We start from the raw sequence: 57671 nt of genomic DNA on the forward strand, positions 1-57671 counted from the left end.
ACCGTATCCCTAAATCAACATGCCCCTGAGAAAAATTAGCATGATGGTCACTGGGGTCAATGCGTAAATGAATACCCGGATAAGCACGTTGAAAACCACTGACATGTTGCAACAACCAGCCACTGGCAAATGAAGGTAATACTGATAAGTTTAAACAATGGGGTTGTTCATCTTGGCGTAATGAATTCACACCATTTTGTAAGCAACTAAAGCCTTTTAAAACATGTGGTAATAATTGCTCACCTTGACGGGTTAGCGCAACAAATCGAGTATGACGAGTAAATAACTCACACTGTAAATTCGCCTCTAACAATCGAATTTGCTGACTTACAGCTGCTTGACTCACAAATAATTTTTCAGCCGCAAGCTTAAAACTTCCCAACTCTGCAGCATGCTTAAAATACCAAAGACTTTTTAATGGCGGTAAATTCACAGCTCACCCAAGTTAAGAAAAACTTAAGCATAGGCAACTTTTAATCGTTTGTCAGTATTTTTTATACACGCAATACTCACCCAGTCAGCCATCCGAAAACAGGAATATAACTTATGAAAAACCTAATAGTATTAGCTTTCTTTTTATTCAGTGGTCTCGCTCATACAGCACCTACAACCACATCAAAAATAAATACTGATGAAGGTTACCCTTATAAAAACTTAATTAACAAATCAGAAAGAGTAGAGCTGCGCTACACAGAAAACGGTCATAACGTTTCATGCAGAGTCGTTGTTCAATCTAAAGAAATTAAATACGCAGGGGAGCTGCAAACAGCATCAGCAAAACGCTTTAAAAAAAGCCCAATGAGCACTTGCTTGACCAGAGATAAAGCGAAAGAGATTTTAGCGCAATTGTATATATTAAATCAGGAAAACAACCAGTAAAAAATACATTGCAGAACGCTTGAGCACAGGGCAGATAATCTGCCCGCTTAAGTTTAAATCATGTGTAATTTATTAATCTCTACAGGTAACGCAAGGGCTGATTCATAAAATGCGAACACCTCTTTCACATACGGTTGCTGGTAATGTTCATCAAGTGCAGCTTGTGATGCAAACTTTTCTATTAAAAATAAACACTGTTGATCTAAATCTTCATATAACTCAAAACGAATACACCCTGGCTCTGCTAATGTTGGTTGTAACATTTGCTGTAAACGCCCTTTACACTCAGTAAATAATGCCGCATTAGGCGTGATTTTTGCCACTATATTAATCATTTTAAACCCCTATTAAAAAACGTGATAACAACACAGCGAATAGGTGGAGCAACAGTAAATGCCACTACAAAAGCCGCAGGCCACGCATTAATAAATGCAATTAGCCAACTGTGTAAAAATGTTTCACTGAAACCTAAATTAACGTAGGTTACCCAAGCAGATAACAAAAACGACATCAAAAAAGAGAACACCGCAGTAAACACAAAATGAATTTTCATAACACCTCCTTGGCGTTACTATATGCAAAGAGATGGCGTGCAAACAGTCACGATAACGCAAACTAAGATTGAGAAATTGATATGCTAGACGATCTACATTTATTTATAGAAATAGCACGACGTAAAAGCATGAGCCAAACAGCTAAAGATCTAAGCTTAAATTTATCAACCCTTTCACGACGTATTCAATCTTTAGAAGAAAAGTTAGGCAATCCCTTACTACAACGTACCGCCAGAGGGATTGTGCTCACAGCAAAAGGTGAGCAGCTTTATAATGAACTGGCCGAGCAGGTATTAACGCTCAACACGCATTTAAATCAACTAAACTCGCCCACACTTGAGGCCAGTGATTTTTACTTGCTGTGCCCACAAAATATTATTGCTGGGCCATTAATGCCTGCACTCAATGCATTTTCAGCTAATAATTTAGCGCTTAATCTACACATTTATCCAAGCAACACGAATAGCCAATTAAGCCAAAAACGTTTTGATTTAGCTATTCGTGTAGGCGAGCAGCAAGACTCAAGCTACTTTCAAAAACGCCTAGGCAATATAGCGATTAAGTTTGTCGTAAAACACCAAGCGCCACTGTCGCGACTAGTGCTCCCTTATGCAGAATCACAACTTCCAACGGGTTTACTTAAACTACTTAAAGAAGAGTATGCACACATCAGCTTTTGTTTTGATATTACCATCGCTAAAAATATGGTTGAATCAGGCTATGGTGTAGGGCTGCTACCCATGAGCGAAATTGACAGCATTACACATAAAAACCAATTTAGTTATATAACGTCACCAATCGCGATCCCTGCAAGGCCTATTTATGCACTATGGCCGCATTCCAACAAGCCATCAGCCACAGCTGATCAATTAATAACTTTAATACACGACATAACTACACAAACACCCAGCCTACAAGGAAAAATTGTAGCGCTGAATTAACAGGTATTTAAAAGAATAAAGTAAACGATCAAAACCCGTAGGCGGGAATTTACCTCGCGCTGTTTGCATTTTATGGTGCTTTATTTGCGCGGCATAAAGCCCAGTCTACAAAAAAGCCCCGCGCTTTTGTAGGTCGTGCTTTAGCGCGACAATAACAATAAATACACAAAGCTATCATCGCAGCTAAAGCTCACTCCTACCATCACCCCATATCGTAGGAACCCGCTTTAGCTGTGATTGTTTGTAGAGCTAGTTGATGAACAATAAACCAAACCCGTAGGCGGGAGTTTACCTCGCGCAGATTTGCGTTTTATGGTGCTTTAATTTGCGCGGCGTAAAGCCCCGCCTACAAAATTTAAACACCCGTAGCAGCGGGTTTACCCCGCGATTTTGTAGGTCGTGCTTTAGCGCGACAATAAATGCTAAAGCAATCATCGCAGCTAAAGCTCACTCTTACCAACAAACCCATGAACTAACCAAATACATGTCATATTGAAAAACTGCCTTTTCTTTGTACCTTTTATTTAGTATGTTAATTGTTCAATTAAAAGGAGAATAATTACATGGATGGTCAATTACCATTATTTGATGAAATACCCGATAAAAACGAGCAAACGGGATCACCGCAAGAATCAAACCGTAAGTTTTGTACAGAGCTTGAAGAAGATCTAACCTTAATAGGCTTTCTTGAGTGTCACGACACTCAACCTCAACCACAAAAGTATATAAAGCGTGCAGCCTACCAAGATATGTACGGCAGTACACGCCATAGTACCTTTTTAATACATCATAAAATCAAAGGGCTGTTAAGAGTTGAAGCGCATCGACAAGTACAAAGTGGCTCAGTTGATCAAAAATTTCCATTCTTTTATGAGTCATTAAATAATGCACCAGAAGAAACGGTGGTTATTGTTTTCGATGGAAAGGGCTATAAAAAAGAAGCTTTTGATTGGTTGTTAAATCAAACTGAAATACAAACAAATAAAATGTTTAAGGTGTTCGCTTCCAAAGACGGGTTCCTTAACTATTTGGCGGGTTAGTATACAACTCTAACCCCGCATATTGTTTTTAATTTCAAGTACCCTAAATATCACGTGGCGACTAGAGTGCTTTTACAGCACTCCTCAATTCACTCTCACTTATTGCTTGTTTACATTACATATTTTAGTAAACTGTCTGTCTCGCAAACAGGGAGCGGTTTAATGCAACAGATTGGTATTTACGAGCAGTTAATTACACAAGTAATTGAGCAAAATTTAAATCGCGATCAATTTTACGTGGGCGAGCGCCAACTAGAATCGGCAGAGGCTGCAACGTGGCTTTCGCGCTTTTTAGGCAAGCTTGTTGCACATGCAATTGATGCAATCCCGAATTCAGACGAGCGTTTGCAGGAGCAAATAAACCTAGCAAATAGCCTTGTGCTGTGGCTTAAAGATCATATTCGCGATGATGAACTGATCAACGAAAACCTCATCGACAGCCAAGGCCGCATCCTTACCGCATTGTTTAATACTCAAAATCCCATTGCTGCAAATCTTAAAGATTACTCCAAAGATATATTCCCGCTAACAGGGCTTACCCAAAGCGAATTATTTAGCGGCGCGAATGCGGGGATCTCACTCGAAACCGAGCTAAAGCGTGAAATAAAATCTGCCGATACTATTTACTGGCTTGTTTCATTTATAAAATGGACGGGGCTGCGCATTTTTAAAAATGAGCTTGAAGCCTTTACCAAAAGCGGCAATAAACTCAAAGTAATTACCACCTCGTACATGGGGGCAACGGATGCCAAAGCCGTGGAATTTTTAGCAAACCTACCAAATACCGAGGTAAAGCTGAGTTACAACAATCAGCAAGAGCGCTTACACGCAAAATCTTACTTGTTTATGCGTAATACGGGTTTTCATACCGGTTATATTGGCTCGTCTAATTTATCGCATTCGGCGCTTACCAGCGGCCTTGAGTGGAACTTAAAAATTACCGCCCAAGAGATCCCGCACATAATAGCCAAAACTAAAAGCACCTTTGAAACTTACTGGCAATCGCCAGATTTCGAGCTATTTACTGGCAAAGTTGAATGTAAAGAAAAGCTCATAAATTCACTTAATGAGCAACGCGGTGTTGGCCAAGCAAGCAGTCAGTTTTATTTTGATATCACGCCAAAAACCCACCAACTCGCAATATTAGAAAAGCTAAACGTAGAGCGCAGCGTGCATAACCGCTTTAAAAACTTAGTGGTTGCCGCAACGGGCACTGGTAAAACAATAATATCGGCGTTCGACTTTAAAACCATTTACGATAAAAACCCAAACGCCCACTTTTTGTTTGTAGCCCACCGCGAAGAAATACTCAAACAAGCGCAAAGCGCTTATCGTGGTGTACTTAAAAATAACGACTTTGGTGAGCTCTGGGTGGGTAACTACAAGCCACAACGCTACAACCAATTATTTGCGTCAATTCAAACGCTGAATAGCCAAATTGAATCGCTTAATTTAACGCATGATTACTACGACTACATAGTTATAGATGAAGTGCATCACGTAAGCGCCGCAAGTTACCGCGCTATTTTAAATCACTTTACCCCCACAATATTACTTGGCCTCACCGCCACGCCAGAGCGACAAGATGGCGCAAATATCCTTGATGATTTTTGTGGGGTAATAGCCGCTGAAATCCGCTTGCCAGAGGCAATAAACCAGCGCCATTTATGCCCGTTTCAATACTTTGGATTGGATGACGAGACCGACCTAAGCCAAATAACATGGCGAGGCGGCCGTTACGATATAAGCGAGCTAAGTAATCTTTATACAGGTGAGAACAGCCGCGCTAACAAAATTATATCCAGCCTTGCTGATATAGTGACGAGTGTTCACAACATTAAAGCACTCGCGTTTTGCGTAAGCCAAAAGCACGCTGAATTTATGGCGTCTAAATTTAACTTAGCAGGTATAAACGCCGATGTGCTGACCAGTAAAAATACTAATGAGCGTGCGACCAAACAGCAAGCACTGCGCCAAGGTGAAATACAAATACTCTGCGTGGTTGATATTTTTAACGAAGGTGTCGATATTCCAGAGGTTGATACTCTATTATTTTTACGCCCAACTGAAAGCTTAACGCTGTTTTTACAGCAACTCGGCCGTGGTTTGCGCTTACCAGATAATAGCCTTTCGTTAGGTAAATCAAAGCAGTGCTGTACCGTACTCGACTTTGTAGGAAATGCCCGCCCAGAATATGACTTTGCTAGCAAGTTCCGTGCACTAATTGGAAAAAGTAATCAGCCAATAAAAACCGAGGTCGAAAACAACTTCCCGCATTTACCGCTGGGTTGCCGTATAGAACTACAAAAGCGAACACAACAAACAATATTAAAAAATATTCAGCAAGCCATAAACAGCAAACGCCGTTTACAACAGCTGATAAATAGCTATCCGCAACATACCAATGACGCGCTTACACTAAGTAACTTTTTACGTATAAACCCACAAGTCACGCTTGAAGATATTTACAAACCAAAAGATAAAAAGCTCGGCGGTTGGCATTGGCTAAAAGGTGATGAAATACCCGCAAATCAAGCCGACATTTACGCCGCGTATTACCGCGCTATAAATACTCAATTACTGAGCTGCGACTCGCTCAGCTACTTATGCTTTTTACGTGATTTATGTAATAACGACTTTAGCTTTACACCAACGCCACAAAACCAACAGTACGCGCTAATGGCGCATTACAACTTTTGGGATAACACTGGAACAGGTTTAGGGTTTAAAACGCTTGAGCAAAGCTTACAAGCACTTAAACACAAAGATTTACACCACGAACTTGCACAAGTAATTACGCTGTTAATAAACCGCATTCACCAGCAAGAAAGTGATTTAGCATGTTTACCTAATCACGCAATAAAATTACACAGCCGCTATACACGCCAACAAATACTCGCCGCGTTTGGCGCACACTCGTTTGATAAAAGATCGACCGCTCGCGAAGGCGTATTAGAGTTTAAAAACCAAAACCTAGAGCTATTATTTGTAACACTCAATAAGTGCGAAAAAACCTACTCGCCCACCACGCTGTATCACGACTACGCAATCAGCCCCACCCTATTCCATTGGCAAACGCAAAACAGCGCCCGCCCAGAACACGGCCGCGGCCTAAGCTACATTGAGCACCAACAAACAGGCAAAACCATCCTGTTATTTGTACGCGAACAAGGCAAAGATGAAAACAGCCGAACTATGGGATTTGTAAACTACGGCGAGGTTAAATACCAAAGCCACAACGGCAGCCAACCGATGAATATAACGTGGGAGTTAACCAACTCCATGCCAAACGAAATGTGGCATGAGGCAGGAAAATTGGCGGTTGGGTGATTATGCTACTGTTATTTTTTTTTATTAGTTCCATATATTAACTTTTCAACGATCTAAATTAAGTTATATAGTTCAAGAAACTAATATCTACAGTCAATATGGTTTGATTTAAAAATATCTACACCAATTTTGCGTAACCTTTCAATCCAACATTCGGCCATTTCATTACCGATATTAAAATGACTTATAGCTATCTCTTTTAAAATACGATGCTCATTTTCAATTGTAGAAGGCATAAGCCCAGCATCATCAGTATTCACACAAACAGTAATAGGTCCAGTGCGAATACCAAAACGATTAAATTTTTCGCCTGCATTGAGTAAAGTATTATCTACAGGATACCATCGATAGACAGGATGCTCTGAATAGCACTTAAACCGACCAATATAGATGTTAGATGTTGGACAAGCCTCAATAACGACACCTTTTCTACTATATTTCTCGATCAAATAATCTTGAAGAGCTTCATAAAAATCAAGTTCAAAGCTATCGACAATCTCACTATACTCATCATTTATAAAGGGAGCATGGTCGCTTCCAAAATAAACACTCACAATTTTTTCAGCGGTATTTCTTTTTATTTTTTTAATTCCATTATCAGTATATTCTTTCCAATATTTAATAGCCTCTGCATTCATATTAATTCTTTTCGATTTAAAATCAGGTAACCAAGCCGCAGTCTCTTCACTACTGTTATTTAACTCTGTATCAAAATATTCTGGGCAATTTCTTCTTAAACGCCAAGCTTCGAACAAGGTATATTTAGATCTATCCTCATCAAATAACTTATGATTCCACTTTGATATTTTCCTCTCAAAAACAGCTAACATTACATCAAACCGTGGGGCTTTTTTCGTAACCTCAATAGCATGATTATATACCCACACTAAATTATCTAAATGTGTACTCAAAGGGACGTATGAACGCTGCTGGCGAGAAGCCCATTTTTTAACGTCAACTCCTAATGCTAGAGCATGACCTACTCTGTCACTAGATTCGTAATCACAAAACTCTATTGTTTCATCAATGGTTCTTAATCCAGTCAATAAATGGCTGAAATCTTCTCCGGCATGAATACTTAAATGCAGTTTTCTTTGAGGGACAAAATGTTTATTATCTGGTCGATAAGCGCTCTTTCTTAACACTCGTATCAAGGGGGCAAAAACCTCAATTGGAAAATGATTTTCATTACCTGAAACATCAATTCCTCGAATCAGCGCGCATAAATTTAAACTTTGCACTTTCGAATTACCTAGCTTTTCATACTCATATTTTTGTAATGCTGAAGATGTAAAGACTTTTTGCAGCCTACGTAACGACTTTAATAGTTCTAATCGTTTTGTTGTATAACGCTTATCATATATTTGAAGGTTTTCTTTAGCATGATAGTTTTGTTTAAACGAACGACTAAAATGAAAGGTAAATTGCTTATTATTAAATTGATTCTTTTCTATAAAATCAAAACCAAACTTAGTTAACTGCCTTGCTGTAACTGTTTGATCTGATATTTTAAATTCACGTAAAGTATTTTTATCTGAGTCACTTTCGTAACTATGTTTACCATATGCTATGACTTGACCATGGCTCTGTCTCGGTTTAAAAGCAAAGTGCTCAATAAAACTTGTTAGACCGACACCAGAGCTAATCATCATAGAACGTAAAATATTATTTCCCGTTATGTAAGCACTCAGTTTGTACAACCAAAGATCGCAGCTTGCGTAAACATCCCCATGATGCACTAATGCTATGGCTATTAATAACCACATCTTATTTGAGTCTTGTCTATTACAATTAATGGCAGCATTAAGTAGCTTAGTTACGTTATTATTTTTAGAGTTTGTAGTTAGTAGATCTCCAATACTTTCATCAGGAATTGTCCAAAACTGAGGACGTTGCCAGTCTACTTTATTACATTTGCTGTTTCCCTTACTCAGTGTTGCTATTAAATCGTTGAACAACAACTTTATAAGAACTGGTAACTCGTTAATATTACGCTCACCACTTGAATATTTGGTAAACTCGGGTAGTTTCGGAGTCGATGTGCTGTTGTCAAAAAATGATTTAGGTTTGCTTTTTAAAAATAAAGATACTTCAGCTAGAGCTGGAGTATAATTACCGTTCCCGCCTAAATGTACATGATTATCTGCATATTTCTTTTGACTAAATCCTTTAGGGAATGCAGAAAAGCATTGTTCGTCTATTAATTCACTTACGTTATCTACGTGAAGTAAATTTTGTTTGATTTTATCGCTGTAACCTATTGCTATGAGCCAAACAGGATCTATTTTTGACAAAATAGCAGACCAATGCTTTAAATTACTTTCATTAACAGTAAAGCTTGAACCTTGCCAAACGAGTAACTTTTGTTGCATTACCCGTAATTGCTTTAGTAATGAGTTTGCCCGATAACCACTCCCCCAGATATTATTTATAGCTTTATTATCATCACGACGGTGCATATTTTCTAAGTAAAATTGGTGATCAAATAACGCTAAGTCAGCAGCTTCATTAGCAGCTCTCTCTCTATTTAAAGTGAGCTTGCCATCTCCGCACTTCACATAAAACTCAAGCCATCTATCTGAACGCAGACGAGTGACGGGTGCCAACCATTCAAGATCGAGTAATAGCATTTTTATATACTCTGCAAGTTTTTAGTGAAGAAATTTACTTGTGTTATTCTTCCATCAAAATTGATATTAAGCAGTTCACATATAAACTCAGCTCTAGCAATCACAAGTTGCTTATTCCTAACTTTATCATCCTCATCCCAAGCAGCTATATCACCTTCATCCACCCCAAAGATCAAGCGATGATCGCTAATACTTAATTTTTTTCTTTCTTGTAAAGTTTTAAATTTCTCTAATGGAATTGGTTTAATATTTAACTCTGATATTTTTGTTTTTTCCAAGTCTGATTCGGTTATATCATTACTACGATTATTTTTATTTAATAATAATTGAAAAGCACCATTTTTGAGTTCTTCATTCTCCAATAATTGGAAGATAGGATGATTTGCAATAGCTTGTAGTAATAGGGCTTTAGGTTCAATATCGTCTTTTAAACCACCTTTTATTTCACTGAATGGTTTATTATCTTTGGAATCTGTAAAGTTGAAAAAGTATCCTACGTTATCTCTTAAAGGTGGCGAGTAACGTCGGTGCTCTCCAAAATTTCGGATTAGATTTAAATTACTTGTAAAAGCTACATTTTGTAATACAACAGGGCTTGGCTTCATAAAGGTAGCAAATGCATTGATTACGATGTACTTAAACCTTAAAGCTAAATCAGTCAGTGTTTCATTTTTATAATCATTTGAGGCGTTTTTTTGAATTCTATCTTTCAATAAACGTAACTGAGTGAATGACTTATTAAAAACCGAATATATAATAGGCATCAAAGAATCATTTTTATAATATTTTAAATTAGATAAGTATTTGACCTCCCATGCAGCTATATTAGATGAAAGTTCTCTGATTGTAATATTTGATACTAATTTAATTTCTTCCTCATCAGTCAGCTCTTCTTCTGGACCAATATTAAATGCTTTAGTCGGAAATAAAGCGGGAACTGTATAAAATGGCGTTCTACTAAATAAGTCTTTTAAAATTGAATTCCAATGATGTACTCTTTTATCTAAGTAATCTTTATTCTCAACTTCGAGTTTGAAATCGAAATTAAGTAATGAAATAGCCAATAGTTCATAAGCTCGACTAAAAAATATTTGCCTTTGTGTTTTTAAAGTTAAATCGTAGTAGTTGTTATATGTAAAAATATCTAGGAGCATACGTTTATCATTTCGCGAATCTTGATCTTTACCTTTAGAAGTCGTTTCTTGTATATTTTCGTCAGTTATTGATTCACTGGTTAATTTAAACTTTCCGTAAAAATGCTCAATTATAGGCATGCTCCTATATATCTTTTCATTTTTGAACTCTTCAAAATGCTGACTCATTATTTTTACAAGTTCATTATCGGCATTCAATTTATCTGAAACTTGTTCTTCAAAAAATAGCTTGCCTTGCCATTTAGGCGTCAAGTCGTTCATTTGTAATATTGGATTAAATGAATGTAGCTCATTTAAAGTTATATAAGCATTATTTTCTTTTACCTTTGAGCCTTCTATTTTCAGTGCTGTAACTGCATTAGAATAAGCTACACTATTTTGCTTTAACCTAGCCCACACAATATAACGTTGCCATAACTCAGCACGGTTTTCTTTTTTTAGTTCACTAGGAGAAAAATCTCGTACTAATTGTGTAACTTCACGAGCTGAATCAGGCTTTGGCCAATCACAGCTTTTTTCCTCACCATTCAGTGGACCAAATAAGCAAGAAATAAATTTAGTTATATAGTCTTTATAACTTAATGGTTCACGCTTTTCTGTATCGCCAAAATCATAAATAATCATACTTGATAAGAGTCTGTCTATAGGTTCTAGACTAATTCGATTATGATGAGGTATTACTTTTTTTAGATACTCTTGCGTTAACTGCTTAGCTTTTTGACTTCCAATTATTCTATTTGATTTGTTATCTTCGTCTTTTTTGAATCGGTTTTCTATTATTGGCTCATATAACTCTAGATCGCCTGTAATTATAGGAATTATTTTAGGGCAACCAAGTAATCGGCGCACAATATCCAAAACATCATATGCACGAGCTAATGCCATATCAATATCATCTATAGGTAGGACAATTGCATCAACGCCTAATATTTTTCTGCATTCATTAATATAAGTATCAAAATGTTTAACTAACTGTATTCCACTACGGTATTTAATTACGCGATCTAAACCACTCAGGCCATCTTCCAGATTCTCCTGTTTTCCAAGTGATTTAGATACGATTCTTAAGGATTGATAAAATGAATCCTCATTAACAGAATTACATTGTTTTGATTCTAAATATGTTTCCACTTCATTATATAAATGTGCAATTATGACATTAGCAAAATTATCGTGATCGACTAAAAGAGTTGGATCAATAGAGTCGCAAAAATGTGCTTTTACATCCAAATCATTTTCATCTTTATATTTTTTCCAAAAGCTTTTTATATTTTGTAAAAAAACTGTTTTTCCCGTACCTCTTTCCCCACCAATAAATATTGCATCATGAATAACCGTAGGATTATTACCTTCATTATCCTTATGCTTTTTTGCTTGTTTTATTGTTTTTTCTAACCTCTGATTAAATTCATGTACTGCATCCTGTTGCCATATTTCACCTTCTTGAATATCTCTTTCAAAATCTACTTTATTTAAATCTAATATTATTGGCGTATTATCTCGTTTTTTTATTAAATTAATCATAATTTCCCTTTCTATTTTTTTGTCCAATTAAGCAATAATTCGTTAGCAGATAAGTAATCACCAATGATGTCGCGTTGCCGCTCATTGAGCTGTAATTCTACGATTCTAGTAAATTTAGAAGTTAATTCGTCTAGCTTGATATCTTTTAGATATTTTTTTTCTTCATCTATTTGATTGACTTCCCATTCGAGATGTTTTAGCAAGTAAAAATACTTCTCACTTCTAGACCAGCTGCGAGTATACCCATACTGCTTATTCGATAAGTAACAAATAAAATAGCTTAATAAAAAACCACCAGAAAGTAATAGAATAACATTAACCGTTTTAAAGAAAATCAGAATGAAAATATAAAAAGAAAATATAAAAAATTTAAAAATCATTAAACTAAATAAGAGTTTTTTTTCGTCCTTACTTTTCACTTGGTGTATAAAAAAATAGTAGTAAAGCACGAGAAACAAAGGCATTGTAAATAGCCATAAGTAATTAAAAGCCAAAAGAGTACTTTTTAAGTTTAAGTTTAAGTTAACACCTGTTAGTTTAAAATTTATAGCAATTAAAGCACTTGCTATAAAAAGAAATAAGGTAAAGCTCCCGATCCTTCTTGCTATAAGGTGGTTAGGTTTAGCTTTTTTCATGTTTTTTTCAAAATCACTTTTTAGGGATTTAACCGCATTTATTAAAGATTCTTTTGTCATTTACATTCTCATTATTTATATTCAAAGAAAATTTCTGCAGTAAATATTGCATCAATCATTTATTTAAAGAACTATGTATAGCGTGTAGATAACTCTCATATACACTCATAAACACCAATCTACCAACACACTCCAACTCCCCGTGATCACACCCGAAAGTTATAAATTGATGAGTAATCACTTGCATGGAGGCAAGTTAAGCCGTGACTTCGCCATGGATGGCGAATACACGGCGCTTACGTTCACATCAATTTTTAACTTGAGGACACAGTGTGATCCTCGGGGCGCCGTGGGATTCCAAAGGGCGGTCGGCGGCAGCCGCCCTTTGGTTGTCATCGCCAACGCGATAAAACCTCGAATAGAGGTTTTTAATCCCTTACCCTCACTAAACCCTAAATAATTCACGGCTAAAGCCAGTTCCTACAACAAAAGTATAACCATTTGTAATTAAATACATTGTCGCGCTAAAGCACGACCTACAGTTAAACAAAGCGCGAGGTAAACTCCCGCCTACGGTAAGACCTACGCGTCATACCTTGGCTTTTCTTCTGCCACTAAATCAAGCTCGGCACTTGGCTGCTCTTTGTTATGCAGATATAACCCCATACCAGCGGCTTGTTCAAAACTGTCTTTCGCTAACCACAACTTCGCGCTGTTCGCCTCTGCTACCTGATACGCCCAATCACTCACTGAACGTGATTTGTCTGCATCACAATTAAAATAATTACTGAGTTCACGGGTTAAATGCTGGCTATTTATTACTAAGTTTTGCTCTTGCCAGCGTTCGCGGTGCAACTGCGCGGCTAAAAAGTCGCGTTTGCTGTTATTACACGTACTGTGCGCGGCCACAAAGTTGTGGCCTAAGTCGTTCGCATAGCGGGCAAACGGTATAAAATGATCAACCTCGGTTTTACTATTCAACGGCTTCTGGCAATAAAAGCAATTGCCGTGTTGTAACTCGATTAACACAGGTTTGGCTTTACTCAGTGCGTTACGATCAAAGCCAAATAAAAAGTCGTGCAGTTGGCTTTGTGGGCCTATTAATGCTTGGTTATGTTTAATACTTTGAATTTTTTGCAGCCACGCGTTTTTAGCCAAGTACACCACTAAATCGTAAAAGCGCCTAAAACAACTGGCGATGCCCGCATTTAAGGTGATGTATTGTGTGCTGTTGGTATGCGGGTATAAAAAGCACTCGGCTTGTTTTGCTAGTATTTGTAAGCGCCACAGCGGGCCACTTTTAAGTGTGGCCATTGCTGCGTTAAAGGTTGGCTTATACAAAGGGCTTTGCTTTAACGCGCGTAAATTACGAATGTTATTTTGTTGGCACTCATACAGCACCGAGATCACTTTAGATTGCGCGCCACTGTTTTGCTTTAGTAAGGCGCTTTCGCCTGTTTGATCTGACGCAAACGGTACGGCATGGTGCCAATAAAGCTCAATAAGTTTGTCGGCCAAGGTGGCTAACTCTATTTTTAGTGCTGCTTGCTCGGATTCAAGCGGCTGCTCTACACATACATCGGCCAACGCGTGCAGTAATGCAAATTTATAGGTTGCACTAAAATCACCTTCAATCAGCATGCGTTGAATATAAGCAATAAAGTCGAGTTGCTGCTGCATGGCTTTCATAAACTTTAAGGCTCTTTTCGTATTATGGCGTTAAGCCATTGTTCGTGACCGCGCTCTGTACGTTGATCGCCAGTGATCCATTGTTTACTTATACAAAGCGATGGCTGTGCGCTAATAATGTGTTGTAGGCCATGCTCAGTTAAGTCTGTAAACTCGCGGCCATTGTGTACTCGCTCTGTATCACCATATTTAAACGACACATACAAAATACCATTGGCTTTTAAGGCCGTTGCGAGCTTGGTAAATACCGTTGAAAGTTCGTTCTTTGGCACATGTAACAGGCTTGCACAACACCAAATACCATCGTAAATGTTGGTGTCATCAATTTGCATAAAGGTTTTATGAATAACAAGTTGAGCAATATGGTTAGTGGCAAATTCAACAAGCTCTTTGCTTGCGTCTATTGCGGTTACGTTAAAACCCTGCTCTATAAAATGTTTTGTATCGCGGCCAGTGCCACAGCCGGCATCTAAAATAAGCGCATGTTTGGGGAGTAAAGGTGTAAATTCATCATATAACGCAGACATATCTACATTTAACGACGAGGCTATAAAATCTTTGCTGTGCTGATTGTAATAGTCGATGCTGTTAACTGACATTGCTCTACCGCTCCATGGCAAAAATCAATACAAAAGAATGGGTTACTGAGTGTTTTTTAGTATAAAAATTAATGTACCTGAATAACCACTAAAAATATAGGCTTTTACGACTAATAGATTAATTACTTTAACCTACGAGTGAAGCCAGTTCCTACGATATGGGGTAGGTTGCTGGTAGGCGCGAGCTTTTTGGTATTTATTTTCGCGCTAAAGCACGACCTACAATTTAAAAGCGCGGGGTAAACTCCCACCTACGAATTGGGTTTGTGAGTTAACGTTATTTTTGCGAGCACAAACCATCACGGCTGAAGCCGGTTCCTACAATATGGGGGAAATTGCTGATAGGAGCGAGCTTTAGCCGCGATTGTTACTTTTGGTATTTATTGTCGCGCTAAAGCACGACCTACGGTTTAAAAGCGCGAGGTAAACTCCCGCCTATGGGTTAGGTTTGTGAGTTAACGTTATTTTTGCGAGCACAAACCATCACGGCTGAAGCCTGTTCCTACGATGTGGGGGAAATTGCAGGTAGGAGCGAGCTTTAGCCGCGATTGTTACTTTTGGTATTTATTGTCGCGCTAAAGCACGAGCTACAATTTAAAAGCGCGAGGTAAACTCCCGCCTACGGGTAAACCATCACGGCTGAAGCCTGTTCCTACGATATGGGGTAGGTTGCTGGTAGGCGCGAGCTTTTTAGTATTTATTTTCGCGCTAAAGCACGACCTACAATTTAAAAGCGCGGGGTAAATTCCCGCCTACGGGTAAACCATCACGGCTGAAGCCTGTTCCTACGATATGGGGTAGATTAATGGTAGGAGCGAGCTTTAGCCGCGATTGTTACTTTTGGTATTTATTTTCGCGCTAAAGCGTGACCTATAATTTAAAAGCGCGAGGTAAACTCCCGCCTGCCGGTAAACCATCACGGCTGAAGCTGGTTCCTACGATGCGGGGGAAATTGCTGGTAGGAGCGAGCTTTAGCCGCGATTGTTACTTTTGGTATTTATTGTCGCGCTAAAGCACGACCTACGGTTTAAAAGCGCAAGGTAAACTCCCGCCTACGGGCAAACCATTACGGCTGAAGCCTGTTCCTACGATAAGGGGTAGATTAATGGTAGGCGCGAGCTTTAGCCGCGATTGTTACTTTTGGTATTTATTGTCGCGCTAAAGCACGACCTACGATTTAAAAGCGCGAGGTTCAATTCATAGCCAGTGACTCATTGATCGTGGCTTTTTGCCTTCTCATTTGCCGTCATTCACTGCTCTTTGTGCAAATTAGTTTTAAGAAATTATTCACAACACTAATAAGATTTATAAATCTCCTTGAAAACAATATAAATACCGCTAAACTAATCATTAACAACCTAATGACTGCATAGGTAATCATTTTTTGAAATCTGAACAAGCATTAAAACTGGCACAGCGGTTGGGTGACCTAATCCGCCAGCACCGCACTTTGCATTACACGCAGAGCACTTTTGCCAAGATGATTGGTGTGTCGCGCTCTACTGTACAAAAACTGGAGCAAGGGGAAGTGGTTAAAAGTGATGTTTTATTTGAAGCTCTCGTGGTGTTGCAATTACAAGGGTCACTGCTTGATGAAATAAACGAGCTGGCCGCTGATGTGGGTGGCTATAATGCGCGGCAACGTAAAACCAATAAAACTCAGGTGATTAACGATGACTTCTGAGTGTTATGTGTTTATTGATGGGCTAGAAGATAAACCCATTATTTGTGGCTTTTTTAAATTAAATACGCAAACTGGCCGAGGTGAGTTTAACTATGGTAAAAGTTACCTATCCCGCCATGATGCCTTTGCACTCGACCCAATCCATCTGCCTTTACAACCAGGCATTGTCAGTTATACCGCTAATAAAGGTGTATTTGGGGTATTAAGTGATGCAGGTGCTGATTCGTGGGGGCGTAAGCTGATTTTATCTTTACATAATACTAAGCCACAAAACGAGCTGGAGTTTTTACTTGCAGGCTCAGGCTATGGCGTGGGCGCACTGGTATTTAGCTTATCGCGCAGTGCCTCTAAACATAAAACCAATAAAAATACTTTGGCTGATTTAGCTTTGCTGGATCAAGCAAAAGATGATCTTTTAGCTAATAAAGCTATTTCAAATGAGGCTAAAAAAGCGTTTGAGTTTGGCCAAAGTATGGGCGGCGCAAGGCCCAAAACCTCAGTGCAAATTGGCACTAAGCTTTATTTGGCTAAGTTTAATCGCCAAGATGATTTATTCAATTTAGTACGAGCTGAACACGCAGCCATGTGTATGGCGAAAGAATTAGGTATTCGGTGTGCTAATACCCAAGTTCATGAAACTGAAAACGGTGATGTGCTATTAGTCGAACGATTTGATGTGAGTAATTGTTTACCTACTAATCACTTTTTAAGTGCCAACAGCTTACTGCAAAAGCCTAAAGTGGCAATGAGTGATTTAGCAACTTACTACAGTTACGGTGAATTGGCTGAGTTTATTCGCCACCATACTGGTGAGTATGCTGATGATGCAACAGAGCTTTATAAGCGAATGGTGTTTAATGCGCTGATTGGTAACACTGACGATCACAGCCGTAACCATGCATTTTTATATCTCTTTGCAGATAAAACATGGCGCTTGAGCCCAGCTTACGACATAACCCCTATCAATAATTCAAAGCAACATGGTATAGGGCTTGGCGATGATGGTCGATATGCCAGTATCGACAATTTATTATCTCAAGCTAAACGCTTTGGTTTAACGACTGCGAAAGCAACAAAAACAATCAGCCAAATAAAAGACTACACGCAGCAATGGCCAAGCCACTTTAAGCGTTTTGCTGATATTAGCGATATAGATATAAAACGCTTAGAAAGTGTGATTCCAAATATAGAATAGAAAGGTACTAGGTGTATTCATAGCCCGTCGCCAGTTACTCGATGCCATAGTTTTTTCTTCTCGGTGTAGCCCGAAAACGCGGGGTTAACTCCCGTCTACGGGCAAACCATCACGGCTGAAGCCTGTTCCTACGATATGGGGGAAAATTGCAGGTAGGAGCGAGCTTTAGCCGCGATTGTTGTCAACAGTTGTTACTTTTGGTATTTATTGTCGCGCTAAAGCACGACCTACGGTTTCATTTAAATCACAACAGTTACCACCAAGCGCGAGGTAAACTCCCGCCTACAGGCAAACCATCACGGCTGAAACCTGTTCCTACGATGCGGGGAAATTGCAGGTAGGAGCGAGCTTTAGCCGCGATTGTTACTTTTGGTATTTATCTTCGCGCTAAAGCACGACCTACGGTTTAAAAGCGCGAGGTAAACTCCCGCCTACGAATTGGGTTTGTGAGTTAACGTTATTTTTGCGAGCACAAACCATCACGGCTGAAGCCTGTTCCTACGATATGGGGTAGATTAATGGTAGGAGCGAGCTTTAGCCGCGATTGTTACTTTTGGTATTTATTGTCGCGCTAAAGCACGACCTACGATTTAAAAGCGCGGGGTAAACTCCCGCCTACGGGCAAACCATCACGGCTGAAGCCTGTTCCTACGATATGGGGTAAATTGCTGGTAGGAGCGAGCTTTAGCCGCGATTGTTACTTTTGGTATTTATTGTCGCGCTAAAGCGTGACCTACGATTTAAAAGCGCGGGGTAAACTCCCGCCTACGAATTGGGTTTGTGAGTTAACGTTATTTTTGCGAGCACAAACCATCACGGCTGAAGCCGGTTCCTACGATATGGGGGAAATTGCAGGTAGGATCGAGCTTTAGCCGCGATTGTTGTCAACAGTTGTTACTTTTGGTATTTATTTTCGCGCTAAAGCACGACCTACGGTTTCATTGAATCACAACTATAATTAATGGCGTATATTTTAAAAGCGGGTCATACTCCGCCATCATCTTTTATTATTAACATTTATGACTAATTTACTCTTTTTGTTACTCGGTATTGCTTTACTTACACTCGGTGGTGAGGCGCTAATTCGTAGCTCTTTGGCGGCGGCGAAGCGTTTTGGGCTGTCGCCTTTGTTAAGCGGTTTAATTATTGTTGGCTTTGGTACGTCGGCACCAGAGCTTGTGGTATCGATTGATGCGGCTATGAGTCACCAAGCAGATATTGCGGTGGGTAATGTGGTGGGCAGTAATATTGGTAATATTCTGCTTATTTTAGGTTTATGTGCGGTTATAACGCCGCTAACTATTTCGGCGTTGGCGCTAAAGCGCGATGCATCGGTTATGTTGGCGTCGTCTGTTATTTTTAGTGTGTTGGCGTTTAATCACTTTATTAGTTTTTTTGATGGTTTGCTACTTCTCGCCATGCTGTTTATTTACCTTATTTACACTTACAAAACTGAAAAGCAGCAGCAATCTGCGCAGGCGTTGTTGCATGTAGATGAAGCAAACGAAGTAACTGTATTACCACAATCTTTGCTCGTTAGCAGTGCGATGCTGATTGCCGGTTTGGCGCTATTGATTGTTGGCTCTAAAGTATTGTTGATTGGTGCAATTGGTGTAGCGCAAGCATTTGGTATATCTGAGGGTGTAATTGGCTTAACCGTTGTGGCTGTTGGTACGTCGTTACCTGAGTTAACTGTGTCGGTTATTGCGGCGTTGCGTAAACATGCCGATGTGGCTGTGGGTAACATTTTAGGCAGTAACATTTTTAATATGCTAGGTATTTTAGGTGTGTCGGCGCTGTTGCAACCTTTACCATTAAGCTCGCGTATTATGCATTTTGATCAGTGGGTTTTGTTAGCTACTTCGCTACTTTTAGTGGCCTTTTTATATACTGGCCGTCGTGTTGGTCGCGGTGAAGGCGCTATATTACTGTTAGGTTATTGCGCCTATTTGGCTGTGACCGTTAACTTATAAACCACTGTGACCACAATTGTTACTACTGGTATTTATTTTCGCGCTAAAACGTGACCGACAGTTACAACAAGCACGAGATCAACTCCGGCTTAAAGTTGATCTCGTATTGTTTATATAATGAAAAAAGGCCCTTTTGGGCCTTTGATTACTGTTAGGTTATTGCGCCTATTTGGCTGTGACCGTTAACTTATAAACCACTGTGACCACAATTGTTACTACTGGTATTTATTTTCGCGCTAAAACGTGACCGACAGTTACAACAAGCACGAGATCAACTCCGGCTTAAAGTTGATCTCGTATTGTTTATATAATGAAAAAAGGCCCTTTTGGGCCTTTGGGTACATCACTACCCTTTAGGAAATTACGCTGATTTAGCGACTAATGCTTTTAAACTGTTCCCTACAACAAATAACGAAGCAGCAAATAAGCCTATGTCTTTAAGTAAAAACTCACCTACAAAACTTAGTACCGGGAAACCGGCATCGGTAGTTATACCTGGTAGAAATACCATCATGCTAATGGTGACTATAAATAGCGCCATAGACAATAAACCACCGACAACTGAAAGCGCTGGATTTACAAAACGGCCAATAAATAATAAGCCGATTATAATTTCAAGGCTGCCTAAAAAGTTCACTAAGCCTTGTTTTGAAAAAATGGCGTACATCCATGATACCAATGGGTTATTGGCAATCATGCCGTACATGCCTTCAGCTTGCCCAGCGCTAAACTTGATCCCGCCAAACCAAATATAAATAACGCCTAGGGTAATATAAATTAATGGTAGGCCTGCTTTTTCGAGCTTGTTGCCTAAAGTTGTTAATGTATTTAATTGAGTTGATGTAAAGGTCATAACTAGCTCCACTGTATTTTGTGAGTCAAACAAACCTACTAGTAGGTAGGTTTATTGGTTAAAATTTTTTGCATTACTTCAATTGCATTATGTTACTAGTGCAATTTTAGCGCCTGATAGCAAGCGCAATAACAAGGTAAAAATTCTGAAATATAACTGTTCTTGGCAATTGCTCCTGCATTGCTCTACTCTCTAAATCCATGTAGTTGTATATAAATAATTTTTAACACGGTTATTTTGGTGTTAATTGCCCATTGTAAATCAGACAATTAACATATTTATACAGGCATCACAGGTTTGCTTAAACAAATCTTGATGCTGACGTCGGTTTAACATTAGTGCGCCTTTTATAGCACAACAAATAATAACCGCCTGCTGATAAGGCGTTGCCTTAAATTTAAATTCACCTGATTGCGCACCAAGTTCTAAAATGCGCGCGAGTATTTGTAACTCTAGATCAGCGAGCTTATTCACCTGTTTTTGCAGTGGCTCACTCATTAGCTGCAAATCAGTTTGCATGGCATAAATACCGCACATTTGTTGTTGCTGTACGCAACCTTCAAATATATTAAAGTAGCCTTGCAATTGCTCTGCTGCGTGCTTTTTAGCTTTCAGTTGCAAGTCTAACTGTGCTAATGCGTCACATTTTTGTAAACAATACGCGATACCCAAATCAGCTTTAGCCGGAAAGTGATGATGAATACTGGCTTTAGTAATACCCAATGTTTTTGATAAATCTGCATAGCTGAAGCCGTTAAAGCCATTGAGTTGAATTAACTCGTCCGCATGATGCAAAATAGTTGTATATGTTGTGTTCATGCAGCAATGCTACCTACCAGTAGGTAGGTTTGCAAGCTGTTTTTTAACCATTTTATAAAATAAGATCATTATGACCCTTTAAGATCTTGTTGTTTATACTTAAATTTAAATAATATTATTAATAACACGTAAGTTTGGCGTCTTTAGTTACCCTGTCATCAGATTTTTATTACTGCAATGTGCTCATTTAATGTGAATATTTTGATTATTAATTGAGCTACACATTAGACTTATGACTTTTGTGGCATTTATTTTCGCGCTAAAGCACGACCTACGGTTTAAAAGCGCGAGGTGAACTCACGCCTACGGGCAAACCATTACGGCTGAAGCCTGTTCCTACGATGTGGGATAGATTTATGGTAGGAGCGAGCTTTTTGGTATTTATTGTCGCGCTAAAGCACGACCTACGGTTTCATTGAATCACAACAATTACCACCAAGCGCGAGGTAAACTCCCGCCTACGGTAAACCATCACGGCTGAAGCCGGTTCCTACGATATGGGGTAGATTAATGGTAGGAGTGAGCTTTAGCCGCGATTGTTACTTTTGGTATTTATTGTCGCGCTAAAGCACGACCTACGGTTTCATTGAATCACAACACTTGGGTATATAATTTAAATATGATCGTATTGGTTTGTTACCCCGTAATGGTATGTGAAGGGTTTAAAAGTGGCTATTTATATAGCGCACAATGGAGTACACCTTCACCATAACTACTATACCCAAACTACCTTAGGGTATTAGTAAAGTGCCACTAAGGTAGTTTGGGTATTGATTCAGATATTCATTAGCACAGATCAAAGCGCATTGTTAAGCCCAATGCGCTTTTTCTGTTTCTGGCACAGCAGATCGTCATTGGTAATGCTGTATTTATCAAAGGATCACATAACCCTATGAGATTATTAAGTAGTTGTTCAGATAAATTTGGTTATTATGCTCACTCACTCCTGTTAATACCCCTGACGACAATTTGTTGTTTAAGCAATTTTACCAGCTCTTTTTAGAGCTGGTTTTTTTTGCCTGTGTTTTGCCTAGTTACAACTAAGTAGTCATGGTACAGTTCGCCTTTAAGCACTTAAATTTATCTACTAGGCATTACTATGCGTCATTATTTTTTACTTGTTCCACTTTTTTTTGTTACCTTGTTGTCGTTTCAGATACATGCTGAACAATCTCGTCCAGCGCCAAGCGAGCAACAGCAAGAACAAGCCTTAGCGCAAGTACAAGAACCTATGTATAAACCACTTATGGAACGCTATATTCTTGATGAGCTTAAAGCTGTACGCCAAGATCAACAAAAACTGCGTGAAGATGTCACTAAACAAGTAACTCACGCACAGTTAGATACCGCCGATAGAGCAATAACGTACACAACTGACACCATAAATAATGTATTTTTTATTATTACTGCCACTGCATCTATTTTGGTATTAGTGGGTTGGAACTCATTACGTGATGTAAAAAACAAAGTTGAAGATATTGTAAATACGCGTGTAAGTGTGATCACTAATGAATACGAAGCACGTCTAAACACGTTTGAAGAAAAACTACGTGAACGCTCAGAAGAAATTTTAAGTAACCAAGAAAAAATATCAGTCACAAATGAAGTCCACTCATTATGGATGCGCGCAAATCTAGAAAGCGATGTAGCCAATAAAATAGAGATATTCGACGAAATTTTAAATCGTAAACCTGAAGATGTTGAAGCAATAGCCTACAAGGCCGACGCATTATTAGAGCTTAATGAAACAGCACAAGCAATTGAGTTATGCAACCAAGCGCTGGATATAGACAGTGACTACGGCTATGCCTATTGGCAACGTGCGTGTGCGTATGCGTTAACCCACAAACATGCCGATGCATTAGCAGATATTAAAATGTCGTTAGAGTACTCACCTAACTTACGTAATGAATTACTGCATGAAAGTGCATTCGCAAGTTTACATGATAACGCCAGCTTTAATGCTATTTTGGCAGGTGATGTTTAACGCTCAAAAAAGCGATCTATGGCTTGAGTGAGCAGCTCGTCGAGTTGCTCTTCAAACTCATCGATACAAGTATCAAAGCGTGCAAGATAAACTTGTGCATGCTGTTGCGATAATAAACGCCCATTAATACTGTATTGTCTTTCTGCTTTACTTTTATCTAATCGTGCAGTGAACTGATACAAAGCATAATAAGGCGAGCTAATATTCTGATTCGCATAATTGCAAAAACCTTCAATGTGATCTATTCCTTGCGGACCTAAACAACCAGGCTCAACACGATAAAGTAACTGAATTTTTTTATCATCACTAATTTGCATACCTTTCTCTCTTAAACTGCTACTTGAAAAATAACACTTTAGTTATTTTACCGTTTTCAACTTGATAACTAGAAACAAATTCAGCGCGCTTATCTACAACTTTAGGGTCGCTTGAGCAGGTTTCTGATAGCTCATGATCAATAACTATATTGCCATGAACAATACGCTTAATTGGCGATGACTGAATACATTTAAGTTTTTTAAACATAATACCGTAACGAGCAATCAGTTTTTCTTTGCCTTTAAAGAGTAGCTCATTTGGGAAAACATAAAACTCGACATTTTCATCATACAAATTTACAAATGCATCAATATTACGTGCGTTGTACGCTTTAAGTAATTGCTCAACAACTGCGAGTGACTCGCGAGACTGTTTAGCTTTTGCTTGCTGCTTTTGGGTTAATGCATCTTTTGCTTGCGCTACGACTTGCTCTGCATACGCGACTGCAGCTGCTTTTTCTTGCTTATTTTTTGGTATTTCTGCTGGCTTTGACACTTCACTACCCAGTACTTTGGTTGTATCTGCATCTTGTTCAGTGGTTGTTGCCGTTGTTTGCTCAACCTTTGTGATCTGTGAAGGGTTATTTGGCGTCAGAGTAATCACCGCTGGGCCATCTTGAGAAGCGCCATTCATTGCTTCTGTCACTGCTTTTTTAGTATCAACGTGCTTTTTTTGCTGTTGGGCTTGAGCTGCGTTTACTTCTTGGTTTGCAAATGATGACCATGAAAGTAAAAAAATTAATACAAAGAATAACGATTTCATACAGTTCCTGACTAATTTAAGAAGGTTTAAAATAACAAAGTTTATCCTTTCATGATAGTTCTTTAACACTTAAAGCCGTGAGTAGTAACACACTCTACCAGTACTGCTCCACTGTGATTTGCCCAGGTTCTCGTCGGCGATTACGAGAGTAGCCTTGCTCGATTAATAATGCGCTGGTGTCTTTCACCATTTGCGGATTTCCACAAATCATAAATTGGCTATTTTGCGGACAAGTGGTGTTTTGGCTGTGTTTAAATAAACTCCCATCAATGATTTTATCTGTAATGCGCCCATTTAAGCCGATAATTGCCTGCTCTCGACTTACCACAGGTACATAACGCAGCCGCGTATACTGTTGCTGTAGCTGATTGATCTTTTTCTGGTAACTTAAATCTGCATTCAACCGCACGCCATGCACTAACGTTATTTGCTTAAACTTCTGCCATACATCAGCTTGATCTAAAATAGATAAAAATGGCCCGATTGCTGTGCCAGTGCTAAGCATAAACAGTTGTTCACTAGCGGGGATTTCATCAATAGTAAAAAAGCCACTAGCGCGGCTTTCGATCAACACTGTATCACCTAGAGTAAGTTTAGCTAATTGTTGTGATAACAAACCATCCATCACATTAATAAGGTAAAACTCTAAGTCGTTTGAATTTGGCGCATTAACATAAGAGTAAGCTCTAGCAATACGTTTGTCGTCTATCATCATTGATAGCTTTGTAAATTGCCCCGCTTTAAATGGCTCAACATCTGCATTAACAATTAAGCTAAATAATGTGTCAGTCCACCAAACAACCTCTTTTACACTCGCCTCAATCCAATTAGACACAATGTATACTCCTTAAAAATATTTCATACCCCACTTAACAGTGGCAAAGGAACAAAGGGGTGTCAATGTTTGAGCGGTCAGCGGTCAGCGGTCAGCGGTCAGCGGTCAGCGGTCAGCGGTCAGCGGTCAGCGGTCAGCGGTCAGCGGTCAGCGGTCAGCGGTCAGCGGTCAGCGGTCAGCGGTCAGCGGTCAGCGGTCAGATCACAATAAAAGCTCATTAATTACTGTCAATAAATTAATGAGCTAGAATCTGTAAATTGTTTAAAACTGATGGCTGAAAGCTGATAGCTGACGGCTTTTTTCATAAAAAAAGCCGCCTAGGGTTGCTAGGCGGCTTTGGGAGGTTAGTCTCACTGTATTTGGGCGTGTCTCCAAACGAGTGAATACGTTACCAAGGAACTGTTATATAGCTTAGATTGACTCTAGGGCAATTTTAACCATTTCGTTGAAGGTGCTTTGACGCTCTTCACTTGGGGTTGCTTCACCTGTGATCACGTGGTCACTTACGGTAAATAATGCCATGGCTTTTGCGCCATACTCTGCTGCAACGCCATACAAACCCGCGGTTTCCATATCTACGGCTAACATACCTAATTTATCAAGCTCTTGATAAAAGGTGTTGTCAGCTTGATAGAAAGTATCGGTTGTGAATACGTTTCCTACTTTTGCTTTAATGCCTAATTCTTTTGCTGCGTTAACGCCGCTTAATAGTAAGTCAAAGTCAGCAATTGCTGAAAAATCATAACCACGAACACGGGCACGGTTTACATTTGAATCTGTGCTGGCACCTTGTGCAAATATAACGTCGCGGATTTTAATATCACTACCAATACCACCACAAGTGCCAATACGAATAAGGTTTTTAACGCCATAACTTACGATTAACTCGCGAGCATAAATCGACATCGATGGAATACCCATCCCTGAACCCATAATGCTGACAGGCTTACCTTTGTATGTGCCGGTAAAACCGTACATATTACGAACACCCGTTACTTTAACGGCATCATCAAGAAAATTTTCAGCAATATATTGCGCACGTAATGGATCGCCTGGCATTAGCACTGTTTGTGCAAAATCACCGTTATTAGCGTCGATATGTGGTGTACTCATTATTCTTTTCCTTTTACTTTTGGTGCAGTTAGCTTGTCAATAAAGCCATCACCATATTCAAGTGCAGGTAAGTTAAACCACTGGGCAAGTGTTTGACCTATGTCTGCAAAACTAGCACGTTCACCAAGAGGGGTATTTTCAAGTCCTACTTGATAAGCAAGTACAGGCACATATTCACGGGTGTGCTCAGAGCCCGGAAATGTAGGATCGCATCCATGATCTGCTGTAATAACTAATACGTCATCCGCTTTTAGCTGATTAAGTATCGTTGGTAAATAATCGTCAAATTCTTTTAATGCCTTTGCATACCCAACAGGGTTGCGGCGATGACCAAACTTTTCATCAAAATCAACAAGATTAGTAAAAATCAAACTGTGCTCAGGCGCTGTTGCCATTACTTCAGTTGTTTTTTCTAACAAGTTTTGTAAGCCTGGGGCTTTATGTTTTTGGGTAATACCTTGATGCGCATAGATATCTGAAATTTTACCTATGCTAATCACTTCACCACCGTCTTGCGCCAGTTTATCTAGCAAAGTCGGTGCTGGCGGTAATACTGAGTAGTCACGACGGTTACCTGTTCTGGCAAAGTCTTGACTATTGGAACCCAAAAATGGCCGCGCAATAACTCGTCCTATATTCATTTCATCAAGCAGCGCCCGTGTGATTTCGCAAACCTGATAAAGCTTCTCTAGTCCGAATGATTCTTCATGCGCGGCTATTTGAAACACGCTGTCAGCTGAGGTGTAACAGATTGGTTTACCTGTTTTTACGTGCTCTTCACCTAGCTGTTCTAAAATGGTTGTTCCCGATGCATGGCAATTGCCTAAAATGCCAGGAATACCGGTACGAGCAATTAGCTCGTCAATTAATTCTTGTGGAAAGCTCGGCTGCGTTTTAGGGAAATACCCCCAATCAAATAACACCGGCACACCGGCCATTTCCCAATGTCCAGATGGTGTGTCTTTGCCGCTTGAAAGCTCTTTTGCATAACCCCATGCACCAATTGGTGTTTGGCGGTCACTTATTAAGCATGGCTCGTTACCTGCCGCTTCACATGCGTCTACTAATCCTAATAACGATAAATTAGGCAGTGATAGCTTTTCGCCGGTCTCTTCAAAGTATGCTTTAAGCAAATGTGCAAATGTGTTTGCACCAATATCACCAAATTTATCTGCGTCTGGTGCTGCACCTATGCCTAGGCTATCTGCCATTAAAATAATTGCTCTTGCCATGCTTACCTCGTCTTTCCAATATGGCTACTTTATATTCTTGTGCTTTTTAACGTACAGGACATAAGTCCTGTTTCATAAAACCTAAACATTATAAATTTCACCCCCTGAGCGAAGCAAAAGAGATTATTCGTGTCTTTTTTGCTATTGTGATCTACCAACGATATATCCTTCTGTGTGGGTGAGAACTTTAGTGACACGAACAATAATAGCCATTGCTGGGGCATCTGCCTCTGGCAAATCTCTTTTTAGCCAAACAATTTATAATGAATTGGTTAATGAGCTTGAACCAGGTGCCATCGCCGTAATTGAAGAAGATGCGTATTATAAAGATCAATCACATTTACCGTTTGATCACCGTACGCAAACTAATTACGACCATCCCGAAGCGTTTGAGCATGAGCTAATGTGTAAGCATTTAACTCAGTTACGCAATGGTAAAGCTGTTGAAGTACCAACTTATGATTATGCTCAACATACGCGCAGTGATAAAACACGCACCGTAATGCCAGCACAAATATTGATAGTTGAAGGTATTTTATTGCTTAGCGATAAAGCGCTACGTAAAGAATTTGATATCAAGGTGTTTATTGATACACCCCTTGATATTTGCCTAATGCGCCGTATGCAACGTGATATGGAGCAACGAGGCAGAACATTACAGTCCGTTGTTGAACAATATCAGGCTACTGTGAGACCGATGTTTTATCAGTTTATTGAGCCCTCAAAGCACAAGGCTGATTTAGTGGTCACACGAGGTGGTATGAATCGCGTCGCCATTGATATAATTAAAAGTAAAATAAAATATTTACTGCAAGAATAACAACGGGAATAACAAAAAATGACAACATTTATGAGCTTAGTCGGCATGTGTGTGCTGCTAGGCATTGCGTTTACGGCTTCGACAAACCGCAAAGCAATTAATTTAAGAACTGTCGGTATCGCTTTTGCTATGCAATTTGTAATTGGTGGGTTTGTACTGTTTTCAGAGGCAGGCAAAAATGCACTCGTTGCCATGTCAAAAGCCGTATCATCAGTGATCGGTTTTGCTAATGATGGTATTAGTTTTTTGTTTGGACCATTAGCAAATCAAGATACTTTAGGGTTTATTTTTGCCATTCAAGTATTACCTGTGATTGTGTTTTTCTCAGCGTTAGTGGCTGTGCTATATCACTTAGGTATTATGGACTGGATTATTAGAATCCTCGGCGGTGGTTTACAAAAACTGTTAAAAACCTCCCGAACAGAATCGCTTTCAGCAACGGCAAACATTTTTGTAGGCCAAACTGAAGCACCGTTAATTGTTAAACCATTTATTGCAACCATGACTAAATCAGAGTTATTTGCAGTTATGGTGGGTGGCTTAGCCACTGTGGCAGGCTCTGTAATGGCCGGTTACGTTATTATTGGGGTTGAGCTTAAGTATTTAATTGCTGCCAGCTTTATGGCCGCACCGGGTGGTTTTTTAATGGCTAAAATGATTGTGCCAGAGACCGAAACCCCCAAAGATAACTTAGCTGACTTGGATATTGATGAAGATAAACCTGTTAACGTGATTGATGCAGCGGCATCAGGTGCTGCTAACGGAATGCATTTAGCATTAAATGTAGGCGCAATGCTGTTAGCATTTGTTGCTTTAATTGCCTTACTAAACGGTTTATTAGGTGGTATTGGCGGTTGGTTTGATTATCCAACACTGACATTACAAGAAATTTTAGGTTATATATTTGCACCGGTTGCCTGGTTATTAGGTGTGCCGTGGAGTGAAGCAATTATAGCTGGTAGCTTTATTGGTCAAAAATTAGTGGTCAACGAGTTTGTTGCTTACTTAGACTTTATGAATTATCGCGATACGTTAAGTGCGCACACACAAGCGATTGTCACATTCGCGTTATGTGGCTTTGCTAACTTATCATCGATAGCAATTTTACTAGGTGGATTGGGCGGTATGGCGCCTAGTCGGCGAAAGGATATCGCACGCTTAGGGCTCAGAGCAGTGTTAGCAGGATCTATGGCTAACCTTATGAGCGCTGCAATTGCAGGTTTTTTCCTCTCGCTAGCTTAGAAACTTTGAGATGAGCCTTGGTTGCAAAACAATAGGATGAGCCTTTAAGGGGTTAAAGACTTATCTGATTTGAACGATACTTCACAAAGGGCCGCAAGGCCCTTTTATCGTTTCGCCACAAAATTATTCCAAAAATGTACTACTCTTTTAACTTATACCGTGATCTAATATTGCACAGAGAAATTATACCAATCGTGTTAAGTTAATGACCATTTATAGCGAAAGATAAATACAGTGATAACAAGGCAGACATTTTGACATGCAGTTGTTCTTGGCAATTGCTCCTGCATTGCTCTGCATCCATGCAGTCGTACATGAAAAATTACTAACGCAGTTAGCGCTTTATTTAGTCCGCTAGAATGGTTAAATATTTAAGCCGATTGGTATTATCATAACAAAGTAACAATCGTTGCTCTGAGCAATTGCTACTATATCTATACAATCGTATATGGATAGTTTTTAACACAGCTAAATAGAGTAAATTAATGCAGATATTAATAGCGTGCTTTTTGCTTTTGGTAACTATGTCAAGTTTTGCACAACCAACGCTAGTCGTTGTTACTGAGTTCTCGCCTCCTCATCAAACACAAATTGGCAATAAGGTGGGTGGATTCAGCACTGACATTGTAACTATGATTGTTAATGAAGCGAACATGAATGCCTCCATTTCAATCTACCCTTGGGCCAGAGCTTATCAGATGGTCTCTCGACAAAAAAACACACTCATATATAGCCTTGCTAGAACGCCTGAGCGTGAATCTTTATTTCATTGGATAGCACCTATTGTTCATTTTAAGTTAGGCTTTGTAAAGCTTGCTCAGCGCGATGACGTACGAGTAAATAACATGCAGCAAGCGAAGCACTATAAAATTGCCGTACAACGGAATGATCTTGCCTATACTGTTTTAAACAACCATGGATTTGATCTGCTTTTAACTCCCGACATTCAAAATTCTTACCATTTATTACTAGCCAAAAAAGTCGATTTAATAATAGATGATGAAAATTATATTCCTGCAATGAGTAAGCACATAGGCGTTTCCCCTGATCGGTTTAGCTTCATATATGCGATTGATGAGCTCAACGTTGATGGTTACTTAGCTGCAAATTTGGATATCGATCCTGAAATTTTACATGCTTTACAGCAAGCATTTTTAAAAATAAAAGACGCCGCGAAATACAAAGCACTGTTGGAAGCCCATTAGCTGGAAGCGCTCAGCTGATAATGTTAAAAAGCATGCAAAGTGTATGCAATCACCGATGGCAAGTAATAGTGGTTCTATCATTAAAATAAATAACGCAGTATAAATCGTTTTAAACCAACCCTTTAGGTATTTCACAAGGACTTACTTCTGTATTGTTACTTCTTAAAAGGGACTGCCATTCTTACAAAGTAACGCCTTAATATTAAGCCCCTGCGAAACGCTGAATACTGTATATTGAGGTGGATTGAGGTGGATTGAGTATATAGAACAACTATAATTAAGACTGGTTCAACTTTGCAATGCATTGCGGCTAGATAACATACTACTATTCATTCGTATATCGTTGTCGGTACAGCTTCAAATTGTCAAACGCTTTTAAGGCTGCTAACTCTTGATTAAATCGTTCAATAATTTCAGGGGGGATCGCTTTATTAAAAACAAGGTAATTCCCTTGTAGTTTATCAACAGGAAGCTCCACTAATTTTACAACTTCTTTGCCTCCGTAGCCAAATTGCTGTAATTGATAATCAAGTGTCTGTTCTGATCCAAGGATTAAGTCAATTTTATTCTTAAAAAATAAATTAATATATTCATAGTGGTGAGCGAATTTAAGTAAATTTTTATCTTTTTCAAAGCCTATTTCTTGTATTAGCTCTTCGTAAACATCTCCCCTTACTAACCCTAGGGTGTAATTAGCTGTTTGTGCTAAATTTACTGGTCTTATATGATTATTTTTCGCTAAACGATAAAAATAAGTACGAGAAGATACGAGTGGTCCCACCCATTGAAATAAGCTTTCTCGCTCAGGGCTACGGGCTGTGGAGACAAGTCCAGACAACGGATTTTTTTGTACTAAACTGTATGCGCGTGTCCAGGGTAATAACTCAAACTTACACTCTAACTCTGTGCGTTCACATAGCGTGCGCACTATATCTAAATTAATACCTTGTAACTGCCCTTTATTTGAAAAATTATAAGGCGGAAACTGCTCTGTATAAATAGTTACAGTGGGCTTTTCGGCACCGACGCCGATGCAAGAAAACAAAAAACAGCAGGTTAGAGTAATAAATCGAAAGATAGTAAGCTCACTGCGAATGAAAATGTAGTTAAATAATAGGAAGGGGCTTATGCTACGTCAATTTTTAGACACAAAAAAAGCGCCTTAAGCGCTTTTTTTTATTTTCACTTTAAAAGTAAAAATTATAACGGAGTGATGTTATCCGCTTGTGGACCTTTTTGACCTTGTGAAAGAGTAAACTCTACACGTTGGCCTTCAGCTAAAGTTTTGAAACCATCGCTTTTTATTGCTGAGAAATGTGCGAAAACGTCTGGACCGCTTTCTTGCTCGATGAAACCAAAACCTTTAGACTCGTTAAACCACTTAACTGTACCTGATACGATGTTAGACATAGTAATATCCTGATATAAAAATAAAATAATTGCCCTAGTGGGCGGGTGTAGCAAAAAATGAGATGGTACTTTAAAAACTTCAGGACGGTACTACAAGTATTACTTATACAACATCGAAATGGAGATTTATAGCTTACATGCTTTCTTTCTAGCTGGCGCTTAATATATAGATTTTTCAGAGTATGTCAAACTATTTATTACCTACCTTAAGCTTAAGCTTAAGCTAATTTATTTTCTAACGTAGCCTATTAAAACTCAAATTCTAAGGCTAACCTAAAGCTGTGGTTCTTTTCGGACTGACTTATTTCGGTAATAAACCCCACTTCCCACTTAAGCTGTCGCTGACCATTAAATCGGTGCAAGCCAATGAAACCGGGGCCAACGCCAAAAAAATCTTCCCCAACAAACAGTTCTAACGCGGGTTGAAACTCAGAGCGGTAACGGTAACGGTATTGCGCTCGGTATTCGCTTTCCCATTCATTTTTAATATCCCCCCCCCATTCGTATACTAAAAACACATTCATAGTTAAACTGCTTTTGCCGAATTCTTTTTCCCATAAAAAACCTGTTGTTGCTTCGTATACATCACTATTATGGTGTTTTTCCAATTCAAACAATGCCCCCCAATCGGCCCATAGCCGTCCCTGCTCGACTAATTGCCAACGTAACTCAACTTCATAGCCCGCTAAGCCAAAGTCACCATTGTCATCACGCTCGCCAATTATATACCCTTCTAAACTCATGGTGTCATTAATTGCACTACCAAGGCCAATGCGCTGCGCTAAAATATTCCCGCTACCCGTCTGGTGGGATACAATACGCCACTCTAACTCACGCTCAAATGGGAGAACATAAGGGTGGTAAACTTTATCGACCACAGTCCCATCTGCATATGCATGTGTATTAACTAAGTTTAATAAAACGCCTAATAAAATAACGCTTATAAACCTCATAACGTCTCCTTAAATTGGCTTTTTTTGCCTATCAATAAGCATACCAATACAAACACACTGAACGCAGCTGTATATACCCACAAAGCAGTCAAGCTTGGTGTCGCTTCGTATCCCATGAGCGCTTTTAATACTCGTCCTAATTCGGAGTTCTCGGCAATAAAACCTCGCCAGTCAACATAACGAGTGGTGATATCAAGTACATCAATTTGGCTTGCAAGATCTATCACGATCAATAGTTTTGCTGTGGCATTTGAAGCTAGCAAAATATGCAGTGAGTTATCACCGAAGTGCGTTTTTAAAGTTTCTAACAAAAAATAAAATAACGTACCAAAACTAAAACAAATGCCGACACCTAATAAGGTGCCAATTAATAAGGGCTCGGCGGCTTCCTTTGCTTGCCAAAAACCCACGATATAAATGATGTAGTGACTTAAATACAATACCATGGCACTGATGATAGCCACGGATGCTGCCCACTTTTGCTGATTACATGCCAACAATGACGCGATAAAAATAATGCAACACACCATTATTTGCGTGAACTCAAGCCCTCGATGCTCAAATAATTGACTGACTATGGCGGCACTTTGCACATAAGCAAAGCTGCAAACTATCCCCGAGCCTAAAATGACAAGCAGTTGCTTTCGGGTCAAATCAACTAATCCATTGAGTAATAAGCATAATATAACAACAGGCAGTAATTGATTAATACTCATTAATAAACTAGTTATCAGCATTAGTGACCTCTGTTGCAATGACTACACCACGCGCTGTATTAGGTGAAAACTCGCCAAAAAATTCATAACGCCCGGGACTTAGAGGGCCAATATAAATCACACTTTGACGCGCGGGATAAAGCACCTTTTCACGATTTAGGTCAAAGCTATCAAATTCTTCAGGTGTTGAGTCTTGATTCTCAATGAGTAGTTTTAATTTTTTATTCGCGGGTACATAAATTTCGCTCGGATAGAAAAGATGGTCTTTTAAAATAAGTATAAATTCTTCGCTTTTTACATTTAATGGGCTTAAGAGTAATAGTAATAAGTAGCCACGAGATAGGTTTTTATACATGTGTGTATACATTCCTATGTGCTTGTTTAAACTCTATATCAACTCGTAACCCGCCCAAAGGGCTGTCTGTTAAAGTTATTTTACCATTGTAAATTGCGACTATGTGCTCAACAATCGCCATACCCAAGCCTGCACCTTGCTCCCCGGAAGGGTGTTTATCACCACCAACACGGTAAAAACGGTTAAAGATACGTGCTTTTTGCGCGTCGTTAATACCTGTACCAGAATCATCAATCTGCCAAATATAAATACCCGGTCGTTGTAATAAACGAATAATGATCTGCCCACCTGCAGGAGTGTATTTAATTGCATTACTGAGCAAATTACTAAACAAGGTCGTTAAGGTAAACCCATCACCAGCAATGATAAAATCATCGCCTTCAAGACTAATTGTGTGGCCTTTTCTTTCAATTTTTTCATATAATTGTGCCACAACTTGTTGGCTAATCTCGAGCACTGAAATAGGATTAAAATTTGCATGCCACTGCTCTGGACATGTTCGCCCTAGAATAAGCATTTGCTCAACAATGTTACTCAGTTTATCAAGCCCTTGTGACATTGCTTTTAACTCAATGCTATCGGCTATGTCGTTTTGTAAATTATGAACATTAATTTTCAAACTACTCAAAGGTGTACGTAATTCATGCGCTGCATCAGATGCAAAAAAACGCTCCCTTAAATAAGCACTTTCAACACGTTTGAACAAATCATTTAGGCGGGTAATTAACGGCTTTATTTCTTGCTCTGATACTGTCCATTCAATGGCTGTAAAGTCATTTGCTTGGCGTTTTTGTAGCTGCGAAGACAACCGTGTTAGCGGCTTTAGTCCTTGTTTAACAAAGAAACTAATCAATATAGCGAGAATCGGCACACTCCAAAGTAGTGGCGTCATAGCTGATAATATAACGGACTCGGTCAATGCTTGGCGTTTACTTAGTGGCTCAGCAACAAGCACGTGTTTATTCGCTAAATGCAATCTGTACACCCGCATACGTTGCCCCGCTAAATTTTCAACACTCAACGCTTGCTGCCATTTAGCATCTATTAGCTGCACAGTTTGTAATGCCCTCGAACTACTGACTAGCTCTCGATTACGCCAAACTTGAAAAAGTAACTCAGGGAGATCATCACTTAACACCGTTTGACTCGATGTTACAGGTTGCTCTATGAGGACATGTCCTAAGGTCTTTAATTCATTATCAAGTAGTGTTTGTGCTTGATGCATACTTTCACGATAGCCTTTACTAAATGCTAAAAAGCACGTTAGCACGACAATAGAAAGAATGATCAGCGTTAAACGCCTTCTGATCGACACTAACGTTTACCCACAACATAGCCTATACCACGAAGGGTTTTTATTAAGTCTTTGGGAACCTTTTTACGCAAATGATGTATATGCACTTCTATGGTGTTGGATCCGACTTCTTCGCCCCATTCATACAATTTACTTTCGAGTTGTTGTTTTGATTGCACTCGCCCTTGGTTTTCTAATAAAGCTTTGAGTAACATAAACTCTTTACGAGGCAAGTCAACATCTTGTTGGCCAACGCGCACTCTATGCGCAGCAGTATCCATGGTTATATCACCCACTGATAATACACTACTTTGTGTCTGCGTTAAGCGCCGACTCGCCACTCTCAATCGTGCAAATAATTCAGCCGGATCAAATGGCTTTGCTAAATAATCATCAGCTCCTAGATCAAGGCCTTGCACTTTGTCGTCAATACTCCCTCGTGCTGTTAATATCACTACAGGCAAGGTTCTTGATTGCTTTTTTATATGCTTTAGTATGTCTATCCCGTCGCCATCTGGTAATCCTAAATCAAGAATAACCATTTCAATTTCATCACTTTGCAGACATTGCAACGCTGATTTAACGCTCGCGCAATGCTCTACGCTATAGCCTTGTTGGCGCAAGGAACGGCATAACCCTTGCGCTACTAACATATCATCTTCAACGAGCATCAAATGCATAGGACGTTATTATCTCTTTAGTTTTCTTTCAACTTTAGCCAGCAAAGTGGTTATTTCTTGCTGACGGTATAAATCGGCTTTAGGTCGCAACTCGCGCGCAGGAGCCGTTTGTGCAATCAATAAATGCTTTTTAGCGTCACTGTATTTACGTTCATCATATAAAAATGCCGCGTATAAATAATTACTATCAATACCTTGGGGATTCAACTCTAAAGCCTGCCTAAAGAGTGTGTCTGCTTTTTTAGCATCACCAAACCCAATCGGCCACCCCGGTACTTTGCCATATAAAGTAGCTAAACTGGTATAAGCCGAACCTGCCAATGCGCTTGCATCTAAGCTTATTGCTTGTTCAAACTCGGCTTTTGCATCTTTTGCGAGCCCCAATGCACCTAACCCGCCTTTAGCACCCGCGTAGCTTGATAACACAATACCATGCCAAATATGACTTGCTGCTTGTTCATTATTTGCTTTAGAGAACTCACGTGTTTGCTCTACAAGTTTTTCAAATGCCTTTAATTGGCTGTCTTCAACCAACTCATAATTTACACTTGCCCATTGCGTTTGTATTGTGTGTAAATCATCAGCAAATTCGGCATAAGCACTTTGCGATAAAATTACCGCAGCCAATGCTAACGTTGTTAAAATTAGTTTAGTCATATTCGTTCACCTTTATCAATTTAGTTTGTAAAAAAACTTTTAATTTTAGGAAGTTGTTTTTCTATTGCGTTATCAACTATGGAAGGGAATACTCCGTTTATTCGGGCAAAAAAACCTTCTGGAAAACCAATAAAACGCCGTTTTTTAGTAGAATTCATTAATATAATGAGTGCTTTTGCTACTTGCTCGGGTGAGTCCATGGTGTTGCCAAGCGCTTTGTTCATGGCGCGAATTTGGGGGGAATTAATCGCGGTGTCTGTCGCGCGCGGAGCGAGATACAAAACCCGTACTTTACTGTGGCTAAGCTCTCTCGAGAGCGCTTCTGTCATTCCTCGCAGCCCAAACTTACTAGCACAGTAAAGTGTTTGATACGGGTAACCAATACTGCCAAATGACGACCCAATATTCACAATCGTGCCATTTTTTGCTGTGATTTGTGGTAGGAATAACTGGCATAGCTTAATTGGCACAGTCAAATTAATCGCTATTAACTGATCTATTTGCTGCTCAGTTATCTCGCTAAAAGCCTGCATCACATTAATGCCTGCATTATTAATGAGCAGCTGCGCACCTCCTAATTGCTGCGTAAACAATGCAAGCTCATCGCGCACATTAGCCTCACTTAAGTCACCTTGAAATATTTCAGCCTGATCATTACACTCGCCTTGAAGGCGTTTTAGGGCTGCTTCATCGCGGCCAACTAAAACTAATCGCCAGCCTTGTTGAGCAAGCTGCAACGCAATTGCATGACCAATCCCTCCTGTAGCCCCGGTCAGCACGCAAATTGATTTATTCATGCTATGCACGCCTTACTTTGTGATGTTGCTAAGGTTTGACTGAAAAATGGGTCTGTATCAAGCGCGCGGAAAATATTGCCATACAGTTTGTAAAAACATTTAGCCCCGTGGATAATGGCCTGTTGATCAGCTTCATCTGTTATTTCATTCATTAAACTTTCAAAAAACTTCACGTGTTCAATGTCTAATGCCCCATGTGATGTTAAGTAACTAAACGCATTTTTTGGTAACCCAACAGCATCACGAATTTTATTGGCGGCATTATCAGCTAACGCAATAGATGTCCCTTCAAGTACATGTACCATGCCAAAAAAACTCAGTGGGTTGCCACGATTAATACTATCGTAGGCATACGAAACCATCAGCTCTGTGGCAAATTGTGGCTTGCTTTGACGCACCGCTTCTTTATCGAAGCCGCAAGCTGCAATATCATTAAGTATCCATTCCTGATGGCCTAGCTCTTCTTCAATATATTCAGCAACCGCCTCTCGCAGCCATTCTTGTTGGTCGTTTAATTTTGCACCCAGTGACATCATTAAAGGCACGGTGTGTTTTACGTGGTGATATGCCTGAGCTAAAAAAGAGGCATATTCAGTTAAACTTACTTGGCCATTAAATACTCTCGTAATGATCGGTGCTGACAGTAAATACTCACGCTCGTTTTGAGTAGCTATTTGTAATGTATTAAAAAAGTGGCTCATAGTAAGTCCTCAGTACTTAAATTTGATTCGTATAACCTAGCTATTTGCTGATTATATTTGTTATGGATGGCTTCGCGTTTGGGTTTGTTATTACTGGTTAATAACCCTGCTTTATAACTCAATGCTACGTTTAATCGATACCAACGTTTTATTTTTGCGTAATCTGGCAGTTGTTGATTAACCGTGTCGATATGCTGTTTAAGTTGGTCATCATTCATGTCTTCATTTACATAAATTAATGCACACAAGTAAGGCTGACTTTCGCCAATAACAACGGCTTGTAAAATATCACTATGGCTTAGTAATAAAGACTCTGGCCATTCAGCACTGATGTTACGGCCAAAACTGGTGATAATTTGATTTTTTAATCGCCCTTTAATATGTAGTCGCCCTTGCTGTTTTATTACCAGATCGCCAGTTGCATACCATTGATTTTGATCGCGAGCAGACTGGCCTAAATACCCTAAAAATAAAGGGCCTTTTATGTATAATTGACCATTATCAATTCGTGTTTCTAAGTGAGGCAAAACACGTCCCGCACTGATAAGTAAATCATCATTATGCGTGTTAAGGCTCACCACAGAAGCCGCTTCTGATAAGCCATACCCTTGATAAACTGGCAAGCCAAGTTTGCGCGCTAATCTGATAACCTCACTACTTACTACTGCGCCGCCTACAGCTATAAACTTTAAACTTCTAGGCGCTTGCCAGCCTTGCTTAACAAAACTTATAAGGCAACTTAATAACTCAGGCACTAAAATTAGAGTATTAGGTTGTACTTGGTCAATCGCAGCTATTAACTGTTCAGGGTTAGCTAATTGTGAACCTGAAAAACCCAGTTTTTCCAGCGCCATTAAATGAACACACCCGCCAGCAAGTAAAGGGGCATAAACACCAGCAACATTCTCAAGTAATACAGGTAGAGGTAATAAACACAGATGCTTAGGCTGTTCTACTGCAATTTTTTGGTGTAACGATGTAGCAACTTGCAGTTGACTTGCAAGAGACAGGCAGACGCCTTTAGGGTTGCCTGTTGAACCCGATGTGAACGTTATTTTATGTGTATCATCAAAATACTTTACGCATGCTACATTTTGTAATTGGTAAATAAATAGCTCATAGCGCTGACATATTTTAATGCTGGCAATAAACTGAGCGTTATCAGCGTTATAAACTTGACTAGTGATCAATATATCCGCGCCACTACTTACAAGACTATGCTGCACTTGCTGGGTGCTAAAAAACAATGGCAAGGGGATGGCAACTTGACGCAACTCACTGATCACACTATCTATCACTAGCCAAGCTGGGTTGTTATCAACTTGATAAGCAATGCCGTGCCCTTTAAGCGTTGCTAAGAGTTCGCCCAGCTTTATCGCTTCATCATTTAACTCAGCTTTAGTGAAAGTAGTTTCCTGCTCATCATGACTGACTAATACCGTTTGCTGAGCGTGATGCGGTAACATATTTAGCCAGTTCATAAAGTTTCCAACTTATGTAAAAGTTTTGCTGTAGCTTGTATATACTGTTGTTTAATATTAAAAAGTGCAGGGGTATTCAATATACATTCATGAGCATATTTTAAGTCAACCACACAGATGGTTGGCTGGTTGTCGTAATAGCTGCCCCAATCTGCTGGATGAAGTAGTGCATGGCTATTTGCAAGTGCTATTTCCGTACAGTTTATGCCAAGCACTTTAAGCAATGCGCGTACTTTTCTAGTTGCGCAAAACACCAAATATTCAGTACCGCTGTTATATAAAGCTTCGTTTACAACAACAAAGTGCGCCAATGTAGCTCTGCGGTGGCTTGAACACAAATTACCTAACTCATAAATGTGTTGGCGGGATGCATTTACAAAGTGTTCAATAGGTGTAGGAAGGTATTGCTCAATAAACAATGGCGTTGAGGCACAGCGCAGCCCTAACGTGCATGTGTCACTGGCAACCTGTAGCTCACATAGTAGCGGCATAAACTGCTGAACCTGTGCATTAAATGCCGCAGCAAAACCTGCTTTAATGGTGCTTTCTATACGTGCACGTGTCGGTGTTTGATCTGTTACACAAACAAAAGTAGGGTCGGTATGTAATTGTATTTCAGGTGGTGATTGCTCGGCTATATGCATTATATTCACTCCACTAAGACTATGAATAGAATCTAGCGAGCGAAACTTAAATAAACCTTAAGATTAGAAACTGTTTACCTTTCAGGATTTAAATTTATTCAATTACAAAGTCGAAATATGTGTTCGGGTAAGCCTGCTGTTTATAAGTAAAGTGCCACCACTCCATGCTGTAAGGTGCAAAACCCGCTGCAACCATAATATTTTTAAGTTTGTACCTGTTGGCTTTTTGCCTAGTAGTTATACGTAGGTCATCCGTATTTGAAAGCGTATCAAACATATCAAATAGTGATCCCATATTCAGCTCAGTACCTTCACTGTCAGTTAGCGTCAGGTCAAGAGTTGAGCCACGACTGTGGCCTGATTTAGCTGCAATGTACCCACCTAGTAACTCATCTTTACCAAGGTTTGGATAATAGGTAGCCTTTGTTACTAAGTCTGTTGGGTCGTTCACCCAGCGTACAAAATGATCCACCGCACGTTGCGGGCGATAACAATCAAATATTTTAAAATTTAGACCGGCGAGCTGCGCTTGTTTATGGGCTTTTTGCAATGCGTAAGCAGTGGTTTTATGTAGCAAGCATTTTGCAGACTTATAGCCATCGATCGGTTTGCCAACAAAGTTATTACTGCTGTAATAACGAATATCAAACAAAGCGGTGGGCAAGAGTGTTGCTACATCAATAAACTCTTGTTGTTTTGTATTACGCACATTGGCGTTCGCGACACTACTGAAAGTAATAATACTGAGTAATAAGCACAATTTAAACTGTTTATATAACACCATAGTGCAGGCTTTAAAGGTGGGAAAATTGTACTTTTAATATTGCATACATAAAAAATATTGCCAAGCATTTATACCCAAATCACCTCAAGGTGCGAGTTTCAGCGTTATGAGATGACTTTGGTATATATTCATGTGTATAAAGTTAGGCTGCAATTTGTAGCTTACGTAGCTTGTCACATAATGCAATCCAATCGCGGGCTTGGGTTTTACCTTCTGTACGTCTGCCAAATAGGGTCATAACGGTATTGCCGTCACAATCAAAAAACTCGATTGAGTGAACCGTCGTTTCGCCATTATCTGTTGGTTTTTTAACAACGAAGGCACGAGAAAATTGCTTATCCTGTACATGCAAATTAAACCCATCATCCAGTACATTATACCAATCACCGACTTGTTTAAGGTTAGTTAACGTCCCAGAGTATATTTGCACCGCACTGCTGTTATTAACAAAAATCATCAGCTCACTGTGTTGATCACGTACGGTTTCTAGCACTTCACTTAAACTATTAGCCGGGATCTCTTGTGCCCACTGCTTTCCGGCAATTTCTAAACCTTGAGTACGGCTAACACCAAACTCTGTTAACAATGCAGGAAAGTGATGTACGTCTTGAAGGTTTTGCCAACCTTGTCTAAACCCTTGAATATCTATTTCGGCTAATGGGCGATACTCATTAACAGCAATATCAGCCTCTGTGATGCTTAGCTGAGTGCTTTGATCTGTTGCTTTATGCGCCATTACTAACTGCTCAAATGCAGCCATATTTGTTTGCTGTGTTGTAAACACTTTATGTACAGCGATACCGTGCTTATCAAAAAATTGAACACTGCTGTGCTTTGCATTGTTGTTCACTGCAAATGCACTGTGCCACTTAGACACAAATAACCGTAAATCTATACCACCGGGGTTAATAGCGATGGCTGTTTTAATGTTATTGCGCTCAGAGCAGTAAATTTTCTCGTAACAGCCTGAAATTTCACTAACGACTTGTGCGTTACGTGTTAGTGCCATAACGTGTTGTAACTTTTTAAAACCCTTTAAAATCCCTTCAATATGGGTGATCTCAAGCTTTATAACGCCTTCGCCTACTTGTGCAGCAATTAGCTCTGCTTCAGTAATTTTTAACTGCGCCGCTGCGTCAATAGCTCTAATATTAGGGTGTTGTATTTGCAGTTGGCGGTAATCATTTAGAATATTCATTGTGCGCTCCTAATACCAATTTCATTAAAAACATGGCCATACTAGTGAGCTAAATAGCTCACTAGTTCAATGCAATTGGTTTAACTTAAAATTTAAAGCTCAGTTGTGTTTTAATGTTACGGCCAACGCCATAGTCCCCTATCGCACCACCAGTGCCTGCCATCACCTGGTATTCTTCGTCAAATAAATTGTCGACAGCCAAACGTGCACTCCAACTATCATTAATATCCCAGTTTGCATTTAAACCAACCAAAGTGTAGCCATCATGCTCAACTTGCTTGGATGCCTGAGCCGCACGGTCGTATGCAAGTACGGTACGCGCTGAAATATTTTGAATGCTAATCCCTGTACGTACTGTTGAATCAAAAAACACTAAGCCGGCATCGACTGTTAACGTATCAGCGGGTAAATACCAAAGCGGTTTATCATCTTGATCATCACCCGATATTTCGCTATACGAAAAGTTTACATACCCGGCGCGATGAGCATAATTGACTTCGAGTTCAAAACCATCGCGGTCATTTTCACCACGGTTGCTATAGCGTGGTGCCGGCATAGGGTTTGTAGTGGTGCTGGTATTTGACTGAATCTCGTCATCTACTTGAGTATTGAAGTAAATTGCTCGCGCTGTCAGTGAATCAATATCAGAGAACACATCGCTGACTTGATAACTGATACCCATTTCGCTATTACGGCTATTTTCTACTTCCAAGGCTAAGTTTATATTTCGGCCACCGTATTGATCGTATATTTCATCCAGTAAAGGTGCTCTAAAGCCCTCTTGATAACTGGCAAATACAGCAAATTCGGAGGTAAACTGATAGTTAACCGTCAATGCTGGTACAACTTGTGAGTGCTTAACTTTTAAATCTTGACCTACAAAGCCCGCTGCAAATTTACTTGTTGGCGTACTTTGGTATTCTTCATAGCGAATACCCCCCGTAATTGTAAGCGCTTGCCATGTAAACTCGTCTTGAATATATACACCTAACCGCTTTTGCGTGCCGCCTGGCTGTGATGAAATCTCATTCCTTACGGCGTCTTTACCATACTCTAAGCATTCGTAAGTTTGCCTATTAAGATTTGTGCATGGGTAGCCTAACTTTTCACCAATACGCTCTTTATCTGAGTACTGCACACCATAAGTAAGCGCATGCATACCTAGTACACTTGTGTTCATTATATCTAGTGTGTTGATGTTGTATTCGTAGTTAGTGGCAAGGCCAATGTAGTCTTTAAGCATTCCTTTACCGCCACTTTCTGTTACGTGGCTTTGGGTGTTGCCTACGCGTACAGATAAATCAAGGTAGGTATTATTTTCAGGGTTGAGTTCGTAACTGAGATTCGTGACAGATTGCTCAACCTCGCGGTAAACCGTGCCCCATGCACCGGGATCGGTGGTATTAAATTCGGTGCGTTGTGCATCTTCGCTCTCGGTATATGATAGAGCAATTAGCGCGTCTTCATTTATATAGTATTCGCCTTTAATAAGTAGTGACTCTGCCTTTATAGCTGAATTATCAAGCGTTTTTCCGTTTGATAATTCAAAGTCATCACTGCTGCGTTTTATAAATGCCGCTAGTAAATCTAACGATTCAATTGGCCGTGCATAGGTATACACACTGCCGTTAGCTTCGTTATTGTTGCTATTATGCCCCAGCTTTACTTTAGCGCCGTAAGTTTGATCAGGTGCTAAAAAGTCACTGGCGTCTTTAAGCTCCATGTCAACAACACCGCCTAATGCCCCACCGCCATGCAATACGGTACTTGGACCACGTTTAATACTGATTGTGCGATATAAATCTGCATCACTAAAAAAACTACCCATGCGGTATTTTTCAAATGTTTGAATAGCTCCATCAACACTTACCAGCACATCTTCGGCGTCATTAAAGCCACGTACACTAAACTTTTGACCACCGCTGCGCGGTCCACCGGTTGCCGTTACATTAGGCACCGAGATTAGGCTATCAAACACTGTTGTTGCTAGTACTTTTTCGATGTTTTCGCTGGTGATCACATTAACTGCTTGCGCAGAATTGAGTGCTGTTTTTTCGGTTCGCGTTGCGGTTACTGTTACGGCATCTAATGCAGTAGTTAGTTGCGATTGGTCGGCTGTAGTTGTTTCAGCCATAAGAGGCAGTGATACACTGGCAAGGCATAAAGCCAGTTTTGAAAGGCGCATGTGTCGCTCCATAAAATAAGTGAACTAAGTTAAAGTCATAAAATGACGTAATGCTTGGCTAAGCCCCTTACTCACCAAACTGTGTACTAATTCAACCTAAACAGGTACTCGGTTTTTAAATACCTAAAGCCAAGTTGAGGTTAATTAAAGTAGATGCACTATAACAAAAACACACACAAATGATAATTGTTTTTATTCGCCTTTAATGAGTATATTCGCAACATTACGATCTTCACTCGATAACGCAGCTAACAACTTAACAAGTTCGCCACTAGGAACGTGTTGATCTATTGCTAGATACAAAGGCCGTTTTTTAGTTTGTAAACGCAATGCCTGCATTACGGTATTGAGCGAGCTGTAGGGTTCTTTGGCAAGTCCGTACGTTATTTTTTGCTCGCTAAAACGTACACTTAAAACCAAAGCATCGGGTTGTTCTATCGGGGCGTGTGTATTTTTACCCGCATCGGGTAAGTTAACATCCATCATGTCTAATTTGACAGCGGCCGTTAATAACAAAAATACCAACAAAATAAATAGCACATCTATTAATGCTGTCAGATCAGGCATTAAGGTGTGGTGGCTCGATTTTTTTGGTAACTCAAGCATTGGCGGCTTCATCAAAACAAAGCTGGTAATTTAAATGATTAATTATGCGCGTCATATCTGTTTGTAATCGTTCTAATAACGCGTTAAATATCCCACTTAATAATAAACAGGGAATCGCGATAATAAGCCCTGCCATAGTTGAATACATAGCCTCCCATAAACCATCGGCAAGTAATGCGGGGGTCACTGCTTGTTGGGTTTGCGCTATTTTTCTAAACATTAGTACTAATCCCCATACCGTGCCTAATAAACCCATTAACGGACTTAACGAACCAAGGAGAGCGAGTATATTTAACCTTTTTCGCCAATTAGCAAAGCTGTCCTGTAGATACAATTGACACCACTGATGGCGTTGATCTGGTTGTAATTTTTTCTGTAATTGCTGACTAAAATCACTGTCGAGTTGATTCATTTTTTGTAAATGTGACCATCCATATATAAAAGCCGTTACACGGTCTAACACAATCGCTAAAGCCAGTATTGATACTCCAAATAAAGGCCACGCCATAATTCCTACAGCTGAAAATACATCTTGCATTGTTAGTTCTCTTTTATAAAAGCGCTATGAGCGCAGGGAAAATTCGATTGGCACACTAAAGCGTGCTTTTATACCGTGGCTGTCGCGCATTACAGGGTGAAACTGCCACTTTGATACATTACCAATTGCGGCTTTATCAAGCTCAGCAAAACCGCTACTTTTTAAAATCTTAACATTCGTTATTAAGCCTTTTTCGCTGAGCTCAATTTGCAATATTGCTACGCCCTGATACCCGCGACGCTTCGCTCTTCGTGGGTAATTTAAAGCGGGTCTGGGTGCTTTAAATAATGGCAACGTATTTACGTCAATAACTTGGTTTTTTAATGAATGCTGCTTTGCAATAACAGGTGCACTTGAAGACGGCGCGGCCATCGTTGGCTTTTTTTGTTGTATAGCAAGTTTAACTTTAGTGGGTGGCTCAACTTTCTTAGGGCTTACAGGTTTATCTGGGACTGGATTAAGTTGCTTTATGGTTGGCTCAGATAAGGCTGACTTTGTCGTTATGATTTGTTCTTGTGGTTTTGCTGCCAACTGTATTTTTTTACCGCTAAATTGGGTATTTGCCGCCTCAGTGCTCTTAACTACAGGTTGCACTTGGATCTGCGTTTCTACTGTTGGCTGCTGCATTTTTGAATTTACAATATTTATCGCAATGCGCTGCGCAGGTTGCGCTGTGCTCAATTTCAGCATTAAAGGCGTCGCAGGTTGATAAAACAACCACGTTAAATGACTACTAATAGATAAAATAAGGAAAATAATAAACTTCATAACTTTCAAATATAAATGCTAACTGTTAGTATTTGCATTAAATAATATCAATATTGGACTTTTTATGAAACCCCTCCTCACGTATTTAATTTTTATGGTATTCGCTACGGCCTTGCCTCTAAGTGCGGCCACACAACCGGATAGTCCGCACAGAGTTGTTGTCTCCGGTGGTTCTATCACCGAGATCATTTATGCTCTTCAAGAGCAACAACGTATTATTGGTGTAGATAGCACCAGCGTATTCCCAGCTTCTGCCACTCAAAAACCACAAATAGGCTATGTACGCAGAATTAGCGCTGAAGGTATTTTGTCGTTAAATCCAGATTTAGTGCTTGGCGAGTCCGATACAGGGCCTAAAAAAGTCGTTGAACAGTTAAAAAAGACAGGGGTTAATTTAGTTATTCTCAATGAGCACGATAACTTTTTAGGAATTGAAAAAAAAATAAAAAACATTGCTCAGTTACTCAATGTTCCAGCCAAAGGTGACGTATTAGTTCAATCACTACAAGCAGACCGTAATGCACTAGCGCATATTTTAAAGCAAGCTAAAACAAAACCTAATGTGCTATTTGTACTTAGCGTACGCAGTGGCCAACCTATCGTTGCGGGTGCTGGCACATCTGCGAATGAGTTAATCACGGCTGCTGGCGGTGTTAATGCTGCAGCGAGTGCGATCACCAACTGGAAACCGCTTTCTACTGAAGCTGCATTGGCTATTAATCCTGACATCATCATTACAATGGGCCGCCATGGCGATGATCCACTGCCTAAAATAGAGAAACTCGCTCATTTTAAATACACTAACGCAGTAAAAAATGGTCAAGTACACAGTTTTGATGGCAGCTATTTATTGGGAATGGGACCGCGTACGCCACAAGCTGTGGTTGAATTAGCACATACTTTTCATCCAAAAACACGCTTGCCTAGTGGCTATAACTACCAATTTTTACAAACAGCACAAAGCACCACTGATAAAGCAACAAACAAAACAAGTGACTTATAACGATGTTAGCTCTTGGTAGTACGCTCATTACCCAGCAACAGCAACGCCGTTTTGCTATTCCTGCTTTGTTTATAGCCTGTGTGCTGGTGTTTTTTATTGCACTAAGTAAAGGCGGTGTCGCCATTAGTATTAGCGAGATCATTGGCATAATTAACCACACTGCTGATGATCAGCTAAAAAATGCGATTATCTGGCAAATTCGCTTGCCTCGTTTAGTTCTTGCAATGGTTGTGGGTGCAGGTTTGGCTGCCTGTGGCGCAGCAATGCAGGCAATATTTAGAAATCCATTGGCTGACCCAGGTTTAATTGGCGTCTCTAGTGGTGCTGCCCTTGGCGCAGTCGCTACCATCGTATTAGGTACAAGCTTATTTGCAAATTTTAGTGATAGCTTTGGTATTTATGCCGTTCCTGTTGGTGCATTTTTAGGGTGCATTGGTGTATGCGTATTTATTTATCGGCTGAGTGCGCATAGTGGCCAATTTACGATTATTAGTTTGTTATTAGCAGGCATTGCTGTAAACGCGATTGTGGGTTCACTCATTGGCGTTTTAACATTAATAAGTAATGATCAGCAACTGCGTGATTTAACTTTTTGGAGTATGGGTTCCCTCGCCGGAAATCACTTTGCAATGATGACACCCACACTGTGTATTATTATAGCCAGTTGTATTGGTTTACTGCGTTTATCAAAGCCGCTTAATTTATACTTATTAGGTGAAGCACAAGCAAAGCATCTAGGTATTAATGTCACTAAACTTAAAAAGCAGGTGTTTATTTATACAGCACTATGCACCGGTGCAGCTGTTGCAATTACTGGAATTATTGGTTTTGTCGGTTTTATTGTGCCACATATTGTGCGTTTAGTTTTAGGGCCCGATCATCGCTATCTCATGCCAGCTAGCATTTTAGGCGGAGCCTTAATGCTAGGACTAGCTGACTTATTTGCACGCACGGTGGTGCTACCTGCCGAAGTGCCCATAGGCCTTATTACAAGTGCTATTGGCGGACCATTCTTTTTAATTATGTTATTAAAAACCTATCAGCAGCGAGGATAAATTATGCTTTCAGGCAGTAAATTAATGGCCAAAGTAGGTCAAAAAGTCCTCCTTAACAATGTTGATTTTACGGTAAAACCCCATGAAGTTGTGGTAATAATTGGGCCTAACGGAGCTGGTAAGTCATCGTTATTAAAAGCCTTGTGTGGTGATATTAGTTTATCCGGTGGGGTTGTTAGTATTAATCAACGCACATTGAACGAGTACACTATCGCTGAGCTGGCCAAACTTCGCGCAGTGTTAACACAAAGCTATGAATTAGATTTCCCATTTACGGTTAATGAAGTAGTTGATATGGCTCACTTTGCGCATCAAGAGCAATACAGTGCATTAGCGCTAAAGCAGTTTTCTCATGATGCAATGCTGGCTTTAGGGATAGATCATTTAGCACAACAATGCTTTACCCGTTTATCTGGGGGGGAAAAACAACGCACTCAACTTGCCCGTGTCTTGTGCCAATTACAGCCTAGCCTAGCGAATAAGCAAAATGCTTATTTACTGATTGACGAACCAACATCAAGCCTCGATTTATACCATCAATATGAAGTGATGGCTCAAGCACGCTTAATTGCAAAGCAAGGTGCTGGAGTTGTTGCCGTGGTGCATGATCTATCGTTAGCAGCGAGTTTTGCTGATCGTATTTATATGTTAAATAAGGGGGAGGTTGTTGCGCACGGCACCCCAGAAGAAGTACTTATTAATACTCGGTTAAATGAGGTATATAACATTGATGCTCGGCTGCAAGCTAATTTAGAAAATGTACTACCCCATATAGTTGTCGCTAAAACAGCGATCTATAGTTAACCTTTACAAAATATGGATCGCATTAATAGTACGCTAATGCGATTCACTCTGAGTGAGTAAGCTGTGAGTCTACAATACAGCGGTTACGACCACTTTTTTTAGCTTTGTATAAGGCTTGATCGGCTTGTTTAAGTACCTCTTCAACGTTCAGTTGGTTCTGTGGCCAACCTGAAATACCTATCGAAATATTTATGCAACCAACAGGCTCAATGATTGTTTCTGATACACGCATACGTAGTCGTTCAGCCAATAGGTATGCGGATTCTCCTGTTGTACTAGGCAGTATAATGATGAACTCCTCCCCGCCTGTACGCGCTACAAAATCACTTTCACGGGTTACGTCCAGCACAACTTTTGCTAGTGATTGCAATACTATGTCGCCAATATCATGGCCGAATTCATCGTTAACCCGTTTAAAGAAATCAATATCGACGGCAAGTACAGTAAACGAAGTGCGATTAAAAATAAGCTGATCAAGCATTCGCTCTAAACTACGGCGATTGTGTAAACCTGTTAACGGATCTGTTTGCGCCTCATGGCGCAATACACCGATTTGATTTTGTAATAAGCCAACTCCCTTTAACATTGCTAAACGCAGTTCTGAGCTTTCATAATACCATGAACGAACCAGCTTTAAGTCTTGTGATGCAGCGGGGTTATCTAGTTTTTTTGCAGTTTCTGCAAGGCGCCTTAATGGTTGAGATATTAATTGTGCAAACACCCAAATTAAAATGAAAGTTGCAAAGCCCACTGGAATTGTACGATAGAGCACGTTCAACATGAGTCCATCAAGCGGGACCAATGTTGAGCTAATAGAGCGTTGTGTCACTATTCCCCACGGGGCTGATTTTAACAACGCATAACCGGCTAAAATAGCAGTGCCTTGACTGTTTATAATTTCCTGGGTACCACTTTCGCCTTTAAGCACGGCTTCTATGACTGAATTATTATAAACTTGCTCACCAATGCGCGAAACATCGGGGTGATAAAGCAACCGCCTATTTTTATCAACAACAAAAAGATAGGAGCCGTCTTTATGAAAATGCACTTGCAGTAGGTCATGTAAAATACTGCTTTTCTTTAAATATAAAGTACCGCAGACATAGCCTATATAATTACTGTTGCGATCGAATAGTGGATGAGAAATAGAAATAATTAAATTACCTGCAGCCGACATATAAGGCTCACTTATCATCGCCTTTTTATTTGATAAAGCCTGTTTTGCCCCATAACTTTGCAATGTTTCCCCTTCGAGCTGTAAACTCATCGGCGATAAACCTAAAACTAACCCCTGATTATCCACAATTACAATTGAATTAAAGCTATCTGTTTGTAAACGAAGACGATCAGCTTCTTGTGCTAAAATATTGCGGTCATTAAAGTGACTTTCTATTATTTTTGCAGAATAAGCTAGTTGCTGCTGGGCTGATAGCAAGAAACGGTCCGTAACAGACACTAATTTGGCAGCATAAGCATTATGATTTATTAACGTTTGAGATTGTAATTGTTGTTTTTGAACTTGATAACTGGAGTAAAAACTATTTAAAAACGTGATAATCGTAACTGAAATAGCTAAAAATAATATTAATTTTTTTAAATCTAGATTGATGTTGATTAGGCTTCGCAAAATAATATGTCTCTTTATATTAGCCTTACAACTCCCTGGCCATTATTTACGCGGTGAATACTAACAAGTTGTGTGTCTTTATTCTAGGAGCAAAAACTCTAAATATGATTTAGTACAAATTTAGAGTTTATCTGCGCCTTTAGTTATTCGTACTACACGCTAATTTAGATTGCGCAATGCACTGTTGTTGCGCTTACTCTACACTTTCACCACCCATGCAATAATCTATACGGGTTGTTCTTTTTTCAACCCCTGCATTTTGGCCATCAGCGATTTTCCACTCACTATTTATTAAAAGTTTTTTAGCTTCTTTTGGTAAGACTCTAGTAGGAATCGCAGATACTAGGGCGTGTTTGAAATTTATACTGCGTTATTGATTTTAACAAGGGAACAACCATTATTTGCAATCAATGCCTTGCCTGAATCGCTTTTAACTCCAACTGAAACTGCATCTTGAGGTGGCTTGGGTATATTACTACCGCCCTCATAAATTCCATACATACTACAGGTTGGAATATATTATTACGGAAAATTTAAAATTCGAGTCCTTTCAGCCCCCTCTAAGATTTAATCTACATGCTTTATTTAAAGAAAAATAGCGTTTAACGATACATTTTGAATTTATATTTAAAATATGAGTGTGCTAGAATCAGTTTGCCTTTTAATCTTTTTTAGCGTTATTATTAGGAATAAATTATTCAAAGCAACAATAAGCAATTTAGCTTAGGAGCCTTCTGTGTTAAATAAGTTTGCCATATCATCAATTATCTTTGGACTAGGGTGTTTATTACCAATGAAATCGACCTTTGCAGCGACCACATTAACTCTTGAGCAACAGCTTGGCCAAAAGCTAATGCTTGATTTTCGTTATTATTGTGAACAAGACAGCGAACATTCTATTAAGAAAAAGTGCCGTACCCCTGTCACTCACTTACCTGCAGACTTAGCTAAAGTAATCACCAAACATAATATTGGTGGAGTTATTTTGTTTGCTGAAAATATTGAGAATATCTCACAAATCGTTAAATTAAATAACGCCATGCAACAAGCGGCTGCAAAGTCTAGCTTAGGTGCCCCATTATTTATTTCTATTGACCAAGAAGGCGGACGTGTTGCCCGCATTCCTCGAGATATTGCCACCTCATTTACCGGTAATATGTCAATTGGTGCAAGCTATGCAGTTCACGGAACTAAGTTTGCAACACAATCTGCGCAAGTGATCGCAGATGAGCTAAAAGCGGTGGGGGTTAATGTTAATTACGCACCAACAGTTGATGTAAACATGAACCCTGATAACCCGGTGATCAATGTACGCTCATACGGTGAAGACCCTGCATTAGTGAGTATTTTAGGTGCTGCCCAAGTAGCAGGTTTTGAAGGTAATGGCGTTATTACTTCACTAAAACATTTTCCGGGGCATGGCGATACCAGTGTTGATAGCCACACAGGTTTACCAAAAGTAATGCATGATAAAGAAACGATTTGGCAGCAAGATTTACCGCCATTTCAACAAATTATTAAAGATCAGAACCCCGGTATGATCATGACAGCGCATATCCAGTACCCAGCGCTTGATAGCAGTACATTTGTTAGTAAAGATGGCAAAACCATGATCAAACCAGCCACTATGTCGCGTAAAATAATCACCAAATTATTACGTGATGAGTTAGGTTATCAAGGTGTTGTGATCACTGATGCGCTTGATATGGCAGGTATTAGCCACTTTTTTGAGCCTATAGAAGCCGTTGTAAACACCTTTGCAGCCGGTGTTGATATTGCTTTAATGCCGATTGAAATCCGTAGCCCAAAGGATTTAGTCGTACTTGATACGTTAATAACGCGATTAGTCAGCGAGGTTGAAAAAGGTAACTTAAATGCCAAAGAGATAGATATATCTGCTCAACGTATCATTAATTTAAAAAATAAATTTAAACTTACTACCGAGCTGAATGAATCACTCGCAACACAAAAAGCACACCATATTTTAGGTAATGCTAGTCATCGAAAGGTCGAAGCCGAGCTTGCGCTTGCGGCAATTACTGAAGTTAAAAATGATAAAAACACTTTACCGATTAAGCTTACGGCTAATAGCAAAGTACATATCATAATGCCCGATACGCGTAAGTGCATTGCACTTCAACAAGCAATTGCTGCGCAGACCCAACATATTGTTTCGTTCAGCTGTACCAGCTTGCAAGGGTATGAGCCAGCAACTACATTAAAAGCCATTACTGAAGCTGATATTATTATTGCTGGTAATGCGTTTCCAAATCAAAGCGCGGTAGAAATTGGCGGTATGGATGACCTTGCTGATAACCCAGCATTTGCAATTGCTAAGTCAGCGCAAAGCGCGGCGCTTGAGAGCCTTCTTAAGCAAGCGCAACAGGCTAATAAAAAGACCATTTTTATTAGCCTTAGAGCGCCTTATGATATTGCGAAGTTTGGCCAATTTAGTGATGCAATTTTAGCTACTTATGCGTATAACATAGATGTAGATAATAACATTAAAGTATCAGGCCCTGCTTTCACTGCGCTTGCAAAAGTGCTTGTAGGCAAAGCACCTGCGCAAGGTGTGCTACCTGTGACAATTAGTGAAAATAACCACTAAATTTACGCTTAAGAGGATACTATGCAACATAATGCTTCGCTCACTACGCCTTACGCTATCAGGAATATGATCCGTAATGAAGATTACACAGGCCACACATCAGGCTTTGTACCAGGCTTTGTACAAGCTAACTTAGTGATCTTGCCCAAGCAGTATGCTTTTGATTTTTTACAATTTTGCCAAGCAAACAAAAAAGCTTGCCCGATTGTTGCTAGTAGTAGCGCTCCTGGTGCTATCACGATCCCAAATGTTGCGCATGATTTAGATATTCGCACAGACTTACCACGTTATCGGATTTTTAAACAAGGCCAATTGATTGAAGAAGTCACTAATATAAAAGAGCACTGGCGCGATGATTTAGTAACTTTTTTAATTGGCTGCTCGTTCTCTTTTGAAGAGTCGCTGCAAGCAGCTGGTATTGAAATTCGTAATATTACAGAACACAAAAATGTGCCTATGTATATGACTAATATTCCCTGTGAAAGTGCAGGTATTTTTCAAGCAAATATGGTTGTGAGCATGCGACCAATGAAGCCTGCTGATGCCATACGCGCGATTCAAATTTGTAGTCGTTTTCCGGATGTGCATGGTGCTCCTGTGCATTTTGGCGATCCGACGACTATCGGTATAAAAGATATTAACCGCCCAAACTTTGGTGAATCGGTAACAATAAAAGACGGTGAAGTACCTGTATTTTGGGCCTGTGGTGTTACACCTCAAGTTGCAATTGCCAATGCCGCACCTGATTTTTGCATAACGCATAGTCCTGGTCATATGCTGATCACTGATATTCAAAACGCTCATATATCTGCATTTTAAACGGAAACAAACATGAAGCTTAATTGTGATTTAGGTGAAAGCTATGGAGCATGGAAGATGGGCCTCGATGAAGCTGTTATGCCGCATATAGATATGGCAAACATTGCTTGTGGCTTTCATGGCGGTGACAGCGATGTTTTGGCGTATACTTTAGCGCTTGCTAAACAGCACACTGTAACTATTGGTGCCCACCCTAGTTACCCTGATAAGCAAGGGTTTGGTCGGCGTTCAATGGCATTAACACCGCAAGAGCTGACTAATTGCCTACACTACCAAATTGCCGCAATTGAAGGTATGGCTAAAGTGCAAGGGCTAGCACTTAGCTATGTGAAGCCACATGGTGCGCTTTATAATGACATGATGACTGATGAAACAATATTAACCACCGTCATGCAAGCCATTGCCAGCTATCCAAGTCCATTAAAGCTGATGCTACTTGCCACTGCGAATGCAAAAAGCCATCAGCAACTGGCAAAAAAGTACCACTTAACATTAATTTTAGAAGCCTTTGCTGATCGCCAATACACCGACGATGGACTTCTCGTTTCACGAAAAGTTGCCGGCAGCGTGCATGATAAACCGGCATTAATTTCGCAGGTCAAACAACTGCTCGCTACAGGTTGTGTAACAACACAGTCTGGTAAAAAACTCCCTTTACATGCTGATAGTCTATGTGTGCATGGCGATAACGCAGCTGGCATAATTCTTATTCAAGAGATCAAAGCACTATGCCAAACTTAGTAAGTGATGAGCAGCTAAGTCATACCATTGAGAACATGATGATTGAACAGAATTTGCGTGGTATGCAAAGCCTATATGCGCACCAACTTACCGGCACTTATTTACGCGCTGCAAAGTCATTATTTAACGCAAAACAAACGGTGCTAATTGGCACAGGCTTTGCTGTTAAGCAAACCTTTGAAACTGATGGCCCTGTGGGGGCAATTGCTTTATATAACGCATTAATAGCACTTGGTAAACAGCCGATTCTAGTATGTGGAAACCCCCTTTACACCGCCTTAAAAAATGACTTTAATTGTTTTGAACTCCCCCTTAATAACTTTGTTGATGCTATGGCCTTTAGCAAAACGGCACTGGCTGATTTAAAACCAGATTGTGTATTGTCAATAGAGCGACCAGGGCTATGCCATGGTAATAAGTATTACAATATGCGCGGCATTGATATATCTGCAGATTGTGGTTGTTTTGATTTTTTTGTGAGCCAAGCCCCCTGCCCAACTGTAGCCATTGGCGATGGTGGCAACGAAATAGGTATGGGCAACTTATCACAATATATGTCTGAGCTAAGTATTACGCCTAGCCTTACTTGCTGCGATGAACTGCTGCTAGCCGATGTATCTAATTGGGCTGCTTATGGCCTGATCGCTTTTTTAAGTCGTTGGCACAACCAAGACTTACTCGCCAATATTAATACGCTGGGTATTTTACAGTACTTAAGTGAGCGTGGCAGTGTAGATGGTGTTACCCAGCAAAATGAATTAACCGAAGATGGCTTACATGCCACGCATGGCCAACAACTCATCGCAAGACTACGTCAGCTTAGCGGTGTTGCCAATCAGAATGAGGATTTACAATGAGTACGGTGTATTTAAACGGCGATTATATGGATGCTGAGCACGCCAAAATCTCGCCTATGGATAGAGGCTTTTTATTTGGTGATGGTATTTACGAAGTGATCCCAGCTTACAATGGTGACATGCTTGGCTTTACCGCACACATAGAGCGTATGAACAATGGTTTAAATGAACTGGAAATTGTGCTTAATTATACGCCAGATACATGGCGTATAATTTGCGATCAGCTATGTAACAAAAACCAAGGTAAAAACTTTGGTATTTACCTGCATGTTAGTCGCGGTGCTGATACAAAACGAGCTCATGCATACCCTACTGGTATTACACCCACTGTATTCGCTTATGCGTTTGAGATACCCGAACAACCTGTAAGCATTATAGAGTCAGCCACAACATACACGGTTTCACTTGAGCAAGACAAGCGATGGCAACGATGCCATATAAAATCAACCGCATTATTGGGTAACGTAATACATTACCAACATGGCGCGGCGGCCGGCAATAAAGAAACTATTTTATATAATGGTCTTGGTGAACTTACCGAAGCCAGCTCAAGTAATGTGTTTATTGTTAAAGATGGCGTAATAAGTACGCCACCGTTAGATAATCAGATTTTGCCAGGGATCACCCGCTGGTTGATTATCAATATTCTTCACTCACACAGTGAGCTTAAAGTACACGAGCGCAGGATCAGCAAAGAAGAACTTCTTGATGCTGATGAAGTATGGATCACCAGTGCAACTAAAGAGGTCGGGCCTGTAATAAAAATTAATGACACACTTATTGGCACCGGTAAACCTGGTAAAACTTGGCAACGAGTGCAAAGTCTTTTTACCTTACATAAGTTTGATTATTAACAGCGGTAAGCGGTAAGCGGTAAGCGGTAAGCGGTAAGCGGTAAGCGGTAAGCGGTAAGCGGTAAGCGGTAATTATAAAAGCCATGTTTGTTTAGTCAAACATGGCTTTTTAAGTCCTAGAATTAACCAGTTGCCTAGAGCACGTTGACCTTTGTGGATTGAAATTTGTTCAACCTAGGGGCGATTTAATCGCGGCGCGAGGTTTGTAACCTAGCGGGCTAAGTAAAAACCGAGTAACAAAGAGTCAATCGCCCCTAGGAAGAACCCTTTGGGCAGCGCATGTTTGGTATTTATACTGCGTTATCACCTATTTATGGGGAACAACCACACGACATAGGCTCTGCTTTGCCTAAATACCAAATAGACTGCTGCAAAATCAATCACGAAAGGTCAACACGCCCTAGTAGTTTTATTTTCTTGCCAGTTTTGCGGCTTGGTTTAACCACTCAACCCGCAGCTCTGGCGTTGAACTGATAATTGGACCGAAATATGCAGTTGAGATAACTTTAATGCCAGAAAAGCC

The 57671-nt window shown here is 39.8% G+C and carries 55 protein-coding genes (2 of these 55 running past the window's edge); 20 read left to right on the top strand and 35 right to left on the bottom strand.

The window, feature by feature from the left end:
* Window positions 1–433 carry the 5' portion of a LysR substrate-binding domain-containing protein gene (locus ACJJVX_RS03160; RefSeq protein ID WP_405630083.1) on the bottom strand. It extends 476 nt beyond the left edge of the window, so 433 of the gene's 909 nt are visible here — the first part of the coding sequence; the start codon lies at window positions 431–433; its stop codon lies off the left edge, out of view.
* A gap of 113 nt (window positions 434–546) precedes the next feature.
* Between ACJJVX_RS03160 and ACJJVX_RS03165 the strand changes: the two genes are divergently transcribed.
* Window positions 547–879, top strand: coding sequence for a hypothetical protein (locus ACJJVX_RS03165; protein WP_342883180.1), 333 nt, complete (start codon window positions 547–549; stop codon window positions 877–879).
* 53 nt (window positions 880–932) lie between these two features.
* Here ACJJVX_RS03165 and ACJJVX_RS03170 read toward each other — a convergent pair whose 3' ends face one another.
* Together ACJJVX_RS03170 and ACJJVX_RS03175 are read right to left on the bottom strand one after the other, a co-directional pair.
* Window positions 933–1214 (bottom strand): putative quinol monooxygenase, encoded by a 282-nt coding sequence (locus ACJJVX_RS03170; RefSeq protein ID WP_054452414.1) that lies wholly within the window; start codon window positions 1212–1214, stop codon window positions 933–935.
* Window positions 1211–1432 (bottom strand): DUF2798 domain-containing protein, encoded by a 222-nt coding sequence (locus ACJJVX_RS03175; RefSeq protein WP_405630085.1) that lies wholly within the window; start codon window positions 1430–1432, stop codon window positions 1211–1213. Before ACJJVX_RS03175 ends, ACJJVX_RS03170 begins: the two co-directional genes overlap by 4 nt.
* An 81-nt stretch (window positions 1433–1513) precedes the next feature.
* Here ACJJVX_RS03175 and ACJJVX_RS03180 point away from each other — a divergent pair, with 81 nt between their 5' ends.
* From ACJJVX_RS03180 to ACJJVX_RS03190, 3 genes are all read left to right on the top strand, one after another.
* Complete coding sequence (locus tag ACJJVX_RS03180; RefSeq protein ID WP_405630088.1) at window positions 1514–2374, top strand: LysR family transcriptional regulator; 861 nt, start codon at window positions 1514–1516, stop codon at window positions 2372–2374.
* 563 nt (window positions 2375–2937) lie between these two features.
* Window positions 2938–3414 (top strand): PD-(D/E)XK nuclease superfamily protein, encoded by a 477-nt coding sequence (locus ACJJVX_RS03185; protein WP_405630090.1) that lies wholly within the window; start codon window positions 2938–2940, stop codon window positions 3412–3414.
* 162 nt (window positions 3415–3576) lie between these two features.
* Entirely contained in the window at window positions 3577–6744 is a 3168-nt protein-coding gene (locus ACJJVX_RS03190) for a DUF3427 domain-containing protein (RefSeq protein ID WP_405630093.1), read from the top strand.
* 80 nt (window positions 6745–6824) lie between these two features.
* Here the strand turns inward: ACJJVX_RS03190 and ACJJVX_RS03195 are convergent, their stop codons facing one another.
* From ACJJVX_RS03195 to ACJJVX_RS03215, 5 genes are all read right to left on the bottom strand, one after another.
* Window positions 6825–9374 (bottom strand): hypothetical protein, encoded by a 2550-nt coding sequence (locus ACJJVX_RS03195; protein WP_405630094.1) that lies wholly within the window; start codon window positions 9372–9374, stop codon window positions 6825–6827.
* 2 nt (window positions 9375–9376) lie between these two features.
* On the bottom strand, window positions 9377–12052 hold the full coding sequence (locus ACJJVX_RS03200; RefSeq protein WP_405630097.1) for a hypothetical protein: 2676 nt from the start codon (window positions 12050–12052) through the stop codon (window positions 9377–9379).
* Window positions 12053–12063: 11 nt separating this feature from the next.
* Window positions 12064–12747 carry a hypothetical protein gene (locus tag ACJJVX_RS03205; protein WP_405630100.1) on the bottom strand — a complete coding sequence of 228 codons (684 nt, stop codon included), beginning with the start codon at window positions 12745–12747 and terminating at the stop codon, window positions 12064–12066.
* Between the two features lie 522 nt (window positions 12748–13269).
* The gene (locus tag ACJJVX_RS03210; protein WP_405630102.1) at window positions 13270–14376 is read right to left on the bottom strand and encodes an HNH endonuclease; all 1107 of its coding nucleotides are present in this window, start codon (window positions 14374–14376) and stop codon (window positions 13270–13272) included.
* Between the two features lie 5 nt (window positions 14377–14381).
* Window positions 14382–14975, bottom strand: a complete 594-nt coding sequence (locus ACJJVX_RS03215; protein ID WP_405630105.1) for a class I SAM-dependent methyltransferase — start codon at window positions 14973–14975, stop codon at window positions 14382–14384.
* A 1384-nt stretch (window positions 14976–16359) separates the two neighbouring features.
* Here ACJJVX_RS03215 and ACJJVX_RS03220 point away from each other — a divergent pair.
* From ACJJVX_RS03220 to ACJJVX_RS03230, 3 genes are all read left to right on the top strand, one after another.
* Complete coding sequence (locus tag ACJJVX_RS03220) at window positions 16360–16659, top strand: helix-turn-helix transcriptional regulator (protein ID WP_054204006.1); 300 nt, start codon at window positions 16360–16362, stop codon at window positions 16657–16659.
* Entirely contained in the window at window positions 16649–17854 is a 1206-nt protein-coding gene (locus ACJJVX_RS03225) for a type II toxin-antitoxin system HipA family toxin (protein ID WP_405630108.1), read from the top strand. The genes ACJJVX_RS03220 and ACJJVX_RS03225 overlap by 11 nt, the downstream gene beginning before the upstream one ends.
* A gap of 1019 nt (window positions 17855–18873) precedes the next feature.
* The gene (locus ACJJVX_RS03230) at window positions 18874–19827 is read left to right on the top strand and encodes a calcium/sodium antiporter (RefSeq protein ID WP_054204004.1); all 954 of its coding nucleotides are present in this window, start codon (window positions 18874–18876) and stop codon (window positions 19825–19827) included.
* A gap of 361 nt (window positions 19828–20188) precedes the next feature.
* On the opposite strand, the gene ACJJVX_RS03235 is transcribed toward ACJJVX_RS03230, so the two are convergent.
* Both ACJJVX_RS03235 and ACJJVX_RS03240 read right to left on the bottom strand, forming a co-directional pair.
* Window positions 20189–20680: a DUF417 family protein gene (locus ACJJVX_RS03235; RefSeq protein WP_054204003.1), complete on the bottom strand. Its 492-nt coding sequence runs from the start codon at window positions 20678–20680 to the stop codon at window positions 20189–20191.
* Between the two features lie 261 nt (window positions 20681–20941).
* On the bottom strand, window positions 20942–21499 hold the full coding sequence (locus tag ACJJVX_RS03240; protein WP_405630110.1) for a TetR/AcrR family transcriptional regulator: 558 nt from the start codon (window positions 21497–21499) through the stop codon (window positions 20942–20944).
* Window positions 21500–22598: 1099 nt separating this feature from the next.
* On the opposite strand from ACJJVX_RS03240, the gene ACJJVX_RS03245 reads away from it, so the two are divergent.
* Entirely contained in the window at window positions 22599–23486 is an 888-nt protein-coding gene (locus tag ACJJVX_RS03245) for a TPR end-of-group domain-containing protein (protein ID WP_064435553.1), read from the top strand.
* Here the strand turns inward: ACJJVX_RS03245 and ACJJVX_RS03250 are convergent.
* The 3 genes from ACJJVX_RS03250 to ACJJVX_RS03260 form a co-directional block, all read right to left on the bottom strand.
* Complete coding sequence (locus ACJJVX_RS03250) at window positions 23483–23803, bottom strand: hypothetical protein (protein WP_054204000.1); 321 nt, start codon at window positions 23801–23803, stop codon at window positions 23483–23485. The two genes, ACJJVX_RS03245 and ACJJVX_RS03250, sit on opposite strands and share 4 nt — an antisense overlap.
* 19 nt (window positions 23804–23822) lie before the next feature.
* Window positions 23823–24566, bottom strand: a complete 744-nt coding sequence (locus ACJJVX_RS03255) for a nuclear transport factor 2 family protein (RefSeq protein ID WP_054203999.1) — start codon at window positions 24564–24566, stop codon at window positions 23823–23825.
* 94 nt (window positions 24567–24660) lie between these two features.
* Window positions 24661–25401, bottom strand: coding sequence for a ferredoxin--NADP reductase (locus ACJJVX_RS03260; RefSeq protein WP_405630111.1), 741 nt, complete (start codon window positions 25399–25401; stop codon window positions 24661–24663).
* Between the two features lie 65 nt (window positions 25402–25466).
* Here ACJJVX_RS03260 and ACJJVX_RS03265 point away from each other — a divergent pair, with 65 nt between their 5' ends.
* Window positions 25467–25622, top strand: a complete 156-nt coding sequence (locus tag ACJJVX_RS03265; protein ID WP_405630113.1) for a hypothetical protein — start codon at window positions 25467–25469, stop codon at window positions 25620–25622.
* A gap of 190 nt (window positions 25623–25812) precedes the next feature.
* On the opposite strand, the gene deoD is transcribed toward ACJJVX_RS03265, so the two are convergent.
* Together deoD and ACJJVX_RS03275 are read right to left on the bottom strand one after the other, a co-directional pair.
* Window positions 25813–26514, bottom strand: coding sequence for a purine-nucleoside phosphorylase (deoD, locus tag ACJJVX_RS03270; RefSeq protein WP_054203997.1), 702 nt, complete (start codon window positions 26512–26514; stop codon window positions 25813–25815).
* A complete protein-coding gene (locus tag ACJJVX_RS03275) occupies window positions 26514–27746 on the bottom strand; it encodes a phosphopentomutase (protein WP_169327540.1) in 1233 nt (410 codons plus the stop codon). The genes deoD and ACJJVX_RS03275 overlap by 1 nt, the downstream gene beginning before the upstream one ends.
* A gap of 190 nt (window positions 27747–27936) precedes the next feature.
* Here ACJJVX_RS03275 and udk point away from each other — a divergent pair, with 190 nt between their 5' ends.
* The 3 genes from udk (at window position 27937) to ACJJVX_RS03290 (ending at window position 31013) form a co-directional block, all read left to right on the top strand.
* Complete coding sequence (gene udk / locus ACJJVX_RS03280) at window positions 27937–28566, top strand: uridine kinase (protein WP_054203995.1); 630 nt, start codon at window positions 27937–27939, stop codon at window positions 28564–28566.
* A gap of 18 nt (window positions 28567–28584) precedes the next feature.
* Window positions 28585–29808 carry a NupC/NupG family nucleoside CNT transporter gene (locus ACJJVX_RS03285; RefSeq protein WP_054203994.1) on the top strand — a complete coding sequence of 408 codons (1224 nt, stop codon included), beginning with the start codon at window positions 28585–28587 and terminating at the stop codon, window positions 29806–29808.
* A 524-nt stretch (window positions 29809–30332) separates the two neighbouring features.
* Window positions 30333–31013, top strand: coding sequence for an ABC transporter substrate-binding protein (locus tag ACJJVX_RS03290; protein WP_235575679.1), 681 nt, complete (start codon window positions 30333–30335; stop codon window positions 31011–31013).
* Between the two features lie 325 nt (window positions 31014–31338).
* Here ACJJVX_RS03290 and ACJJVX_RS03295 read toward each other — a convergent pair whose 3' ends face one another.
* The 18 genes from ACJJVX_RS03295 to ACJJVX_RS03380 form a co-directional block, all read right to left on the bottom strand.
* A complete protein-coding gene (locus tag ACJJVX_RS03295; RefSeq protein ID WP_212760605.1) occupies window positions 31339–32058 on the bottom strand; it encodes an ABC transporter substrate-binding protein in 720 nt (239 codons plus the stop codon).
* A gap of 155 nt (window positions 32059–32213) precedes the next feature.
* Window positions 32214–32423, bottom strand: coding sequence for a cold-shock protein (locus ACJJVX_RS03300; protein WP_054203991.1), 210 nt, complete (start codon window positions 32421–32423; stop codon window positions 32214–32216).
* 248 nt (window positions 32424–32671) lie between these two features.
* Window positions 32672–33376 (bottom strand): hypothetical protein, encoded by a 705-nt coding sequence (locus ACJJVX_RS03305; protein ID WP_405630119.1) that lies wholly within the window; start codon window positions 33374–33376, stop codon window positions 32672–32674.
* A complete protein-coding gene (locus ACJJVX_RS03310) occupies window positions 33373–34113 on the bottom strand; it encodes a hypothetical protein (protein WP_054452453.1) in 741 nt (246 codons plus the stop codon). Before ACJJVX_RS03310 ends, ACJJVX_RS03305 begins: the two co-directional genes overlap by 4 nt.
* Window positions 34100–34447 carry a cupredoxin domain-containing protein gene (locus ACJJVX_RS03315; RefSeq protein WP_054452456.1) on the bottom strand — a complete coding sequence of 116 codons (348 nt, stop codon included), beginning with the start codon at window positions 34445–34447 and terminating at the stop codon, window positions 34100–34102. The genes ACJJVX_RS03310 and ACJJVX_RS03315 overlap by 14 nt, the downstream gene beginning before the upstream one ends.
* Window positions 34440–35762, bottom strand: coding sequence for an ATP-binding protein (locus tag ACJJVX_RS03320; RefSeq protein WP_054452459.1), 1323 nt, complete (start codon window positions 35760–35762; stop codon window positions 34440–34442). The genes ACJJVX_RS03315 and ACJJVX_RS03320 overlap by 8 nt, the downstream gene beginning before the upstream one ends.
* A complete protein-coding gene (locus ACJJVX_RS03325) occupies window positions 35762–36421 on the bottom strand; it encodes a response regulator transcription factor (RefSeq protein ID WP_054452462.1) in 660 nt (219 codons plus the stop codon). Before ACJJVX_RS03325 ends, ACJJVX_RS03320 begins: the two co-directional genes overlap by 1 nt.
* Before the next feature lie 9 nt (window positions 36422–36430).
* Window positions 36431–37078: a hypothetical protein gene (locus ACJJVX_RS03330; RefSeq protein ID WP_405630123.1), complete on the bottom strand. Its 648-nt coding sequence runs from the start codon at window positions 37076–37078 to the stop codon at window positions 36431–36433.
* A 20-nt stretch (window positions 37079–37098) separates the two neighbouring features.
* Window positions 37099–37875, bottom strand: coding sequence for an SDR family oxidoreductase (locus ACJJVX_RS03335; RefSeq protein ID WP_054452467.1), 777 nt, complete (start codon window positions 37873–37875; stop codon window positions 37099–37101).
* Window positions 37872–38576, bottom strand: a complete 705-nt coding sequence (locus tag ACJJVX_RS03340) for a TenA family transcriptional regulator (RefSeq protein WP_054452470.1) — start codon at window positions 38574–38576, stop codon at window positions 37872–37874. Before ACJJVX_RS03340 ends, ACJJVX_RS03335 begins: the two co-directional genes overlap by 4 nt.
* The gene (locus tag ACJJVX_RS03345) at window positions 38573–40057 is read right to left on the bottom strand and encodes an AMP-binding protein (protein WP_054452472.1); all 1485 of its coding nucleotides are present in this window, start codon (window positions 40055–40057) and stop codon (window positions 38573–38575) included. The genes ACJJVX_RS03340 and ACJJVX_RS03345 overlap by 4 nt, the downstream gene beginning before the upstream one ends.
* Window positions 40054–40701: a thermostable hemolysin gene (locus ACJJVX_RS03350; protein WP_054452475.1), complete on the bottom strand. Its 648-nt coding sequence runs from the start codon at window positions 40699–40701 to the stop codon at window positions 40054–40056. Before ACJJVX_RS03350 ends, ACJJVX_RS03345 begins: the two co-directional genes overlap by 4 nt.
* A 94-nt stretch (window positions 40702–40795) precedes the next feature.
* Complete coding sequence (locus ACJJVX_RS03355; protein ID WP_082916323.1) at window positions 40796–41485, bottom strand: M15 family metallopeptidase; 690 nt, start codon at window positions 41483–41485, stop codon at window positions 40796–40798.
* Between the two features lie 142 nt (window positions 41486–41627).
* Window positions 41628–42683: a hemin-degrading factor gene (locus ACJJVX_RS03360; RefSeq protein ID WP_405630128.1), complete on the bottom strand. Its 1056-nt coding sequence runs from the start codon at window positions 42681–42683 to the stop codon at window positions 41628–41630.
* A gap of 85 nt (window positions 42684–42768) precedes the next feature.
* A complete protein-coding gene (locus ACJJVX_RS03365; protein ID WP_405630131.1) occupies window positions 42769–44868 on the bottom strand; it encodes a TonB-dependent receptor domain-containing protein in 2100 nt (699 codons plus the stop codon).
* Window positions 44869–45060: 192 nt separating this feature from the next.
* Entirely contained in the window at window positions 45061–45474 is a 414-nt protein-coding gene (locus tag ACJJVX_RS03370) for a biopolymer transporter ExbD (protein WP_405630133.1), read from the bottom strand.
* A complete protein-coding gene (locus ACJJVX_RS03375; RefSeq protein ID WP_054203986.1) occupies window positions 45467–46012 on the bottom strand; it encodes a MotA/TolQ/ExbB proton channel family protein in 546 nt (181 codons plus the stop codon). The genes ACJJVX_RS03370 and ACJJVX_RS03375 overlap by 8 nt, the downstream gene beginning before the upstream one ends.
* 24 nt (window positions 46013–46036) lie before the next feature.
* Entirely contained in the window at window positions 46037–46780 is a 744-nt protein-coding gene (locus tag ACJJVX_RS03380) for a TonB family protein (RefSeq protein ID WP_405630136.1), read from the bottom strand.
* A gap of 64 nt (window positions 46781–46844) precedes the next feature.
* Here ACJJVX_RS03380 and ACJJVX_RS03385 point away from each other — a divergent pair, with 64 nt between their 5' ends.
* From ACJJVX_RS03385 to ACJJVX_RS03395, 3 genes are read left to right on the top strand one after another with little or no spacing between them, the layout of a single operon-like run.
* Window positions 46845–47783 (top strand): hemin ABC transporter substrate-binding protein, encoded by a 939-nt coding sequence (locus ACJJVX_RS03385; protein WP_405630138.1) that lies wholly within the window; start codon window positions 46845–46847, stop codon window positions 47781–47783.
* Between the two features lie 2 nt (window positions 47784–47785).
* Window positions 47786–48838 (top strand): FecCD family ABC transporter permease, encoded by a 1053-nt coding sequence (locus tag ACJJVX_RS03390; RefSeq protein WP_405630140.1) that lies wholly within the window; start codon window positions 47786–47788, stop codon window positions 48836–48838.
* A 3-nt stretch (window positions 48839–48841) separates the two neighbouring features.
* Complete coding sequence (locus tag ACJJVX_RS03395) at window positions 48842–49642, top strand: heme ABC transporter ATP-binding protein (protein ID WP_405630141.1); 801 nt, start codon at window positions 48842–48844, stop codon at window positions 49640–49642.
* A 43-nt stretch (window positions 49643–49685) separates the two neighbouring features.
* Here the strand turns inward: ACJJVX_RS03395 and ACJJVX_RS03400 are convergent, their stop codons facing one another.
* Window positions 49686–51269, bottom strand: a complete 1584-nt coding sequence (locus tag ACJJVX_RS03400) for a sensor domain-containing diguanylate cyclase (RefSeq protein ID WP_099458972.1) — start codon at window positions 51267–51269, stop codon at window positions 49686–49688.
* Window positions 51270–52062: 793 nt separating this feature from the next.
* On the opposite strand from ACJJVX_RS03400, the gene ACJJVX_RS03405 reads away from it, so the two are divergent.
* Genes ACJJVX_RS03405 through ACJJVX_RS03425 form a run of 5 tightly spaced genes read left to right on the top strand, consistent with a single transcriptional unit; the run spans window position 52063 to window position 57148 of the window.
* Complete coding sequence (locus tag ACJJVX_RS03405; protein WP_405630316.1) at window positions 52063–53877, top strand: glycoside hydrolase family 3 N-terminal domain-containing protein; 1815 nt, start codon at window positions 52063–52065, stop codon at window positions 53875–53877.
* 21 nt (window positions 53878–53898) lie between these two features.
* A complete protein-coding gene (locus ACJJVX_RS03410) occupies window positions 53899–54696 on the top strand; it encodes a putative hydro-lyase (protein ID WP_054452495.1) in 798 nt (265 codons plus the stop codon).
* 12 nt (window positions 54697–54708) lie between these two features.
* Window positions 54709–55437 carry a 5-oxoprolinase subunit PxpA gene (locus ACJJVX_RS03415; RefSeq protein ID WP_054203979.1) on the top strand — a complete coding sequence of 243 codons (729 nt, stop codon included), beginning with the start codon at window positions 54709–54711 and terminating at the stop codon, window positions 55435–55437.
* Window positions 55425–56294: a glutamate cyclase domain-containing protein gene (locus ACJJVX_RS03420; RefSeq protein WP_054452498.1), complete on the top strand. Its 870-nt coding sequence runs from the start codon at window positions 55425–55427 to the stop codon at window positions 56292–56294. Before ACJJVX_RS03415 ends, ACJJVX_RS03420 begins: the two co-directional genes overlap by 13 nt.
* Complete coding sequence (locus tag ACJJVX_RS03425) at window positions 56291–57148, top strand: aminotransferase class IV (RefSeq protein ID WP_054203977.1); 858 nt, start codon at window positions 56291–56293, stop codon at window positions 57146–57148. The genes ACJJVX_RS03420 and ACJJVX_RS03425 overlap by 4 nt, the downstream gene beginning before the upstream one ends.
* A 409-nt stretch (window positions 57149–57557) precedes the next feature.
* Here the strand turns inward: ACJJVX_RS03425 and ACJJVX_RS03430 are convergent, their stop codons facing one another.
* Window positions 57558–57671, bottom strand: partial view of an NAD(P)H-dependent oxidoreductase gene (locus ACJJVX_RS03430; protein ID WP_405630145.1) — the 3' portion only. Its footprint extends 453 nt past the window's final position; 114 of the gene's 567 nt are visible here — the last part of the coding sequence; its start codon lies beyond the right edge, outside the window — the gene reads right to left on this strand; the stop codon is at window positions 57558–57560.

The organism is Pseudoalteromonas sp. Ld20, assembly GCF_045064175.1.
GTDB lineage: Bacteria > Pseudomonadota > Gammaproteobacteria > Enterobacterales > Alteromonadaceae > Pseudoalteromonas > Pseudoalteromonas neustonica.

What these genes read in the sequence shown, in the direction of transcription:
- ACJJVX_RS03205 (WP_405630100.1), bottom strand. Translation starts at nt 12,747, where the DNA reads ATGACAAAAGAATCTTTAATAAATGCGGTTAAATCCCTAAAAAGTGAT.
- ACJJVX_RS03265 (WP_405630113.1), top strand. Translation starts at nt 25,467, where the DNA reads ATGTTTGAGCGGTCAGCGGTCAGCGGTCAGCGGTCAGCGGTCAGCGGT.
- ACJJVX_RS03420 (WP_054452498.1), top strand. Translation starts at nt 55,425, where the DNA reads ATGCCAAACTTAGTAAGTGATGAGCAGCTAAGTCATACCATTGAGAAC.
- ACJJVX_RS03315 (WP_054452456.1), bottom strand. Translation starts at nt 34,447, where the DNA reads ATGTATAAAAACCTATCTCGTGGCTACTTATTACTATTACTCTTAAGC.
- ACJJVX_RS03170 (WP_054452414.1), bottom strand. Translation starts at nt 1,214, where the DNA reads ATGATTAATATAGTGGCAAAAATCACGCCTAATGCGGCATTATTTACT.
- ACJJVX_RS03390 (WP_405630140.1), top strand. Translation starts at nt 47,786, where the DNA reads ATGTTAGCTCTTGGTAGTACGCTCATTACCCAGCAACAGCAACGCCGT.
- ACJJVX_RS03375 (WP_054203986.1), bottom strand. Translation starts at nt 46,012, where the DNA reads ATGCAAGATGTATTTTCAGCTGTAGGAATTATGGCGTGGCCTTTATTT.
- ACJJVX_RS03340 (WP_054452470.1), bottom strand. Translation starts at nt 38,576, where the DNA reads ATGAGCCACTTTTTTAATACATTACAAATAGCTACTCAAAACGAGCGT.
- ACJJVX_RS03210 (WP_405630102.1), bottom strand. Translation starts at nt 14,376, where the DNA reads ATGAAAGCCATGCAGCAGCAACTCGACTTTATTGCTTATATTCAACGC.
- ACJJVX_RS03395 (WP_405630141.1), top strand. Translation starts at nt 48,842, where the DNA reads ATGCTTTCAGGCAGTAAATTAATGGCCAAAGTAGGTCAAAAAGTCCTC.
- ACJJVX_RS03255 (WP_054203999.1), bottom strand. Translation starts at nt 24,566, where the DNA reads ATGAAATCGTTATTCTTTGTATTAATTTTTTTACTTTCATGGTCATCA.
- ACJJVX_RS03355 (WP_082916323.1), bottom strand. Translation starts at nt 41,485, where the DNA reads ATGGTGTTATATAAACAGTTTAAATTGTGCTTATTACTCAGTATTATT.
- ACJJVX_RS03345 (WP_054452472.1), bottom strand. Translation starts at nt 40,057, where the DNA reads ATGAACTGGCTAAATATGTTACCGCATCACGCTCAGCAAACGGTATTA.
- ACJJVX_RS03360 (WP_405630128.1), bottom strand. Translation starts at nt 42,683, where the DNA reads ATGAATATTCTAAATGATTACCGCCAACTGCAAATACAACACCCTAAT.
- ACJJVX_RS03165 (WP_342883180.1), top strand. Translation starts at nt 547, where the DNA reads ATGAAAAACCTAATAGTATTAGCTTTCTTTTTATTCAGTGGTCTCGCT.
- ACJJVX_RS03190 (WP_405630093.1), top strand. Translation starts at nt 3,577, where the DNA reads ATGCAACAGATTGGTATTTACGAGCAGTTAATTACACAAGTAATTGAG.
- ACJJVX_RS03330 (WP_405630123.1), bottom strand. Translation starts at nt 37,078, where the DNA reads ATGACTAAACTAATTTTAACAACGTTAGCATTGGCTGCGGTAATTTTA.
- ACJJVX_RS03370 (WP_405630133.1), bottom strand. Translation starts at nt 45,474, where the DNA reads ATGCTTGAGTTACCAAAAAAATCGAGCCACCACACCTTAATGCCTGAT.
- ACJJVX_RS03350 (WP_054452475.1), bottom strand. Translation starts at nt 40,701, where the DNA reads ATGCATATAGCCGAGCAATCACCACCTGAAATACAATTACATACCGAC.
- ACJJVX_RS03235 (WP_054204003.1), bottom strand. Translation starts at nt 20,680, where the DNA reads ATGACCTTTACATCAACTCAATTAAATACATTAACAACTTTAGGCAAC.
- ACJJVX_RS03300 (WP_054203991.1), bottom strand. Translation starts at nt 32,423, where the DNA reads ATGTCTAACATCGTATCAGGTACAGTTAAGTGGTTTAACGAGTCTAAA.
- ACJJVX_RS03275 (WP_169327540.1), bottom strand. Translation starts at nt 27,746, where the DNA reads ATGGCAAGAGCAATTATTTTAATGGCAGATAGCCTAGGCATAGGTGCA.
- ACJJVX_RS03230 (WP_054204004.1), top strand. Translation starts at nt 18,874, where the DNA reads ATGACTAATTTACTCTTTTTGTTACTCGGTATTGCTTTACTTACACTC.
- deoD (WP_054203997.1), bottom strand. Translation starts at nt 26,514, where the DNA reads ATGAGTACACCACATATCGACGCTAATAACGGTGATTTTGCACAAACA.
- ACJJVX_RS03425 (WP_054203977.1), top strand. Translation starts at nt 56,291, where the DNA reads ATGAGTACGGTGTATTTAAACGGCGATTATATGGATGCTGAGCACGCC.
- ACJJVX_RS03285 (WP_054203994.1), top strand. Translation starts at nt 28,585, where the DNA reads ATGACAACATTTATGAGCTTAGTCGGCATGTGTGTGCTGCTAGGCATT.
- ACJJVX_RS03380 (WP_405630136.1), bottom strand. Translation starts at nt 46,780, where the DNA reads ATGAAGTTTATTATTTTCCTTATTTTATCTATTAGTAGTCATTTAACG.
- ACJJVX_RS03410 (WP_054452495.1), top strand. Translation starts at nt 53,899, where the DNA reads ATGCAACATAATGCTTCGCTCACTACGCCTTACGCTATCAGGAATATG.
- ACJJVX_RS03245 (WP_064435553.1), top strand. Translation starts at nt 22,599, where the DNA reads ATGCGTCATTATTTTTTACTTGTTCCACTTTTTTTTGTTACCTTGTTG.
- ACJJVX_RS03310 (WP_054452453.1), bottom strand. Translation starts at nt 34,113, where the DNA reads ATGCTGATAACTAGTTTATTAATGAGTATTAATCAATTACTGCCTGTT.
- ACJJVX_RS03225 (WP_405630108.1), top strand. Translation starts at nt 16,649, where the DNA reads ATGACTTCTGAGTGTTATGTGTTTATTGATGGGCTAGAAGATAAACCC.
- ACJJVX_RS03195 (WP_405630094.1), bottom strand. Translation starts at nt 9,374, where the DNA reads ATGCTATTACTCGATCTTGAATGGTTGGCACCCGTCACTCGTCTGCGT.
- ACJJVX_RS03405 (WP_405630316.1), top strand. Translation starts at nt 52,063, where the DNA reads ATGAAATCGACCTTTGCAGCGACCACATTAACTCTTGAGCAACAGCTT.
- ACJJVX_RS03250 (WP_054204000.1), bottom strand. Translation starts at nt 23,803, where the DNA reads ATGCAAATTAGTGATGATAAAAAAATTCAGTTACTTTATCGTGTTGAG.
- ACJJVX_RS03240 (WP_405630110.1), bottom strand. Translation starts at nt 21,499, where the DNA reads ATGAACACAACATATACAACTATTTTGCATCATGCGGACGAGTTAATT.
- ACJJVX_RS03325 (WP_054452462.1), bottom strand. Translation starts at nt 36,421, where the DNA reads ATGCATTTGATGCTCGTTGAAGATGATATGTTAGTAGCGCAAGGGTTA.
- ACJJVX_RS03215 (WP_405630105.1), bottom strand. Translation starts at nt 14,975, where the DNA reads ATGTCAGTTAACAGCATCGACTATTACAATCAGCACAGCAAAGATTTT.
- ACJJVX_RS03305 (WP_405630119.1), bottom strand. Translation starts at nt 33,376, where the DNA reads ATGAGGTTTATAAGCGTTATTTTATTAGGCGTTTTATTAAACTTAGTT.
- ACJJVX_RS03175 (WP_405630085.1), bottom strand. Translation starts at nt 1,432, where the DNA reads ATGAAAATTCATTTTGTGTTTACTGCGGTGTTCTCTTTTTTGATGTCG.
- ACJJVX_RS03200 (WP_405630097.1), bottom strand. Translation starts at nt 12,052, where the DNA reads ATGATTAATTTAATAAAAAAACGAGATAATACGCCAATAATATTAGAT.
- ACJJVX_RS03185 (WP_405630090.1), top strand. Translation starts at nt 2,938, where the DNA reads ATGGATGGTCAATTACCATTATTTGATGAAATACCCGATAAAAACGAG.
- ACJJVX_RS03415 (WP_054203979.1), top strand. Translation starts at nt 54,709, where the DNA reads ATGAAGCTTAATTGTGATTTAGGTGAAAGCTATGGAGCATGGAAGATG.
- ACJJVX_RS03385 (WP_405630138.1), top strand. Translation starts at nt 46,845, where the DNA reads ATGAAACCCCTCCTCACGTATTTAATTTTTATGGTATTCGCTACGGCC.
- ACJJVX_RS03365 (WP_405630131.1), bottom strand. Translation starts at nt 44,868, where the DNA reads ATGCGCCTTTCAAAACTGGCTTTATGCCTTGCCAGTGTATCACTGCCT.
- ACJJVX_RS03335 (WP_054452467.1), bottom strand. Translation starts at nt 37,875, where the DNA reads ATGAATAAATCAATTTGCGTGCTGACCGGGGCTACAGGAGGGATTGGT.
- ACJJVX_RS03290 (WP_235575679.1), top strand. Translation starts at nt 30,333, where the DNA reads ATGTCAAGTTTTGCACAACCAACGCTAGTCGTTGTTACTGAGTTCTCG.
- ACJJVX_RS03180 (WP_405630088.1), top strand. Translation starts at nt 1,514, where the DNA reads ATGCTAGACGATCTACATTTATTTATAGAAATAGCACGACGTAAAAGC.